The sequence below is a fragment of the Candidatus Pelagibacter sp. PS_41 genome, assembly GCF_059417725.1.
This window is the reverse complement of sequence record NZ_CM182062.1, coordinates 460,660-518,330: the sequence shown is the minus strand read 5'-3', so window position 1 is coordinate 518,330 and position 57,671 is coordinate 460,660. Positions and strand designations below refer to the sequence as shown.

Below are 57,671 nucleotides of genomic sequence, written 5' to 3'. Positions count from 1 at the left end.
CTTAGAGATTTAGGAAACACTGTAATAGTTGTTGAACATGATACTGAAACTATGCAAAATGCAGATCATATAATTGATTTGGGCCCTGAAGCTGGAACTAAGGGTGGAGAAATTATAGCTCAGGGAACTTATAGTGAAATCTTAAAAAACAAAAATAGCATAACTGGACAATACTTATCTCACAAAAAATATATCGAAATACCCAAAACAAGAAGACTTGCTAAAAATGGTAGATTTGTAGAAATTAATGGTGCATCTGGAAACAATTTAAATAATGTAGATCTAAAAATACCAATTGGTAGTTTTACTTGTGTAACAGGAGTTTCTGGAAGTGGTAAGTCTACATTAATACTACAGACCTTGTATCATGCACTTAATTTAACTTTAAATAATAAAGCTCGAAAAGTGCCAAAAGCATTTAAAGGATACAAGGGCGTTGAACTCATTGATAAAATTATAGATATCGACCAGTCTCCTATTGGAAGAACACCTAGATCAAATCCGGCCACTTACACTGGTGCTTTTGGTCCTATAAGAGATTGGTTTACAGCGCTTCCTGAGTCAAAAACTCGTGGTTATAAACCTGGAAGATTTTCATTTAATGTTAAAGGTGGTCGCTGCGAAGCATGCGAGGGTGATGGTGTAATTACTTATGAAATGCATTTCTTGCCTGATGTTTATATACAATGTGATGAATGTAAAGGAACTAGATATAACAGAGAAACCTTAGAGATTAAATTTAAAGGAAAAAGCATTGCAGATGTTTTAGACATGTCTGTAGATGAAGGATGTGAATATTTTGAAAATATTTCAAACATTAAAACTAAATTATTGACATTAAAGAAGGTAGGTCTTGGTTATATAAAAATAGGACAACAAGCTACAACTCTATCTGGTGGTGAGGCTCAACGTATTAAATTAGCCAAAGAACTTTCAAAAAGATCTACAGGAAGAACTATGTACATATTAGACGAGCCTACAACAGGTCTTCATCAACATGATATTAAAAAACTATTAGAAATATTGCACACATTTGTAGCTCTAGGAAATACAGTTGTTGTTATTGAACATAATCTAGATGTAATTAAAACAGCAGACTATATTGTCGATATGGGACCTGAAGGTGGTGTCAAAGGTGGAAATATTATCGCAGAGGGCAAACCTGAGGATATTATCAAAATAAAAGGTAGTTATACTGGTGAATTCTTAAAACCCATGCTCGATGAAAAATTTAAAAAGAGGTTAAAAATTTAAAAATTTAGTGTATAAGTGATTCTAATTATGGGTAATTTACTATCATCACTTTCAAAAACTATTCACGCATCATTAGCTTTAGCTTTAATTTTTTTTCTAGGGTTATTTTATGGTAATGGTGGTTTTGATTTTGATACAATTTTTTGGAGTTGGTTAACAAGATTTATTCATGTAACGGTTGCTATAATGTGGATTGGGCTTCTTTGGTATTTTAACTTTGTACAAATTCCAAATATGCCAAAAATCCCTGACGAACAAAAGCCCGCTATAGGTAAAGTTATTGCTCCAGCCGCATTATTTTATTTTAGATATGCTGCATTACTGACAGTTCTGTCAGGATTAATTTTAGCTTATTTAAATGGTTATTTACACGATGCTATGACATTAGGTGGTGGTGGAAAAAATACAGCTATAGGTATTGGTATGTGGCTTGGTTTATATATGGCATTTAATGTTTGGTTTATAATTTGGCCAAATCAAAAAAGAGCATTAGGCATGGTTGAGTGTGAACCTGATGTTAAAGCAAAATCAGCAAGAACAGCTATGCTGTTTTCAAGAACAAATACACTTCTTTCTCTACCAATGTTACTTTCAATGGTAGCGGCACAAAATTTATATTAATTTTTTTCTGCTTCTTCTTTTATAATAGTTTTTTGTGATACTCTTAATTTAACTAATATTGGATTGGCAATATAGATTGAAGAATAAGTTCCAAAAATAACCCCAAATATCATAGCGAGTGAAAAACCTTTAAGTATCTCTCCACCGAATAAATATATTGAAAGTAAAGCAAGTAATGTGGTTATTGAGGTAATTAGAGTTCTTGATAGAGTTTCATTTATCGACTTATTAGTTAGGTCAAAGATTTTAATATCAGAATATTTTCTGAGATTTTCTCTTACACGATCAAAAATTACAACTGTATCATTCATCGAATAACCAACTATTGTTAAAACTGCGGCTACTATCGATAAATTAATTTCTAAATTTAATAGAGAGAATAAACCAAGCGTTATTAGAACATCATGAAACAAAGCTATAATTGCACCTAAACTAAACTGCCATTCAAATCTTATCCAAATATAAAATAACATTGCTGCTAAGGACAAAAGTATTGCAGTTATACCAGACTTTAAGAGTTCAGAACTTACCTTGGGGCCAACATTTTCAACTCTTCTAAAGGTAAAATTTTCTCCAATTGAATTGGCAAGATCTTCTTTAATTAATTCAATAATATTTGAACTTGTGTCTTTTTTTTCAATTTTAATCAAATAATCATTATCTTGACCAAAATTTTTAATATTAACATCACCTAAATTCATTTTGCTGAATACACCACGAAGAGTTGCTACATTAGTTTGGTTATCTTGAGTTCTTAATTCAATTAATGTGCCCCCTTTAAAGTCAATACCAAAATTTAGACCTTTAAAAGATAAAAGTATTATTGAAATAGCAACTAACAATGTTGAGACTATACTGAATGATTTATAAAATTTATTAAAATTTATCATCTAAATAAGTTTAGGTTTTTCTTTATTTTTGACCACATAAAAACTTGTTAATAATCTTGCAATAAAATAAACCGAAAATAATGTTGTAAATATTCCAACAGCTAATGTTACAGAAAACCCTTTAACTGGTCCTGACCCCATAAGAAATAATATAATTGCTGCAATTAAAGTTGTTACATTAGCATCAATGATTGCTGTTTTGGATTTAACATAACCTGAGTCGAATGCTATAATATTATTTTTTTCTTCTCTTAATTCTTCTTTTATTCTCTCAAAAATTAAAACATTTGCATCAACAGCCATACCAACAGTTAATATTATTCCTGCAATTCCAGGTAACGTTAAGGTTGCTCCAAATAATGTTAGTATACCAATCAAAAAAAATAAATTTACTATCAAAGTGATATTTGCAATCAAACCAAATACTTTATACTTATAAATCATAAAAATTATGACCAAAGCAAATCCAATACATAGTGACATTATACCAGCATTTATCGAATCTTGTCCAAGATCTGGCCCAACTGTACGCTCTTCTATTATGTTAAGTGGGGCTGGTAATGCTCCAGATCTAAGAAGTAAAGCTAGATCAGTTGCTGATTGAAATGTAAAGTTTCCACTGATTTGTCCAGATCCACTTACTATGGCATCTCTTATTACAGGCGCACTAACAATTTTACCATCAAGAACTATAGCTAATTGTTTACCAATGCCTTCTGTAGTAGCTTTACCAAATCTTTTAGCACCTACTCTATCCAGTGTGAAAGACACAACTGTTTCGTTGGTTTGAGTATTCATATTAGGTTGTGCATCAAGTAGGTTTTCACCACTCAAAATTATTCTTTTACTTACCAGGGCTTCGTTTGTTTCATCATCGTACTTAAGAATTTCTGCACCAAAAGTGTCATTGTCATTTTGTGTTATAAAACGAAAACTTAAATTGGCAGTTTTTCCTAATAAAGATTTTATCCTCATAGGATCATCTAAACCTGGTAATTCAACTAAAATTCTATCGTTTCCCCTTTTTAGAATATTTGGTTCATTTGTGCCTACTTCATCAACTCTTCTTCTAACTATTTCTATTGCTTGCTCCTGTGATGATGTTTTAATTTCAACTAACCCATACTTTGAAAGTTTTAGTTGGAATTCACTATTTGAAGATATTAAGTCAAATTGGTGGGATTTGTATTGTGGATAATAAGGATTTATCTCACTATCTTTATCAATAAAAAAAGATTCTGTTTTTTCTTTTAAAGTTGGATCTACATTAAAAATTATAGATTTATTAGATATTCTTAAGTCTATAAATTTAATATTTTCCTTGTTCAGAAAATTTCTAATATCGGTTGCTGTGTTTTGTAATTTTTGAAGTTCTACGGGATCATTATCAATTTCGAGTAAAAGATATGACCCACCCTGCAGATCTAAACCAAGATTTATTTTTTTTGAAAAAAATTTATCTTCAGTATTTGAAAAATTTGATAACGATATAAATAAAAAAAATATAGTTATTATAGATATTATAATAATTCTTAATTTTGAAAAATATAACACTTCAACTTGATATTATTTTTTAACTTCAGGTGTATTTAGCAAACCTTGAATACCTGTAGATTTAATAATCTCAACTTTAACGTTTTCAGAAATTAAAACCTCAACTTTTTCGTTATCAATAACTCTTTCAATGGTTCCAATAATCCCAGCAGAGGTAACAACTTTGTCTCCTCTTGTTAAGTTCTCAACCATGGCTTTATGCTCTTTAACTTTCTTTTGTTGAGGTCTTATTAAAAAAAAGTAAAAAATAACAAAAATTAAAATTAATGGTATAAATTGACCTATTCCTTGATCCATATTTCTCCTAGATTAAAATGAATACTTATAACAAATAAGTGATTAAAACAACTTTAAATCTTATTGATTTTATCAATTTTATTCATGTATGGTTTTAAAGCCTCTGGAATAAGAATTGAACCATCCTCTTGTTGATAATTTTCAAGTATTGCTACTATTGTTCTGCCGACAGCCAAACCACTTCCATTAAGAGTTCCAACAAATACTGTCTCTTTTTTACTATTTTTATATCTAGCTTTCATTCTTCTGGCTTGAAAAGAACCACAAGAGGAACAACTTGAAATTTCTCTATATTTATTTTCAGATGGTAACCAAACTTCAATATCAAAAGTTTTTTCTGCACTAAAACCCATATCACCTGAGCATAATATAATCTTTCTGTAAGGTAGTTTTAACAAGTCTAGAATTTTTGTTGCACAGTTAGTCATTCTATCTAATTCAGCTAAACATTGGTTTGGCTCTACAATACTAACCATTTCAACTTTGTAGAACTGATGTTGCCTAATCATTCCCTTAGTGTCCTTTCCATAGCTGCCAGCTTCTTTTCTAAAGCATGGTGTTGATGCAACCATTCTTATTGGAAGAATTTCTTTATTAATAATCTGATCTTTAACCATATTGGTTAATATCACTTCAGCAGTTGGTATTAAAAACTTTCTATCATTTGAATCATCAAGTTTGAGTTCAAACTGATCATTATCAAATTTTGGTAATTGACCTGTTCCAAACATTGTAGAGTCGGTTGCAATTAATGGAGGTGATATTTCTTTATAACCATTTAAATTAATATGAGTATCAAGCATAAAATTAGAAATCGCTCTTTCTAGTAAAGCAAGTTTATCTTTAACAAAGACAAATCTAGATCCTGTGGTTTTTGTCGCAAGATCAAAATCAAGCATATTTAGATTTTCACCTAGCTCATAATGAGACTTAGGCTTGAAAGTAAAATTTGGTATTTTTCCTGATTTTAAAATTTCAATATTAGAGTTTTCATCTTTACCTATCGGAACATCATTATACGGTAAATTCGGTAATGATGCTAAAATATTGTCTAATTCATTTTTTATTTTACTTTGAGATGATGAAATTTCTTCAATTTTTTTTGAAATTTCTTTTGATTTCTCAAATAAAGATTTATCTTTAGATTTAGATATTTCTTTTTTTTCTTTTTCTAAATTTTCTTTTTCTTGTATAAATTTTCTATTATTTTCATCTAATAATAAAATTTTTTCAAAATCGACATCAATAAATCTTTTTTTAAGACCATCTTTAAATGATGAAATATCACTTCTAATATCTTTAATATTATGCATCTAATTTATTCTTTTTTTCAATAATATTTACTGAAAATATAGATAATTCATATAAAATCAATAAAGGTATGGCTAAACCAATTTGTGTTATTGGGTCTGGTGGTGTCAATAATGCAGCAGCAGCAAAAATTATTACAACAACATACTTTCTTCTTTCTCTTAGAAATTGAGCATCAACAATTCCTACTCTAGCAAGTAAACTTAAGACAACTGGTAACTGAAAACTAATCCCAAATGCAAAAATTAACTTCATTACTAAGGATAAATATTCATTTACTTTAGCCTCTAGCTGAATAGGCAAACCAGTTGCAGCTCCTGAGCTTTCAAATGATAAAAAAAATTTAATTGCAAGAGGCATGATCAGATAATAAACAAGCATTCCTCCTAAAAAAAATAATATAGGTGTTAAAACTAAGTATGGAATTATTGCAATTTTTTCATGTTTATACAATCCAGGAGCGATAAATTTCCAGATTTGCATTAATATATATGGACAGGTTACAAAGAAAGCAGCAAAAAAAGAAACCTTTAAATAAGTTAAAAAAGTTTCTTGTAGTGCGGTAAAAATCAATCTTCTATCTGTACCAGTTTCTTTTACTGCTTTAGCAAAAGGTTCTACCAAAAAACCATATAAACTCTCAGAAAAAAAATAACATCCTATAAAAAATATGAATAAAAAAATAAATGAATGGATTAATCTTTTTCTTAATTCAGCTAAGTGACTTATGAAGCCTCCGTCATTATCAGATTTTGTCATTATCTTTATCTTTATTTTTATTCTCTTCTTTTGATTTTTTTATTTCATTAGATTCAATATCTAAATCTGCAACTTCACTTTGAATATTGTTAATATATCTCTTTGTTGTACCAATCCATGAACCTACTTTTTTTAACATAAATGGAAAATCTTTAGGGCCGATTACAATAATAGCTACTGCTACTATTAATAAAATCTCAAACCAGCCTATAGTGGGCATTTGACTTACTCTTTGTCTTTACTGTCTTGATTATCTTCAGAAATATTTTTGGGCTCTGGTTCATCGGTAATGTCTGAAGCCATTCCTTTTTTAAAACTTTTAATACCCTTGGCTACATCACCCATTAGACTAGAAATCTTACCTCTACCAAATAGTAGGACAACTAAAATTACAACGATTGCTATTTGCCAAATTCCAATGCTCATAGGTTTTTATACATCTTTTAATTAGTATTTTAAAGAAACTTTTTATTTGTCTTCATTGGAATTCAATGTGCTGCTTAACATCTCATCTATATTTTCATAGATATCTTCCTTTTTTTCTTCTTGTTTCTCCTTGTAAAACTTGCCAGTACCAAAAATTGCATTATCAATATTTGAACTATCAATTAAACCAGCAGATCCCAATTCATCAACTGTAGGTAAGTCAGACAATTTTTGAAGACTGAAATGACTTAAAAAGTCATCAGTAGTTGCATATTGAATTGGTTTACCAGGAACATCTTTTCTTCCTTGGGGTTTGACCCAGTTTAACTCCATAAGTATTTCCAATGTATTCGTACCAAATGCTACACCTCTAATTTCCTCAATTTCAGCTCTAGTTACTGGCTGGTGATAAACAATAATTGCCAATGTTTCTATTGCAGCTCTTGAAAGTTTTTTTTCAACTGTTTTTTCCTGTGACATTAAATTTGATAAAGTTTCAGAAGTTCTAAATGACCATTTGTTAGAAATACAAACTAAATTTATGCCTCTTGACGAATAATCCGTTTGAAGTTTTTCTAAAGTTTTTAAAACATTAATTTTTTTTGAAATTTTTGACTCAATTGTTTCAATATCCAAAGGTTCTGCTGCTGCAAAAACTATAGCTTCAACTTCTTTTTCTCCAACATTTATTTTTTTTGGAAATTCAAAAATATTATTTTTCAAATTCTTTTTAACCTTGTTCATTTAATTTCCTTAACATAAATTTCATCAAATAAATTATCTTGTTTGATTGTTAGATTACCTTCTTTAACAAGTTCAAGGGATCCAGCAAAAATTCCTGCTTTTCCAGTACGTTTATATTTAAGACCACTCTTAAACGTACTGGGTATTAAGTCATTTATATTTTTCCAATCTATGAGTTTACCAAAAAATTCTTTAATTCTTTTAATGCCATCTTCTGTGGTGAAAACAGGTAGCTTGGGGATATTCATTCTTTGAAAATCTTTTGTCATAATAATAGATGAATAAGACTTAAGTAATTCGTATAAGTTTAATTTATATTCCGTACTATAAATTGATCTTATATTACCTTTGATTCCTCTAAGTCTAATTTCTCTACCTAATCTTTTTCTTTTTAACATTTGATCAGAAAGTAAACGAATTAATTCCAATTTTTTTAATTGTAATTTTAATTTTTCAGCAACTTCTAAAACTTTAAATTCTTCTTCAGGATTACCAGGTAATAATAATTTAGATTTTAAATATGTAAGCCAAGTTGCCATTAATAAATATTCTGAGGCGACTTCTAAATTCAAATTAGATTGACTTTTTATATAATTATGAAATTGGTCAGCTAATAAAGTTATTGAAATATCTTCGAGATTAACCTTTTGGGCTTTTGCTAAATCTAATAATATATCAAGAGGTCCTTGATAATTATCAAGATCAACATTGAAGTTTTTAGAATCATTAATCGACATTCCAAATATTAGCTTATAATTTTGTAAAATTGTGATGTTTTTTTAATTATAAATTTGTTTAAAAATGGAGAATTAGTAGCCACAGCTTTCATTTCCTTAAGATTTCCATTGCAGTGTAAAACCAAATCACATCCAGCACTGAATGCTTTTATCGTATTATCTTTTATACTAAATTTTAAACTTTTCATCGAAATATCATCTGACAACAAAATATTTTGAAATTTAATTTTTTTACGAATTATATCTATTACTTTTTTTGAATGAGTGGCTGTATAAACTTTATCAATATGAGAATAGACAATATGTGCCGTCATCCCAAAAAGACATTTCTTGTTCTTAAATGGTATAAAGTCCTTTTTTGACAAATATTTAAGATTTTGTTTGATTGTAGGTGTTAATTTATGGCTATCTACTTTTGCTAAACCATGCCCTGGAATATGCTTCATAATGGTTCCTATTTTATTTTTATGAAAATTTTCTATGCAAATATCACCAATTCTTGAAACTACTTTGGGATCATGGGAAAAAGATCTATCACCTATGATGGAGCTTGAACCTTTTAATCTTAAATCAAGAACAGGGACAGTATTGAGATTTACACCTATTAACTTAAGATGATTAGCTGTTTCTGCAATAAATTCACTATATTTAATATTAAAAATTTTTCTTTCTTTAGAATATAAATTTCCAAAAAATTCACTAGTTGATAAATCATTATTTAGAAAATTTGTAAGCCTGTTAACTCTACCTCCTTCTTGATCTAATAAAATAGGGTATTTTGTATCATTGAATATCTTTTTAATGTGATTGGTTAATTTTTTTGTTTGTTTAATTGTCTTAATATTGCGCTTAAAAAGAATTATTCCCCAGGGTTTATATTTTTTTAAAAAGAATATTTCTTTTTTATTCAATATTGTTGATTTAATTCCTATTATAAAACTTCTTCTATTAATCATCACTGTTTATCAATTTCCAAAAACTATGATTTTTTTTTTATTATCTAAATTTTTTTCAACATATTTTACAACATTATCGGTGTCGTTATTTAACAAAATTAGTTTTTCTGAATAAGAAATAATCATTTCATTAATTTCTTGTACTGATCTGTAGGATTTCTTTTTATTATTATCTGAAAAATAATAATCAACAGCCAAAAAAATAGTTAATATTATAAATAATATAAAAAAAAGATATTTTAACTCTTTAAACATTACATTTTTTCAGGAGTGCTAACTCCTACAATAGACATACCACTTTTAATTACATTAGATATTATTTTTAAAAAAACTAATTTATCATTAGGAATTTTTTTATCGTCATTTATGAATCTTTTGCTCTTATCTTCTTTGCCCATATTCCAGTATGAATGAAATTCAGATGAAAGTTCATAAAGGTAAATAGGTATTCTATGAGGCTCAAGCCTTGAACTTGCAGTTTCTATACATTTTGGCCATTCAGCAATTTTTTTTAATATATTCATTTCATCTTTAGAATAATTAAAGTTATATTCTTTCATTTTTAAATCCTTATTAATATCTAATCCCACATGTCTAAAGACAGATGAAATTCTGGCAAAACAGTATTGAACATAATAAAGAGGATTTTCTTTAGATTTTTCTTTGACTTTGCTAAAATCAAAATCAAGCTCAACATCACTACTTCTATTTAACATAATAAATCTTGTAGCATCCTTTCCAACTTCAGAAATTAAGTCTTCAACAGTTATATAGTCTCCTTTTCTTTTAGACATTTTAAAAGGTTTCCCTTCTTTAATAAGTTTTACAAGTTGGCTAACTTTACAAACTAACTTATTCTTAGATCCTGATAACGCTTCAACAACCGAGGTAATTCTTTTAATATAGCCAGCATGATCTGCGCCCAAAATATTAATTAAAATATCATAATTTCTCTCTAATTTGTTATGATGGTAAGCAACATCGCTTGCAAAATATGTCCATGTTTTGTCTGATTTTTGTAAAGCTCTATCTTTATCATCACCAAAATCTGTAGATCTAAATAAAAGCTGCTCTCTTTCTATCCATTCTCTATCATTATCTCCTTTAGGAGCTTTGATTTTTCCCTGATAGATCAAATTTTTTTGTCTAAGATTTTCGATTACTTTTTCAACTTCCTTATTTTGGACAATAGTAGTTTCACTAGTAAATTTATCGTGAATTATTCCAAGATTTGCTAAATTTCCCTTAATCAATTTTAAAGACTCAGAAACAGAAAGAAGTGTTAATTCTTTAGCTATATGCTCAAAATTGTCAAATTTATAATCATTTTTGATCTTTATAATATTGTTAGCTATATCTATTAAATAGTCACCTGGATAAAGATCTGTATTATCTTTTGGAAAGTTTTCATTATAAATTATTTCTCTAATTCGATAATAAACAGACTTAGTAAAATTTATAATTTGATTACCGTAATCATTTACATAATATTCTTTTGAAACATCATGTTTATTAAATATCAATAGATTAGATATAACATCACCTAAAATTGCCCCCCTACAATGACCAACATGCAACGGACCTGTGGGGTTGGCGGATACAAATTCAATCAAATATTTTTTTTTCTTTTCTTTAATATTGGTTCCATAGCTTATGTAATTGTCATTTACATTCTTTATAAAATTATTCCAATATTCTGATTTAAATTTAATGTTGATAAAACCTGGTTTTACTACATTTATTGAGTCAATTAACACATCTTGTTTCTTTATTTCATTAATTAAAAAATTAGCTAAATCCATTGGGGATTTTTTATTAATTTTTGATAAGAACATTGCTACATTTGATGAAATATCACAATCAAAGTTAGCAGGTGGAATATCAACATTAATTCCATTTAAAGATTCTGGCAAAACAATTAATTTATCTTTATTTAGTTTTTTAATTAATATTAATATCTTGTCTAAGTATAAGTCAAAAATGTTCATTAAATAGTTTTATTTAAATTAATTGCATATCTGTCAGTCATACCAGAAATAAAATCAGCTATTGCTCTATTAGAGTCTGCTTTTAATTGTTCCTTCGATATATACTTCGATGGGTTTTTTTTTATCTTAAAAAATAATTTACTGATAATTTTCTTACCTTGGTTATTTTTTAATAATACATTTTTATTATTATACATTTTAGTTCTTAAAAAAAGTCTAATTTCTTTTTCAATTGATAAAAACTTATTTGAAAAGCAAACAATACTATTATCAAAATTATAAACATCTTTTATAGTCTTAATTTTATTAATCTTTAAATTGTACTTTGTATTAGCAATCAAATCTCTAACCATTAAATCAATCGAGTCTCTTATAATTTGATATATCAAAATATCTTTGTTATTTTTTTTAATATTTTTTTTATGTGATTTATAAATATCTCTAAAAAAATTAATTTCAATTAAGTCATTTAAATCAAATAATTTAGCTTTTATCCCATCTTGAATATCATGATTGTTATAAGCAATATCGTCAGAAATTGTTGAAATTTGTGCTTCAAGTGATCCTGAATTCTTATATTTTATTTTTTTATTAAAATTTTTTAATCCAATTAATCTGTTAACAGTAGATAAGTCATTAATAGGACCATTATGCTTTAACAATCCATCTAGTGTTTCTATTGTTAAATTTAGTCCTTTAAATTTTAGATACTTGTGTTCTAAAAACATAACAATTCTTAAAGTTTGAAGGTTATGATCAAATCCTCCATAATTTATCATGCAATCATTAAGAGCATCTTCACCTGCATGACCAAATGGAGTGTGACCCAGATCATGAGCAAGGCTTAAAGTTTCTGAAAGATCATCATTCAAACCTAAATATTTAGCAATAGATCTAGCTATTTGTGCAACTTCTATTGAATGAGTAATTCTAGTTCTGTAATGATCCCCCTCTGTATTAACGAAAACTTGAGTTTTATGTTTTAGTCTTCTAAAGGAAGCACTATGTATAATTCTGTCTCTATCTCTTTGAAAAGACGTTCTATAAACTGAATTGTTTTCTTTATGTAAACGACCTATACTTTTAGAAAGAGCCAAATGAGAGTAATTATTCATGCTTTAAATTCAATAAATTGATATTATAATAGTAATACCAGTGTTGTGTTATGTTTAAAGAAATTAAATTTACAGATAAAGCTATAAAACAGATTAATAATTTGCTCTCCAAAAAATCTCCTGGTTCTTTTTTTAGAATCGCTATTAAAGGTGGTGGATGTTCTGGTTTTCAATATGAATTTACTTTTGATAATGAGATATCTAATGATGATCTAAATTATGAAAAAATTCTAATAGATAAAACTTCAGCTGATTTATTAAAAGGATCTGAAGTAGACTATGTTTCAGAACTAATTGGTGATCAATTTAAAATCTCTAACCCACAAAGCAAATCTTCTTGCGGTTGTGGTGTTTCATTCTCTATATAATGGTTATCACATCTTGGAATGTTAATTCTGTTAGAGCAAGAATTGAAAATATTAAAGAATACCTTCAAAAATTTTCTCCCGATGTTGTTATGATGCAAGAAATTAAAACACAAGATGAGACTTTTCCCTATGATGATTTTTCAACATTAGATTATGAAAGTTATGTATTTGGTCAAAAAAGTTATAATGGTGTTGCTATTATATCTAAGCATAAACTAGAAAATGTTAGAATAGATTTGATTAAAGATAAATTGAAACAATCTAGAATTATTTCAGCAGAATTAAAACATAAGAAAAAAAATATTCAACTGATTAATATTTACACTCCAAACGGTAATCCTGTAGATACTGATAAATATACTTATAAAAAAGAATGGTTAGATACCTTGATTAAACAACTAAAGTCTCTTTCAAAAAAAAATGAAAATATTATTTTAGCAGGTGATTTTAATATTCTTCCTTCAGCAGAAGATGCTTATAATATTAAAGGGTTTGAAGATGACGCTTTATACCGACTTGAGATAAGAAAAAAATTTAGAGAAATAATTAATTTAGGTTTTCATGATGCTTACCGTCATATTCATGGTGGAACAGAAGGATATACTTATTGGGATTATATGAGAGGTGCTTGGCAAAAAAATAATGGTTTAAGAATTGATCACTTCTTAGTATCAAATTCTTTATTAAATATAGTTAAGAATGTTAATATTAACAAAGACCCCAGAGGAAAAGAAAAACCTTCAGATCACACCCCTATTGAAATTGAATTAGCTTAAAGATTTAATTTTAATAACAAGTTCTTCATTAATATTTCTTGGTCCTTTATCTAATCTATTTTTATGCCTTCTTTCACCTGGAAGTCTAACCCCATCCATAGCTGACATTTTACTAAAAAATTTATCAGCATGTTTATCCCAACCTTTACCAGAAATTTTATCTGGTGAGATTGCTATAATAAATTCACCACCACTTGGCGGACCACCATCGTTATTATCTTTAGCAGCAGTTTCAAAACTAAAATTTTCTCCAATTAATGCTCCAGCTAATAACTCAACCATCATTGCTATACTAGACCCTTTATAACCACCAAATGGAAGTATAACTCCACCATCAGCAATTTCTCCAGGATCAGTTGTTTCTTTACCTTCTTTAGTTAAGCCTGTTCCAAGGGGAACTTTGTGTCCTTCTCTTTTTGCAATCTGAACTTCACCCATTGCCATTGAGGCAGTGGCCATATCATAGACAACTGGAGTTTTACCTGGTCTAGGCCAAGCAAAAGAAATTGGGTTTGTACCATATAAGGGTTTCGTAGCACCAGCTGGTGCAACAGCAGGCTTATAAGACGTACAAGCGATACCGACTAGGCCAGCTTCGGCAATAGCTTCAGTTTCAGGCCAAAGGGCTGCCATGTGATGTGAATTTTTTATTGCTAGAACTGCTACGCCATTTTTTTTTGCTAATTCAATAACAGCGGGTAGTCCTAAACTTAGAACCATAGGAGCAACTGCATTATTACCTAATACTTTAATAATACTTGGAGCAACATTTTCTAATTCAGGTCTTGCTTTACCATTAATCTTTTTACTTTTTAAGCCCGCAACATAAGCAGGTAATCTAAACAAACCATGAGACACAGAGCCGTCTCTTTCAGCTCTCATAATAGTGTCAGCTAAAATACTAGCATTCTCTTCATCACAACCATTAGCTAATAATGTTTTTTTTGCTAAATCAAAAATTTCATCTAATGTAAGGGAAACTGTACTCATTCCCCTATTAGATATTTTATTTATGCTTGGTTTTCAAATCTTTTTTTAGATCTTCATGATCACCTACAACAGTGTGATACTGACTTTTTGTTACATATTTTTCTAAAAAAGGTACGGATAAAAGAGGTAAAAAACCTCCAAGCACAATACCAATAGCTGCACTTTTTAAATCAGGATCAAGTAAGGCCGCTATAAAGTCTGCTATAATATGAGCTAAAACAATTCCAATTATTCCAGCAATTGCACCATTAGAAATTAATTTTAAAAAACGGTTTATACTCCAACCTGAATAAAAACCAATTAATGGAATTAAAGTATGTACAAAACCAAATATAAATCCTCTTAATATTTCGTATTCTTCTATAAGTTCTTCTAAAAAATGAAGAAATTCTGGTAATTCGTGTGCGTGTTCCATTAGTTACATCTCCTACATATTGTTGAAACTTCAAGCTGAAAATTACTGAAGTCATAATTTTTAATTGGGTTTTTTTTAAATATTGTTTCAAATAATTCTGATTTAAGTTCTTCTGTGTCTCCACAATCTCTACAAATAGCTATAGATGGATTATGTTTAACATGCTCATGACTGCACAATACATAGGTTTTATTCTGATTGGATTTATGTATCTTGTCTTCTTCAATTAGTTTTTTTAAAGATCTGTAAACAGCCATTGGTTGTATCTTTTTAAATTTTTGAAATTTATCTAGTATTTCATAAGCAGTTAAATGCTTCTTTGATTTCTTAATTATATCAAAAACTATATCATTATTATTCATTATGTGATGTTATAACATAACATTTATTTTGTCAATACACTGCTAATAAAGTTTTTGTTTCCTTTATAATTGTAATAAGATTCTCATAAAACATACATATAAAGGAGGTTATGTTTATTAAAAAATACCTTAAATGGATCAGTACTGCTTTAGTATTAACTGGAATATTATTAACTAATTTAAATATCTATCCTATCAATATTTACTTTCATGGTTTAGGTGTGGTTGGATGGACTGTTGCAGGATTTTTATCAAAAGATAAAGCTATATTAACAAACTTTGGTTTACAGATACCACTATTCTTAATTGGAATTTATAAAATTATATTTTAGTTAACATGGAATAAAATACTTCAATAATCAAAGATAATAATATTAGAAAAACAGATGCACTAGCTAAATCTTTTATTTTTTTAATGTCTTTGTCATTTTTGATAGTTATTTTATTACACAACATTTCAATAGCTGTGTTAACAATTTCTGCTACTAACAATAATAAATATGTTAATAAAATAATTATTTTTAGTAGTGGATCTAATTCTTTAATTAAAACATAGGGAACTATAAAAATACCTAATAAGATTTCTGCTTTAAACGAATGCTCTCTTAAAGCTACCTTTAATCCATTTATTGAATTTATAAAATTATTAAACAGTTTCATTGACACTAATTAACTCTACCATAAATATCTTCATATCTAACTATATCTGTTTCTTTAAGAATTGATCCAATTTGGGCTTCTATAATTTTGACTGGTTTCTTTCCAGGGTTTTGAATTCTATGAATAGCCTGTAATGGAATAAATACATGTTCATTAGGCTTTTTTATAAACTTATCTTTGTTTAAAGTTATTTCTGGATTTCCTTGTGTAACTAACCAATGTTCGGCTCTATGATGATGTTTTTGAAGGCTTAAAATACCTTTAGGTTTAACGAATAATTCTTTAATTAAGAATTCTTTTCCTTCAAACAAATTGGTATACCTACCCCAGGGTCGGTAATAAATATTTTTTTTCTTAGCATATTTATTTTTGTTTTTGTCATACATTTTTAAAATCTCTTTCCAACTTCCAAGATCAGACCAAGGTATATCTAATTTAATACCATTAATTTTTTTTGTTTTTTCTAAGATTGCATAATCAAAAGATTTAGCAGTTGCTTTAATAAATGACGCTTTATTTAAATAATAAGTATTATTTTTAAGTTTTGCTTTTTTAATAGAGTTAACACAATTTTTATAAATAATTGGCTGGTGTTTTTTAAAGTTATTTATTATAGAGTCTTTTCTAAGGAAAAACATTCCTGAATTCCAATAACCTTTTTGTTTTATAACCTGCCTAGCTTTAGCTTCTTTTGGTTTTTCAATAAATTTAATTACTTTATTAACATTTCCTTTGATTTTTTTAGTTACAAAATATCCATATTCACTTGATGGAGATGTTGGTTTTATTCCAAATATAAAAATATTTTGATCAGTTAAATTTGATTTATTTTTGTTAATTGCTTTATTAAAAATACTCATCTTTTCAATCAAATGATCAGCTGTAAAAAACATTAACGGTTGATCATCAGGAATATCTTTAATTAGAGCTGTGCTTAAAATAGCTGGAGCTGTATTTCTTTTTGCTGGTTCTAATACAATTTTAAATTTCTTAATCTTATTTTTTTTAAGATGTTGTTTAACTTGTTTTAAATATTTTTTATTAGTACTTATAATTGGTGAGTCATAAATGGACGCTTTAGTTCTTTCTAAAGTTTTGCCTAATAAAGTCCAATTACCAAAATCAATGAATTGTTTTGCTTGATGATTTTTTGAATTAGGCCAAAGTCGAGTTCCAGCACCACCACATAAAATGACTGGACGAATTTTCATTAAATTTCTGAATAATCCTTAACTTCTTTTTTCTTACCAGGATGAGTTGGAGCACCTAAATAAGCTGGTCCTACTGTTTGCGCATATTTCCACAGTGTGCCAGAACCAAAATCTGATTTTCTTGGTTTCCATTTTCTTTTTCTTGAAGCTAATTCTTTTTTAGATAGTCTGACATTAATTGACCCTTTTTTAGCATCAATATCAATTATGTCTCCATTACGTAGCAGCGCTAAAGGGCCTCCTAGAGCCGCCTCAGGGCCTACATGACCGACACAAAACCCTCTCGTAGCTCCTGAGAACCTTCCGTCAGTTATAAGGGCAACTTTCTCACCCATGCCTTGACCGTAAATTGCACCAGTAGTTGATAGCATCTCTCTCATACCTGGGCCTCCAACAGGACCTTCATAACGAATAATGATAACATCCCCTTCTTTATACTTTCTGTTTTGAACAGCTGACATTGCATCTTCTTCATTATCAAAACATCTAGCTTTACCAGTAAATTGTAATTTTTTAAGTCCTGCGATTTTAACAATACCACCATCTGGTGCTAAATTTCCTTTTAAACCAACTACACCACCATCTGGAGATAATGGATTGTCATATTTTCTTAGAACTTTTTGCTTAGGGTTAAATTTAATATTTTTTAAATTTTCCTTCATAGTTTTTCCAGTAACCGTCAAACAATCACCATGAATAAAACCTCCATCATACAGTGTCTTTAACAACATAGGGACACCACCTGCTAACCACATATCTTTTGCAACATATTTTCCTCCTGGTTTTAAATCAGCAAGGTAAGGAGTTTTTTTAAAAATTTTAGCAACATCCATTAAATCAAATTTAATTCCAGCTTCATTAGCAATTGCTGGTAAATGTAACGCAGCATTAGTAGATCCACCAGTTGCAGCGACTATGGTTGCGGCATTTTCTAAAGCTTTTTTTGTTACAATATCTCTAGGTTTAATTTTTTTCTTTAAAAGACTCATAACCGTTTTACCACTAGCTTTTGCATATTTATCTCTTTCCTCGTATGGAGCAGGAGTTCCTGCAGAATATGGTAAAGCAAGTCCTATAGCTTCAGATACACATGCCATAGTATTTGCAGTAAATTGCCCTCCACATGCTCCAGCACTTGGACATGCAACTAATTCTAATTTTCTAAGTTCTGCTGATGACATTTGACCAGATGAATGTTTTCCAACAGCCTCAAATACATCAACAACTGTTACATCTTTTCCTTTATATCTTCCTGGAAGAATTGAGCCTCCATATATAAACACACTTGGTACATTTAATCTAACCATTGACATCATCAATGCTGGTAAAGATTTATCACATCCAGCAATACCAACTAACGCATCATAACAATGGCCTCTTACAGTAAGTTCAGCAGAATCTGCTATTACCTCTCTTGAAATTAAAGAAGATTTCATTCCTTCATGACCCATTGCAATTCCATCAGTAACAGTAATTGTACAAAATTCTCTAGGTGTACCACCATTAGCTCTAACACCTTTTTTAACAGATTGAGCTTGTCTCATTAGAGCAATATTACAAGGCGCTGCTTCATTCCATGTAGAGACAACTCCTACAAATGGTTTTGCTACATCTTTTTCAGTTTCACCCATTGCATAATAAAATGATCTATGAGGAGCTCTATCTGCACCTAAAGATGTATGTCTACTTGGGAGTTTTTTTTTGTTAAATTTTGCCATTATATACCCTTAATTGTTACTGATATTTTATCAATATCATTCTTTAAATTATTATAATTAGTTTTTTCCTGTTCAACAATCTCTTTTGGCGCTCTATCTACAAAACTTTTATTTTCCAATCTTTGAGATATCTTGTTCATTTCGTCTTGAATTCTATTTTGTTTGCTAGTTAAATTTTCTTTTATAAGTTTTAAATCAACATCTTTATCAAAATAAATTTTAAATAAATTTCCTGAAACAACCATGGTTGCTGCTGGTTTATCCAAATCATCACTAAGAATATTATTTATTCTTCCTAATTTTTTAAGGATAATTTCATTATTATTAATAAAATCTTTTTGAGCGTCATTAATATTATTTATGGACATATCTATGAATGAACCAGGGCTTAAATTTAACTCATTTTTAAACGATCTAATTTCAGATATAATGCTTATGATATTCTCAACTTGTTCAGTACTATTGTCTTTATTAATCTTTCCAGTTGGCCAATTAGCATGCATTAAAAAATTTTTACTAGAATTATCAAACTTATTTTTAAGCCAAATTTCTTCAGTAACAAAAGGAACAAAGGGATGTAATAAAATCAAAATTTGCTTGAATAGATAGCTAGAAACTTTTTTAACTTCAGATTTTGCCTCTTCATTATTCGAAAACAGTATTGTCTTTGATAATTCTAAATACCAGTCACAATAAGAGTGCCAAGCAAATTGATAAACATTTTTTGCTGCCTCATCAAATCTGTAGTCTTTTAAATTTTTCTCAATTTTTGACTTTGCTTCAAGTAGTTCTGCATAAATCCATTTATTAATATTAACTGATAAATTTGGAATTTTATCGATATTGGTAAAATCACATTTATTTGTTATTAAAAAATTATTAGCATTCCAAAGTTTATTAAGGAAATTTCTATATCCTTTAACCCTATCTTCAGAAAGCTTTACATCTGTGCCTGGAGATGCCATTGAAAGTAGAGTAAATCTTAATGCATCAGCACTATATTTTTCAATTAAATCTAAAGGATCAATTACATTTCCTTTTGATTTTGACATTTTTTGTCCCTTCTCATCTCTTACTAATGCATGAACATAAATATCTTTAAAAGGTTCTTTATTTAAAAATTCTGTGCCAAACATAATCATTCTTGCAACCCAAAAAAAGATAATATCAAAACCTGTAACTAGAACAGATGTTGGGTAAAATTTTTCAACATAATTTTTATCCTCAGGCCAGCCTAAAGTTGCAAATGGCCAAAGACCAGATGAAAACCAAGTATCCAAAACATCTGCATCTCTTTTTAACTCAACATCTTTACCATAATGTTTTTTAGCTAAATTTTTTGCTTCTTCTTCATTGTAAGCTACAAAGATTTTTTTATCTGGACTGTACCAAGCTGGTATTTGGTGACCCCACCAAAGTTGTCTTGAGATACACCATGGCTCAATATTGTTCATCCATTGAAAATAAGTCTTTGACCAATTTTCAGGAAAGAAATTTGTCTTTTTTGAGCTAACAACTTCTTTAGCTTTAACAGATAATTTTTCTGCATCTACAAACCATTGTTCGGTTAAAAATGGTTCGATTATTGAATTTGATCTATCTCCATATGGAACTTTATTCTTAATATTTTCTTCTTTTACAAAAAATTCTTTTTCTTTAAGTTCTTTTAAAATTCTCTTTCTTGCCTCAAATCTATCTAATCCAATATATTCTTTAGGAGCATTTTCATTGATTTTACCAGCTTCTGTAAAAATATTAATAATCTTAAGATTATTTCTTTGTCCAACATCATAGTCATTAAAATCATGTGCTGGAGTTATCTTTAATGCTCCTGTTCCCTGTTCAGGATCCGCATAATCATCTTCTATAATCTTAATCTTTCTGCCAACAATTGGTATCGTTACTACTTTGCCAATAAAATCTTTAAATCTTTCATCTTTTGGATTTACAGCAATCGCAGTATCTCCCAACATTGTCTCGGGTCTAGTAGTTGCTATTGTTATAAACTCATCACTTCCGTCTATTGGGTATCTAATGTAATAAATTTTAGAATTTACCTCTCTTTGATCAACTTCAAGATCAGAAATTGCTGTTTTTAAAACAGTGTCCCAGTTCACAAGTTTCTTATCTTTATAAATTAAATCTTTATTATAAAGATCCACAAAAACCTTGATTACCGATTTAGATAAATTTTCATCCATTGTGAAAGCATTACGAGACCAATCACAAGAACATCCAAGTTTTTTTAATTGATTAATGATAATATCACCGTATTGCTCTTTCCATTCCCAAACTTTTTCAATAAATTTTTCTCTACCAATTTCATTTTTATCAATCTTTTCAGCTGTTAGTTTTCTCTCGACTAAAGCTTGAGTGGCTATACCAGCATGATCTGTTCCTGGCTGCCATAAAGTTTCATAGTTATTCATACGGTGATATCTAACTAAAAGATCTTGAATAGAATTATTCAAAGCATGACCCATGTGAAGGCTGCCAGTAACATTGGGTGGAGGTATAACAATGGAGAATTGTTTTTTATGTTTTACTGGTTTAAATAAATTATTTTTTTCCCAATAAGAATAAATTTTGTCTTCAACGTCAGTATGTATGTATTTATCGTTACTCATAGATGATTATAAGTTTATAATTTAATAATATGAATTAACAATAATCATTTTTGAAGGCTTATTTGGTAGACTAATTTTATATATTTAATATATAAAAGGATCTGTTTTGCTTAAAATATAGATACGATGGCAACGTGGCGGAATGGTTACGCAGAGGATTGCAAATCCTTGTATCCCAGTTCGATTCTGGGCGTTGCCTCCAAAAAAAATCTTGTTTTACTTTGAAAAAAAAGTAAGTTGAGTTTTTAATATTCCTCGGTAGCTCAGTTGGTAGAGCAGTTGACTGTTAATCAATTGGTCGCAGGTTCGAGTCCTGCCCGAGGAGCCAATTCAAAAAAAATTTGTTTATTGATCTGTTTTGGGGTCTTATATTATTTATTTATCCAACTTTAGAAATACTTGTACTAGAGGCCTGTAAAGTTTTACTAAACTTCAATTTTTGATCATTATTCAATTCTGAATAAAGCTTAACTAAAAAATTATAGTTTATTTTCAAGTGGCTTTCATTAGACTTTTCAAGACTGCCCAAATATTCTGAAAAGTCTTCAAAAAAATAATTAACTGGAACTTTTAGATAATTTGCTAATTGAAGTAACCTTATAGAGCTAACTCCATTAGTTCCTTTTTCATATTTTTGAATTTGTTGAAATGTAACATTGATTGCTTTTGCTACCTTAGTTTGAGTTAGACCTAAAGCTAATCTTCTAAGCTTTAGTTTATTACCTAAATGTTTGTTAAAATTATCTTCCATTAAGACCCCTCTTAAAAATTTATTTTATAAATTTGTATTGAACAGATTTTTACTAAATAGCGCAATAAAAAAATTTATTATTTTATATAAATTTAAGTAGTATATGGAATTAGTGTCAAGAATATAAAAAATAGATTTATCAAAATTCTTGTTGATAAATCGACAAAAATTGAGCTATAAAATTTGACTTAAAAATAATTTTGTTCGTTCGCTTTTTGGATTTGCAAAAAAATCTTTAGTGGATGCTTTTTCTACAATCATTCCCTCATCCATAAAAATCATTTGGTCAGCAACTTCTTTGGCAAAACCCATTTCATGCGTAACAACTATCATTGTCATACCTTGTTTAGCTAAATTAACCATTACATCTAATACTTCTTTAATCATTTCAGGATCTAAAGCTGAAGTTGGTTCGTCAAACAGCATAATTTTAGGCTCCATACAAAGCGCTCTAGCAATTGCTACTCTTTGTTGTTGACCACCAGAAAGTTGTCCTGGAAATTTTTGAGCTTGATCTAAAATTTGAACTCTTTCTAAGTGCTTTAATGCCAACTCCTCTGCTTCTTTTTTGGGCATTTTTTTCACCCAAATGGGAGCAAGTGTACAATTATCTAAAATTGATAAATGAGGAAAAAGATTAAATTGCTGGAATACCATTCCAACTTCAGCTCTTACCTGTTCAATATTCTTAGTGTCTTCAGAAATTTCAGTTCCATCTACTATAATTGATCCTTTTTGATGCTCTTCTAATCTATTAATACATCTGATTAATGTAGATTTTCCAGAGCCAGATGGACCACAAACAACAATTTTTTGTTTTGGTTTTACTTCAAGATTTATATCTTTTAACACTTGAAAATCACCAAACCATTTATTTACATTATGAATTTGGATAATTGAATCTGACATACTCTATCTATCTGTTTTATATTTTAATTCTAATTTTTGACTATATTTACTCATACTATAACAAATAATCCAGAATATTATTCCAGCAAATACATATCCTTCCATTGAAAATCCTAGCCATTTTGGATTTGTTTTGGCTAAATTCAACATACCAACTACCTCTAAAAGACCTACTACAAAAATTAGTGGTGTATCTTTTACAAGTGCTAAGAATGTATTGGCTATTCCTGGAATTACTAATTTTAAAGCTTGTGGAAGAATAACAAAGATATGAAGTTTCCAATAACCCATACCAAGTGATTTAGCAGCATCATACTGGCCTCTTGGAAGGGCCTGTAATCCACCTCTGATAACTTCAGCTGTATAAGCTGCTTCAAATAAAGTAATGGCTACAACTACTCTAATAAGTTTATCCACATATGTTCCATCAGGTAAAAACATTGGAAACATTACTGCTGACATAAATAAAACTGTTATTAAAGGTACGCCCCTCCAAAATTCAATGAATGAAAGAGATGAATATTTAACAATGGGTAAATCAGATCTCCTACCTAGAGCCAACATCATCCCTATTGGGAAGCAAAAAATTAAAGAGAAGAAAGAAACAATAAAGGTTAAAGATAAACCACCCCACGCACCTGTTTCAACCCACTCAAGTCCAAAAGAACCTCCTGAAATCAAATAATAGATTAAGATAAAGGAAATAATTGGTAATATAAGGGTGTAATAAAGAGAAAGATAATTTCTAAATTTAGCAGGTACAAAAAATCCAGCTGCCATAAAGGCTAATACAGCAACAAATGTTACATTAATTCTCCATTGTTCAGCATTAGGATACATTCCATACATAAATCTATTAAACCAAACTTTAATATAAACCCAGCAAGCGCCACCGTCGGTACACGCTTCTTTAGTATCACCAGAAATATTAGCATCAAAAATGAACCAATTTAATAATGGAGGAAGTGAAAATATAATAAGAAAAATAATACACAAACTTAAAGCAGCATTGAAATTACTTGGGTTAATATTCTTATTAAGGTTATCTAAAACTTTAATACCTGAAAATTCAATTCTAATAAAATGAAGACCAATGACCCCAAAGATTAAAGGGGTAAAAAAATTAATAAACCTAGGTAAAAAAGAGGTAATATTTGTACCTAAAAAATTATTTAAACAAAAATCAAAAATACCTAAGAAAAAAAATAAAGCTCCAATAATTAGAGAGGTATTTCTACTTAATTGGATTTTAGATTTTGGTAAATCAAAATTTTTTGAATTCATTATTTTTCCTTTATCGCTATTCTTTGGTTGTACCAATTCATTAATAATGAAATTGCTATACTAATAGTTAAATATGTGGCCATTGTAATACCAACAATTTCAATTGCTTTTCCTGTTTGCATCATCGCAGTACCCGCAAAAACCAAAACTAGATCTGGATATGCAATTGCAGCAGCTAAAGAAGAATTTTTAGTTAAATTTAAGTATTGATTAGTAGTTGGAGGTATAATTATTCTTAATGCTTGAGGCATAATTACTAATTTCAAAACTTGACTTGGTGTTAAGCCAATTGATGCAGCAGCTTCTTTTTGACCTTTACCAATACCTTGAATACCTGCTCTAACATTTTCCGCTATAAATGTTGCTGTATAGAGTGTTAAAGCTAAAGTTAATGCAATTAGCTCCGGTGGTATACCCATACCCCCATCAAATGTGTAAGAAGATTGAGACATTTTTCTTAGCTCTGGAAAGCTGAAAGATAAATCAACACCACCAACTAAAAATGTTAAAAGCGGCAGTCCTATAAAAATAAGTAATGAAATTATTAAAACTGGTAACTGCTTACCTTCTTGTTCTTGTTTCTTTTTTGCAAATTTTACAAAAAAGAATACTAAAAAAAGCGCAACAACTAATGTTGTTAAAAAAACATCAAAATTTGTCCAAATTGGTGCTGGTGTATATAAACCTTTGATGGTCATGAAAGATGACCCTAATATCATTGTTGCATCTTGAGGCATTGGCAGTGCTCTCAGAGCGGCAAAATACCAAAAGAAAATCTGTAATAATAATGGAACATTTCTAAAAAATTCTATGTAAAAAGAAGAGGTTTTTCTAATCAAATAATTTGGTGACAATCTAGCAACCCCAACAATTATACCTAGTATTGTCGCAAGAATAATTCCAATAAAGGCAACTAATAAAGTATTAAGCAAACCAACAAGATATGCTCTGGCATAAGAGTGTGATCCGTCATAATCAATTAAAGAAAACTGTATATCAAATGAAGCCTCTTGAGTTAAAAAACCAAAACCAAATTCAATACCTCTTGTGCCCATATTCTCTTGAGCATTCATGGTAAAGAAACCAAATACTAAAACTATAAATAATAACGTTAATAGTTGAGGTAAGAATTTTTTTAATTTCATTTGAAGGGTATTATAAAAAAAGGGCTAGATAAATCTAGCCCTTTATGTGTTTTATTAGATATTAATTATCTTGCTGGTGGTACGTATAATATTCCACCTTTAGTCCATAATTGGTTTGGACCTCTATCAGGTAAAATACCAGTATCAGCGATATTTCTCTTGTAGCTTTCACCGTAATTACCAACTTGTTTGATAATTCTTAAGCTCCAATCGTTATCTAAACCAAATGCTGCACCCATTTCACCTTCAGAACCAACAAGTCTTTTGATTTGTGGGTTATCAGAAGTTTTCATCATGTCAGCGTTTGAAGATGTAATACCGTATTCTTCAGCTTCGATCATTACGTTTAGAGACCATCTTACGATGTCTTCCCAAACTGCATCACCTTGACGTACAACAGGTCCTAGAGGCTCTTTAGAAATAGTCTCTGGTAACACGATGTGATCATCAGGGTTAGTCATTTTTGTTCTTTGTGCTGCTAAACCAGACTTGTCAGTTGTGTAAGTATCACATCTTCCTGAGTCATAAGCTGCAACAACTTCATCAGCTTTTTCGAAAGCTACTGGCTCATATGAAATTCCTTTTGAATTAAAGAAGTCTCTCATATTAAGTTCAGTTGTAGTTCCGATGTTAGTACATGCTGAAATTCCATTTTTGAATTGGCTCGTAGAAGTAATTCCTGAGTCTTTTCTTACCATGAAACCTTGGCCATCGTAGAAGTTTACTCCAACGAATGTTAGACCAATGTCAGCATCTCTAGAAAGTGTCCAAGTTGTGTTTCTTGATAAGATATCAATCTCACCAGAAGTTAGAGCTGTAAATCTTTCTTTAGCACTTAGTGGAGTGAACTTAACTTTGTTCGCATCACCTAATACTGCAGCAGCAACTGCTCTACATACATCAACGTCAACACCAGTCCAATTTCCAGCTGCATCAGCATTTGAAAATCCTGGTAGACCTTGAGATACACCACATCTTACAAAACCTTTTTTCTGAGTGTTTTTAAGAGTTTTTGATTTCTTAGCTGCCATTGTTTCAGTTGAAAAAGCAACTAGAACAGCAAATACGGCAACCAAAGAAGTTAATTGTTTTACATATTTAAACATTATTATTCCTCTGTTTTATTTATTTGTTAACAAATAATTCAATAAAATTGAATTGATGCAATTAACCATTTGGTGCAATAAATAACAACCCCTATATCTGGTATTATCAAAAATAAATGCTCAACTAATTGTGGAAAAAAGTAGCTTATGGTGCGCCCTGCACGACTCGAACGTGCGACCCTCGGTTTAGAAAACCGATGCTCTATCCAGCTGAGCTAAGGGCGCAAAAATACTCTAATAAACATACTTATAATACGAATTTAATTTTTAAAAAGGAATTTTTTACAAATTATCAATAAAGTTAATAACTCTAATCTACCAATTACCATGAAAAATATTAGATAATATTTGGTTAAAAAATGAAGATCATAAAAGCTGAAATCAGCTAAACCATACATCGAAGAGTTAACAGTATTCATTAATGTTAATATTGATAACTTAAAAGAATTTTCAAATTCAATATTGCTTGCAGTTAATAAAAAAGTCAAAAATAATAAAGACAAAATAAAGATTATAATTGACAAAAAGTATTTATAAATTTCATCTAGTTGAAAAAACTCTTTAGAAAATAAATGCTTATTTATATAAATATTTTTTGGTCTACTGTAGGAAAGAATTTCGTTGATAGAATATTTAAATAATGAATAAATTTTCAAAAATCTAATTCCTGAACTTGTTGAAAAAAAAGAACCCCCAATAATAACTAAAATTAAAAATAAAAATGATAAGTTTGATGAATTATTATCAAAAGAAAGACCTATATTTGAAACGCTACTGGTTAAAGAAAGAAATAATTCAATAAAATTATTTTCAAAATTTAAAAAAACAAAAAATATTGTTGTTAATATTCCAAAATAAAAAAATAAATGAATATCTTCATTAAAAAAGTTCATATTATGATTTTTTGTAAAAGTTAGATTATAGATTAAAAAGATGCTAAAAAATGATGTTAGCATTAAAATTGATGTTATAATTATTTGAAAATCATTAAGTAAGATACTTGATAGATAATTGTTAGGTAGAAAACCACCAGATGAAATAATTGTCATTGCTAAGTTTAATGAATTAAATAATCTGACTCCAGATAAATTAAGAATAACAAAAATCATCAAAGTGATTAGTGAATATAATAGAAAAATTTTTAAAGATTGTTTTAATATTTCTGCTTTATTAAATGATAGAAAATTAGTTAATGTCTTTTTAAAACTATGATCAAAAATATCTATTAAAAGTATAATAGAAAATAAGAAGTACAAACCTCCTACCCATTGTGAAGAAGATCGCCATAAAATTAGCCCTTGGTCAATATGTTTAATATTATCAAAAATTGTAAAACCAGTAGAAGTAAAACCAGAAATTGACTCAAAATAAGAATCAATGAATGTTAAGTTATAATTGCTAAAATAAAATGGAATAGAAATAATTAATGGTAATAAAAAATATCCAAAGATTATTGTTATTATTTTAGAGTAAATTGTTATTTTATTTTCATTATTTTTATCAATTAAAGAAAAAATTATTGTCAAGAAACCTGATATTATAAAAGTATAAACATAGGTGTTTAAATTAAGATAAAGATTCAAATAATAAGAATAAATTATATTAAAAAAAGAAAGGAATGCTATTAGTCCACAAAAGACACTCAAATAAATGAGTTTAATATAATTCATTTGGTTAAATAGAGCTTATACGAAACATGTTTTCAACAACATGTAAAAAATCTTTTTTTGCTAGTAATACAATTATATCTTCTTTTTTGAAAATAAAATTAGATCTTGGAATAATTACTTCTTTTTCTCTTAAGACTGCTCCAATTCTTATTTCATCAGGCAAATTAGCGTTTTTTAATTCTTTATTAACTAACTCTGAGCTTTCAATAATTTCAGCCTCTATAACTTCATATTCACCATTTAAGATACTGTAGGCATTTTCAACCGTTCCTTTATGAACATGTTTTAATATGCTTGAAACTGTATTCATTCGTGGATCTATAAAATCATCTATTTTTAAAGAAGATTGTAATAAAGCATAATTAGGTTTGTTAATTAATGCCATTGTTCTTTTTTCATTAATATCACTTTTATCATTAGTAAATTTTTCAACTAATACACTAACCATTAAATTATCTTCATCATCATTTGTAAGAGCCAAAACGGTCTGCACCTCTTCTAAATTAGCCTCCATTAGAACTTCTTCATCTAAAGCATCACCATTTATGACAATTGTATTATTGAGTTCACTTGCAATAAATTCTGCTCTTTCTTTATTTTTCTCAATAATTTTTACTCTTGCTGAATCAAAGCTTTCCTCAAGGTTTTTGGCAAGATTAAATCCAATATTTCCACCTCCAATGATTAATATTTTATTTGATATTTTTTCATTATGACCAAACGCTATAAGTGTTTCTTTCATTTGAGATGCGTTTATTACCACGTAAGCTTTATCACCTTTGATTATTTTATCTGTTTTCTTAAGAATAATAAATTTATCATCTCTAACAACCCCCATAATATTAGCATCTAGTTTTGGAAATTTTTTTGTAAGATCGTTAAGTTTGATATTAATAATTGGGCATTTATCGTTAATCAAAATTTCTAGTAACCTAATTTTATTATCTGCAAAAGGCACATTGTCCAATGCTCCCGGAGCCTCAAGTTTTCTTTGTATAGATTTTGCAATTTCAATTTCTGGTGAAATGATAACATCGATTGGTAAATTTTCTTTATTATAAACTCTGGTAAATTTTGGATTTAAGTAATCTTGAGATCTAATTCTTGCAATTTTTTTTTGTACATTAAAAATAGAAAAAGCAATCTGACATATCAACATGTTTATTTCATCATTACGCGTTACAGCTATGATCATGTCAGCTTCTGATGCATTCGCTTTTTCTAAAATCAATGGGTATGTTCCTTTTCCAACTATAGATTTTACATCTAACAAATCATCAATTTTTTGGATATCTTCACTAGACTGATCTATGATCGTTATTGAGTGACCTTGCTCACTTAAAATTTTTGCTATGGTAAAGCCTACTCTACCAGCTCCACAAATTATAATATTCATTTAGTTTAATTCCTTGATCCCCAAGCCTTTAAGTTTTCTATGCAGAGCAGATCTTTCCATTCCAATAAAATCAGCAGTTTTTGATATATTGCCATTAAATTTTTTTAATTGTGTAGTTAAATACTCTTTTTCAAAATTTTCTCTAGCTTCTTTTAATGGTATAGATAAAGAGTTTTCTGATGGTACATTCTTAATATCAGGCGTTTTTAAGGATTCTTTTATGATATTTGAAATTTTTTCAGTACTATCTGGTGAAAGTATTGCTATTCTCTCTATTAAATTTCTTAATTCTCTAACATTCCCTGGCCAATCATAATTAAGTAAATAATTATTATCCGTATCAATACTTAGTTTTTTTAAATTATAATTTGTTGAGATTTTTTCAGAAAAATATTCAACCAACAAAGGTATGTCGGAAACTCTATCTTTTAAAGAATCAATATTAATTTCAAATACATTTAGACGATGATATAAATCTTCTCTAAAATTACCGTTTTGTATTTCTTGTTTTATATCTTTGCTAGATGAACATATAATTCTCACATCAACATTAATATCATGATTGCCATTAATTCTCTTAAATTTTTGATCTATTAAAACTCTTAAAATTTTAGATTGAGTATCAAGTGGGATTTCAGAAATTTCATCTATTAAAAGTATACCCTTTGATGATTTCTCTAAAGCACCATAAGTTATAGAGCCATTATCTTTTTCTTCACCAAATAATTCTAATTCATATTTTTTAATATCAAGTAATGCTCCATTCAGAATAACAAAAGGACCCTTCTGTCTTTTGGACTCTTTATGTATTTTTCTCGCAATCAATTCTTTACCAGAGCCTGTAGGTCCATTAATGAAAATTCTACTTTCAGAAACTGATATTTTATTTATTTGATCTTTAATTTTTTTAATATTGTCACTAACACCAATTAATTCATAGGAATAAAAAAGTTTACTTTCAAATTCTTTATTTTTATTTCTAAGATTTAAGTTTTCAACAGCCCTATTAATAAAATTTAATAATCTCTCTTGATTAAAAGGTTTTTCAATAAATTCGAAAGCACCAGCTTTTAAAGCTTTGATCGCCATTTCAACATTTGCATGCCCTGTAATTATTATAACTGGAATATTTTTATCTTTAGTTTTAATATGTGATAAAAGTTCTAAACCATCATTGTCACCCTTGTCTAACTTAACATCTATAATTGCAACATCTGGGAGTTTTTTATCAATCTCATTTAATGCTTGATTATAGTTTGCAGCCAATCTAGTTTTATAACCAGCTTCTAGAATTAGATCGTTAATAATGTTTCTAATATCCGCATTATCATCAATAATTAATATTTCAGTACTCATTATTTTTTAAATATAATTTCAATTTTGGCACCATTTTCAAGTGATATAAAATTTATTTTACCATTATGATCATTTATTATTTTATTAACAATAGACAAACCTAAGCCAGTACCTTTTTTTTTCGTTGTAAAGTAAGGATTTAAAATATCATTTAAATTGTCAGCAAATATTCCAAACCCTAATCCATTATCAATAATACTAAAATTAATTTTTTCTTCATTATCATTTAAATAAATGTCAATTTTTCCAATCAAATCAATATTATTAATCTTTTTTTCCTGTATGCTTTCTATGGAATTTTTAATCAAATTGAAGAATACTCTACTTAGTTGTTCATTATCAGAATTTAACAATATGTCAGCTTTGCTTGCCTTAAAATCTATAATAATTTTGTCATCCAATTCATTTATTAATTTAATATTATCTTTTATTAAAGAAACTAGGTTGTTATCTTTAAGAATTGGTTTTGGCATTCTTGCAAAATCTGAAAATTCATTAACTAAATTTTCTATTTGATTAATTTGTTTTCCAATAATCAATAAACTTTTAGAAAAGTCTTCTTTTTCATGATCAGCTACTTTTTCTGAATATTTACTTTTTAATCTATCAATCGTTAATTGAATAGGTGTAAGAGGGTTTTTAATTTCATGAGCCAATTTTCTAGCTAAGTTTTCCCAAGCTTCATGTCTTTCTTTAATTATAAGTTTTTCTTGTTGTGATTTTAGTTGATCTATCATTAAATTAAAATTTTGATTTAATAATTCCATATCTTTATCAGTTTTAATTTCTGGTACTTTAATATCAAGATTGCCTTCTCCGATATTAGAAGATGCTATAATCAAATTATTAATAGATCTAAAGAATCTTGATGAAAATCTTATAGCAATTGATATTGATAAGAATAATAATAATGAGACTATAACAAGATAAATAAATACAAATGATACCTTAATTCCAGTTTGTTTGTTTAAAACTGTGTAGTAAAAATTAAGTGCTTCTTGCGACTCAAGTAAATATTGTGAAATTTTTTTATCTAAATATTTAATTATATACAAATACTTTCCGTCAAAATTTTCAAGTTTTATGATTGATGCTGTTTGATTTTTAAAAGCATTAATAATCTTAAGTGGTCTTTTATCATTTCGAACCATATCTAATGCATCACTTAAAGGTGGTGTATACAAAGTCATATCTTCTAAAGTTGATAGATATAAGTTTCCATTACCATCAATGATATGAACCTCATCCATACCTCTAATTAATTTTTGAGTATTTAGAAAACTTTTAAATTGATTAATGTTTGTGTTTAAAAAATTAATACTTTTGTTTAAATCAAATGCAATTAAAATTATCTCTGATTGAGTTTTAGTTCTAACTTCTTCAGTATAACTTTTTGCGATTTCATAAGAGTTATTAACTGCTGTTGTAATTTTTTTATCCAAATATTTATCAAGAGCAAAAGAAAGTAGAAATAATGAAAATAAAGAAATTAAAATTGAAGGAATTAAAGTAAATAATGCAAAAAATGTTATATATTTTCTATTGGCTTTAGAACCACTTACATCAACATCTATCTTTAAAGAATTTCTTACTTCTGAAAATATCATAAAGAACAGAAGTATTAATAATGCAATATTTCCAATTAATAATAGCTGGAGATTATCATCAGATAATTTTAAAAAACTTTTATCAATAAACGTTAAAAAGGTTACAAAACCTACAAATAAAGTGATTAAAAATATCACAATGATAAATATATTTTTTTTTATAAAATCAATCATTGTGGACAAAATAATGTGTTATATATTTTTATCATGAATAGTTGCTTTATAATACTTGCTGGAGGCGAAAGTAAAAGATTTAATTCAAATATTCCAAAACCATATGTAGATTATAAAGGTAAGCCTTTATTATTACATTCAATTGATAAAGCTAAGGTATTTAATAAGTTTAATAAAATTATTCTTGTAATTAATAAAAAACATAAAAATTATATCAAAAAACTTAATATCAAAAATATCAAAATTATTAATGGCGGTAAAACTAGAGCAGAGTCTGCTTATATGGCCCTAAAAAGTATTAAAAAAAATAATTTTAAACACGTAATAATTCATGATGCTGCAAGACCAAATTTTTCTCTAAAACTTTTAAAGAAACTAATGGATGGATTAAAAAAAAATGACTGCGTAATTCCTGCTATTCAAACATCAGATTCGATTAAGGAAAAAACTTTAAATATTGTTAAAAACTTAAAAAGAGAGGATGTTTATTTAATACAAACCCCTCAAGCATTTAACTATAAAAAACTTTTTGCACTTCAAAATAATAAAAGTGAAGATGTTACTGATGATGCCAACTTATTTGTAAGAGCTGGTAAAAAAATAAAGATTATTAAAGGCGAGCTTACCAATAATAAAATTACAATAAACAAAGATATTAAATTAAACAATTTAGTAAAATTTGGACTTGGTTTTGATGTTCATAGATTGGTTCCTAAAAAAAAACTTTATTTAGGTGGAATTAAAATACCCTCATCTGTTGGTACATTAGGTCATTCAGATGGAGATCCTGTGTTACATGCAATAACTGATGCAATTCTTGGAGCTTGTTCTATGGGTGATATCGGTGAAAAATTTTCAGATAAGAATAAGAAATTTAAAAATATTAGATCGACAATTCTATTAAGTGAAATAATTAAGCAAACTGTAAAAAAAGGCTACTTAATCAATAATCTTGATATAAATATAATTACTCAAAAACCTAAAATTCAAAAATATAAAAAACAAATACTAAACTGTATTGCAAAAATTTGTAATATCTCCCCAAGTCAAATTAATATAAAAGGCAAAACAACTGAAAAGTTAGGTGTAATTGGTAAAGAAAAAGCTATAGCTTGTGAAGTAATAGCTTCAGTTATTAAAAATGATTAAAACTTTTAACTCATTATTTGTTACTATGTTTGGTCTTGGCAAAATTAGATATATGCCTGGAACATTTGGGTCACTGGCGACTGTAATTATTCTTTATTATCTATTCCACACTCTAAATATTTCACCAAATATAATTTTATATGGTTTGATAATAATATTTATTTACTCATTTTATGCTGTTTCAAATCATATAGAAAATAGTGAAAATAAGGATCCAGGTGAAATTATTATAGATGAATTTTTAGGTCAATCGATACCCATATATCTTTATGAGATATCTCATGGAACAACAAAAGATGATGGTGAAGCTATCGTTTATTATGCTCTATTTTTTATTCTTTTTAGATATTTTGATATCATAAAACCATTTCCTGTAAACTTTTTTGATAAAAACTTTAAAAATAGTTTTGGTGTAATAATGGATGATATTTGTGCTGGATTTTATGTTGTGTTAACACTTGTGTGTTTCATGATTATTAAAAGTTATGTTTTGTAATGAAAAATTTAGTAAAAATATTAACTAAAAAAAAATTAAAGATTGCTTTTGCTGAGTCTTGTACGGGTGGTATGCTTGCATCAGAAATAACATCCGTAAGTGGAGCCTCAAAAGTATTTGGTATAGGTCTTGTCACTTATTCAAATCAAGCAAAAATAACTGTTTTAAAAGTAAATAAAAGCATTATTCAAAAATATGGAGCTGTTAGCCCTCAATGTTGTAAGGCTATGGTTAAAAATTTATCAAAAATTTCTAAAGCACAAATTAATGTTTCAATTACAGGAGTTGCAGGTCCAAATGGTGGAACTAAGAAAAAACCTGTTGGACTAGTTTATATTGGAATAAAAAAAAATAATAAAATATTTATTACTAAAAATGTATTTAAAGAAAAAAGTAGAAAAGCTATCCAAAAATCTACAATTAAGGAAACTTTTAAAATTATAAAATCACTAATTTAGAGATTTTCTGCCTTTTTTTGAAATGCATCAGCTATTTTGTTTAAGCCAAATTGGAAAGATTTTTCCATAATTAAATTTAAAAACTTATTTTTTATTTCAAAATCAACATCAAATTGAACTTCAGTGTAGTTTTCTTTTTGTATAAATTTCCAGTTATTTTCAAGATGATTTAAAGGACCACCAATATTAGTTACATGTATTGAGTCATTTTTTTTATCATAACGAACATCACTTTTATAAGTATCTACAAAAGGTTTTTTACCAATAGTAAGATCTGCAATAATTAACATCTCGTCTTGTTTATCTTCTTTTTCATAGACTTTTGAGTCCAAACAAAAAGGTATAAATTCTGGATATTTTTCGATGTCTAAAACAAAATCAATTAATTTTTGTTTTTCACGAGCTATCTGCCTAGTTACTGAGGCTTTGGGCATTAATGTTTATTTAATCTATTTTGTTGAAGTTTAGCAAAGTCTTCATCAGCATGATAAGAAGATCTTGTTAGTGGTGAAGAAGAGACTAATAAAAAACCTTTAGATTTTGCGATATTTTCTAAATCCTTAAATTCATCTGGATGATAATATCTCTCAAGCGGATGGTGTTTTACTGAGGGTTGTAAATATTGCCCAATTGTTAAAAAGTCTACATCAGCAGACCTTAGGTCATCCATTACCTGAATTAATTCATCTTTACTCTCTCCTAAACCAACCATTAGACCTGATTTAGTAAAAATTTTTTTATTAATTTTCTTTACATTCTTTAAAAGTTCCAATGAACCAAAATATCTCGCACCTGGTCTAACTTTTAAATAAAGTCTTGGAACTGTTTCAATGTTATGATTAAAAACATCTAAGTCTGCTTCTAAAATTTTTTTATAAGAATCCCCTTTTCTTAAAAAATCTGGGGTTAAAACTTCGATTGAAGTATTTGGATTTTTTTTTCTTGTAGCTGTAATTACATCAAAAAAATGATTGGAACCTCCATCATCTAAATCGTCTCTATCAACAGAAGTTATTACAACATGCTTAAGATTAAGTTTGTGAACTGCATTTGAAATTTTGTAAGCCTCAAATGGATCTAAGTTTTCAGGCTTTCCTGTTTTAACATCACAGAAAGCACATGCTCTAGTGCAAGTATCGCCCATAATCATAAATGTAGCATGTCGCTTACTCCAACATTCAGTAATATTTGGACAATTAGCTTCCTGACAAACTGTTACTAAATTATTTTGATTAACAATAGTCTTAGTTAAGAAGAATTCTTTGCTGTTAGTTAATTTAGACCTTATCCAATCAGGTTTTTTTTTAATTGGATTTACTGGTTTGTTAACTTTTTCTGGGTGTCTTGGTTTAATTGTCATTCTTTTTAATTATATAGAGGGTCTCACCTTCTTTTCCAAATAAAAACTTTTCACGTAATAGTGTTTCAACGTAATCTAAATCAAGATTTTCACTTAATAAAGAATTCTTGAACTCTAAATCTTTAATTTTATTTCTTAAATCTGCTTCTTCTTTTGTTAAATTCAATAAAATTTCTTTTTTTTTAAAGTATGAAAAAAGACCTCTTTCCCCATCGAGTAAATTAAAAAAGAAATAGAGTATTAAAAAAGTAGAGATTAATAAAAAATAATTTTTCTTAATTTTACTCAACATTAATGAATCTTATTCATTTTTACTTTTTTACCAAGCTGTTCTTCTATACGTAATAGTTGATTATATTTTGCAACTCTTTCAGATCTTGTAAGAGAACCAGTTTTAATTTGATTGGAATTAGTTCCAACAGCAAGGTCGGCAATAAAAGTATCTTCACTATCTCCAGATCGATGAGATATAATTGTTTTGTAGCCAATGATTTGAGCAAATTTTATAACCTCAAGTGTTTCAGAAACAGTGCCAATTTGGTTTAACTTAATAAGAATTGAATTTGATGAATTATTAAGAAAACCTTTTTTAAGTCTCTCTAAATTTGTAACATAAAGATCATCACCTACAATTTGAACATTCTTTGTAGATTTCATTAAATTACTCCATGAAGTCCAATCATTTTCAGCAAAAGGGTCTTCAATTGATTTTATCTTATATTTATTTATAATTTTTAGATATTTGTTAATTGTCTGATCTACTGAAATAAATTTTTTTGAATGAATTGAATATTTTTTACTTTTAAATAGCTCATTAGCCGCAACATCTAAACAAATTGAAACATCTTTACCATTTTTAAAGCCTGCAGCTTTTATTGCTGATACAATTAAGTCTAAAGCTTTTTCATTGCTATCAATCATGGGTGCAAAACCACCTTCATCGCCAACAGATGTTGACAGCTTCTTTTTTTTAATAAGTTTTCTTAAACTGCTTATTACTAAAAAACAAATTCTCATTGCTTCAGAAAAATTTTTGGCTTTATCTGGTCTGATCATAAATTCTTGGATTCTCAAACCATTATTTGCATGAGCCCCACCATTAATAATATTCATTAGTGGATAAGGTAAACTAAAATTATTCTTAACTAAAAAAGTTTTAAATAATGGTGTTTTTTTAATTTTTGCTGATAGTTTTTTTGCAGCCATTGATACAGCAAGTATAGCGTTAGCTCCTAAATTTGTTTTTTGTCTTGTGCCATCAAGATTAATTAATATTGTGTCTATACGAATTTGATCATGAATATTAATACCTTTTAGCTTTTTAGAAATTTTAGTATTAATTACATCAATTGCATTAAAAACACTTTTACCAAGATATCTTTTGTTATTTTTGTCTCTTTTTTCAAATGCCTCATATGTTCCTGTAGAGGCACCTGAAGGACAAATAGCTGATGCACTTTGATTCTTAGAATAAACTTCAGCTTCAATAGTAGGATTACCACGACTGTCAAATACTTGACGAGCTCTAATCTTAAAAATCTTACTCATCTATTTTTTTATTAAATTATCGATTTCAAATAGTTGGGATAATAGATTTTCTAATTTATCTAAAGGTACCATATTTGGTCCATCAGACGGTGCGTTGTCTGGATCTTGGTGAGTTTCAATAAATACTCCAGCGACACCTACTGCAACTGCAGCCCTTGCAAGATATTCAACAAATTCTCTTTGACCACCACTAGTTTCTCCTAACCCTCCAGGTTGTTGTACTGAATGTGTAGCATCAAAAATAACTGGATAACCATTTTTTGCCATTATTGGTAAAGATCTCATATCAGAAACAAGTGTGTTGTATCCAAAACTCGCACCTCTTTCAGTTACCAGGATATTTTCATTCCCAGAGTCTGATATTTTTTTGGTTACATTAACCATGTCCCAAGGTGCAAGAAATTGACCTTTTTTAACATTTATAATCTTTCCAGTTTTTGCTGCGGCAACCAACAAATCTGTCTGTCTGCATAAAAAAGCTGGAATTTGCAATATATCTGCATGGCTTGCAACAACTGAACATTGTTCAATATTATGGATGTCAGTTAAAATTGGTACATCTAACTCTTTTTTAATTTTGTCAAAAATTGGTAAAGATTGTTCAAGACCTGCCCCTCTCTTTCCTTTTAGACTTGTTCTGTTTGCTTTATCAAAAGAGGTTTTATAAATAAAACCCATCTTAAATTTAGAGGTAATCTCTTTAATCTTTCCAGCCATATCCATGGCATGTTGCTCTGTCTCAAGTTGGCAAGGTCCAGCTATAATACAAATCTTATTATTATTAGCAATTTCAATATTTCCACAATTAACTTTTATATTTTTCATTTATATTTTTTTGCAGCTCTAATAAAAGAAGAGAATAAAGGATGAGGATCTAAAGGTCTAGATTTAAATTCAGGATGAAACTGAACTCCTATAAACCAAGGGTGATTTTTGAGTTCGATAATCTCTGGAAGCTTTTTATCTGGGGATAAACCTGAAAATATTAACCCTTTCTTCTCAAATTTTTCTTTATATGAAATATCCACTTCGTATCTATGTCTATGTCTTTCTTTAATTAATCTAGATTTATAAATATCTCTAATTTTAGATTTCTCTTTTAAAATTGCATCGTAAGAACCAAGCCTCATAGTTCCACCAAGATCTTTATCTGTGCCTTTAACTTTTCCTCCACTTTTTTCCCACTCATGCATTAAGCCAATTAAGTGAACTCCTTTTTTATCAAATTCAGAAGAGGTTGCTTTTTTAATCTTTAATTGATTCCTTGCAAACTCTATAATTGCCATTTGCATACCATAACAAATTCCAAGAAAAGGAATTTTATTTATCCTTGCATATTTAATGGCCTCAATTTTTCCCTCTGTTCCTCTTTTACCAAAACCTCCTGGAATTAAAATTCCCGAAACATTTTTTAGTTTCTCTTTAATTTGTGAAACTTTTAGTTGTTCAGAATCAATTCTTACTAAATTAACTTTAAGATTATTAGTAATGCCTCCATGAGTAAGTGCTTCATCTAAAGATTTATAAGCATCTTTTAATTCAACGTATTTTCCAATAATTGCAATATCAACTTGTCTCTTTGTGTTTAGGGTAACTTTAGTTATTTTTTTCCATGGTACTAAATTATTAGATCTTTTAGATTTTAGTTTAAAATGATTTAAAACCTGAACATCTAATTTTTCTTTTGCAAAACTAATTGGTGCTTCGTAAATTGTTTTTACATCAACGGTTTCAATTACATTTCTAATATCAACATTACAGAACAAGGATATTTTTTTTCTGTGCTCTAAAGGGATAGGTCTTTCTGATCTACAAATTATTATATCAGGTTGAATACCAATACTTCTTAATTCTTTTACAGAGTGTTGAGTTGGTTTTGTTTTAATTTCGTCTGATGCTTTTAAATAAGGCACTAGAGTTAAATGAATAAATAATGAATTTTTCTTACCAACATCGTTAGAAAATTGTCTTATAGCTTCTACAAATGGAAGGCTTTCAATATCACCTACAATGCCTCCTATTTCACAAATTACAAAATCTTCTTTGGTAGTGTCATATTTAATAAACTCTTTAATTCTATCAGTGATGTGGGGAATAACCTGAACAGTTTTTCCAAGATACTGTCCTTTTCTTTCCTTTTTAAGAACATCACTATAAATTTTTCCAGTTGTAATATTGTCTGTTTTCTTTGCAGTTACTCCAGAAAATCTCTCATAATGACCTAAATCTAAATCAGTTTCAGCACCATCATCTGTTACAAACACTTCCCCATGTTGAAACGGACTCATTGTTCCTGGATCTACATTTAAATATGGGTCTAATTTTCTTAAACGAACTTTGTAACCTCTAGATTGTAATAAATAAGCGAGAGATGCAGAAGAGAGACCTTTACCAAGAGAGGAAACCACGCCGCCAGTGACAAATATAAATCGCGCCATGGAATTATCTTATAGCGATTATTTTATTAATTGAAAAGACTTAATTGTTATTTTCTGGAATCGACGGTGTATCATCGGATTTTTCCTCAATTACATCTAGTACAGAAGATGTTGGGGTTAGCTCACCCCGAGATATAATAGTAAGTAAGAGGCTACAAACTATAAAAAGAGTCGCAACAATTGCTGTTGCTTTGCTCATGAAATTACCTGCAGATCTTGAAAGCATAAAATTATCTTGAGACATTCCAATACCTAAAGCTCCACCCTCTGATTTTTGAGTAAGTATTAAAAGAACCAGAATAAAAGCTAGTATAAGATTTACTACTAGAAGAATATTTTCCATTGCGTTTAACTATACGTTTTTTTAACTATATCAATAAATTTTTTAGCACTTTGTGATGCTCCACCAACTAAAAAACCATCAAGATTATTAACTTTTTTAAGATTAATAATATTCTTAGGATTTACAGAGCCACCATATAAAACTCTTAGAGGCTTATCTCTAAATTTATTCTTAATAAACTTAATTGTATCAAAAAGATCCTTGTGAGTTGGAATAACTCCACTTCCTATAGACCAAACAGGTTCATAGGCAATAAATATGTTTGCTTTGTTTTTAATATTTTTTAATCCAAAATGAATTTGTTTAGATAAAGTTGATTTTGTTTTTTTTTGTTTTTTTTCTTTTAAGGTTTCACCAATACAAAAAATGACTTTTAATTTTGATTTAAGAGCACTTTTAATTTTAAGATTGATAACTTTATCAGTCTCACCCTCAGCTCTATTTTCGGAATGACCAATGATTACAAATTGTGCACCAATATTTTTTAACATATGTGAATTGATAGAGCCTGTATAAGGTCCATAATCATCACCTTCATGACAATTTTGACCACCAATACCTATTTGACAATTTTTGAATTTTTTTGAAAATGCATCAATCAAAGTAAAGGGAGGACAATAGATCAATCTACCTTTCTTGATATCTTTTGATTTTGAAAATTTAATAACTTTATTCAATGAATTTAGTGAAGATAGGCTTCCATACATTTTCCAGTTAGCTACAAAATACATATATTTATTTGTCATTATGAAAGAATTAATCTATAGATTTATTTTAGTTCAATAAATATATAAAGCAATGATTAGTACTTTTAAAAATCTTACAAAGAAAAAAATTGCTGGATTAGCATTAATAATTGTCATTATTATTGCATTTGGTTTTGGAGGATTTGGTGGTGGGTTTAACACCAGCAATCAAAATAATATAGCTAAGATTAATAGTACTAAAATTTCAACTCAAAACTATGTTGATTATTTAAATCAATCTGGATTAAGCAATCAAGTAATAAAAAACAATATTGATAATGGTATTATTGAAGAACTTTTGTCAGCATTGGTCTCAACTACATTATTGGATCTAGAAATAAATGATTTGGGTCTTTCTGTCTCTAAAGAGATCATTGCACAAAAAATTATGTCTAACAAAAATTTTATGGATGATAAAGGTAATTTTCAAAGAACCTTATATGAAAAATTTTTACTAACAAACAATTCATCTGCACCAGCCTTCGAAATCAATTTAAAAAATAATGAATTACAAAAACAACTGTTTACTTACATCGGTGGAGGCACCAAGACTCCTGATTTTTTAATAGATACATTTTATAAAGAACAAAATAGTAAATTAGAAATTGATTATCTTGATTTAAATTTATTTTATAAAAAAAAAGATGAATTTACTGAAATTGATATAAATAATTTTATTACTGAAAATTCAGATAAGCTTGTGCAAGACTACATTAATTTTGAGTATGTGAATCTAAATCCTAATAATATGACAGGATTAAGTGAATTCAATCAAGCTTTTTTTGATAAAATTGATGCAATTGAAAATCAAGTTTCAAAAAATATTAATTTTTCACAAATTATAAAAGAGCTAAATTTGAAAGCTAATAACGTGGTTAACTATATTAATTTAGATAACAAAGAGGATATAAAAAATTTAATTTATAATTCAAGAAAAAACAAAATAGATATTATTGAATATAATGGTAATTATACATTATATAACATATCTCAATTAAATTCAAAATTACCAGACATCAAAGATGAAAAATTTAGAAAACAAATAACAAACCTTTTATTTGAAAAAGAAAAGTTTGCATTCAATAAAGATATTTTAGATAAGATTAATAAAAAAGAATTTGATCAAAATTCCTTTTCAAAATTAGGCTCTGATAAGATTAAAAGAATTAAATTAAATTCAATAAAAGATGATAAAAAATTTGAAATAAATTCAATTAAAGTTTTATATTCTTTACCATTAAAAACTTTTACTTTAGTGGCAGATAGTAAAAACAATGTATATTTAGCTCAAACATTAGCTTTTGACATAAACAATGTTGATTACAAATCAAAAGAATTTACTGATGCATCCATTAAAGGAAGTGCTCAAAATAAAAATAGTATCTTAAAATCATATGATTTCTTTTTGAATACTAAATATGATGTTGTTGTAAATGACTCAGCCGTTGATCGAGTTAAAAATTATTTTAAATAATGCTCAATAAAAGCTTTTCTGAATTTAAGCGCCAACACCAAAAAAAAACAAATCAAGTACTTTTTGTCTCTAGAAAGATAAAAGATAATACAGAAATTTTAAATTTAATCGAAAATTTTCTTGTTGAAAAAAATAGCTTTATTTTTGAGTCGGTTGAAAAAGGAAAAATAAAAGGAAGATATACAATATTTGGAAAAAATCCTGATAAAATTTGGGAATTTAATAATGATAAATCTTACCTAATTGAAAATAAATCTAAAAAAAGAATTAAAGGTTCACCTGATAAAATTATAGAAAGAATAATTGAAAGTTTTAATTTTAAAACACCTGCTAGTCTTCCTCCTATTTGTTCTTTAATTTCCGGTTACTTTTCTTATGACTCAATTAGATATATAGAAAAAATACCTAACAAATGTAAAGATGATTTAAAATTACCAGATGTTAGATTGTTAAGACCTCAAACTGTAATTATTCATGACAATCTAAAAAAAAAGATTTTCTACATAGTGAATGTTTTTAAAGATAAAAAAATATCAAACTATAGAAAAGTATATTTAAGAATTAAAGAAGATATTGAAAGATTATTAATAGAGTCTTCTTTTAAAAAGACTTCACCACTAACAACATCATTTTCTAATTTTAAAGTTAAATCTAATACTTCAAAAAATAAGTTTCTAGCCATGATTACAAAAGCTAAGAGGTATATTAAGCTTGGAGATATATTTCAGGTTGTCTTAAGTCAAAGATTTGAGGCAAAACTATCTAAAAGTCCATTAGATATTTATAAAAAATTAAGAAATACAAACCCTTCTCCATTTATGTATTTTTTTAATTTTACTGATTTTCAAATAATTGGTGCGAGTCCTGAAATCTTGGTTAGACTTAGAGATAATAAGATAACAGTAAGACCAATAGCTGGCACTAGACCAAGAGGCAAAGATGTAAAAGAAGACAACTTTTTAGCCAAAGATTTATTAAATGATAAAAAAGAACTTTCAGAACATCTAATGTTATTAGACCTTGGTAGAAATGATGCGGGTAAAGTCTCAAAAATTAATTCAATTAAAGTTACAGAAAGTTTTATAATTGAAAAATATTCCCACGTTATGCATATAGTTTCAAATGTGATTGGAATATATAATAAAAAATTCACTAAATTTAAAACCTTACTCGCCGGTTTTCCTGCTGGAACTGTTTCTGGCGCACCTAAAATAAGAGCAATGGAGATTATTGATGAATTGGAAACATCAAAAAGAAAAGTTTATGCTGGAGGCATCGGCTACTTTTCTTCGAATGGGGAATTTGACACCTGCATTGCTCTACGAACAGCTATAGCAAAGAAAGATAAATTTTATGTACAAGCTGGTGCAGGTATAGTTGCTGATAGTAATCCAATAAAAGAATATGAAGAAACTATAAACAAAGCGAAAGCATTACTAAACGCATTAAAATAATGAAACTTTTACTAATAGATAACTATGATAGCTTTACATTTAATCTCTACCATTATCTTTCATCATTAAAGGTAAATGTTGATGTTGTTAGAAATGATAAAATTAATGTTAAAGAAATTATCAAAAAAAAATATGATAGGATTGTAATTTCCCCTGGACCAGGTAACCCAAATCAATCTGGTAATTGTATTAACATTGTTAAATCACTTTATAAGCAAGTGCCAATTTTGGGTGTATGTTTAGGGCATCAAATAATTGGCCAAGTTTTTGGTTCAAAAATAATTCAAGCAAAAAAAGTTATGCATGGCAAAACTAGCAGAATAAAGTCCAAAAAAATTGGAATTTTAAAAAATCTACCCTTAAATTTTGAGGCCACTAGATATCATAGTTTAATTATTGATAAGAAAACTTTATCTAATCAGCTTAAAATCACCGCTGAAACTAATGATGGCGTTATAATGGGTATTATGCATAAAGAATACAACATTCATGGTGTTCAATTTCATCCGGAAAGTATTAAAACTAAATTAGGAATGAAAATATTAAAAAACTTTATTAATTATTAATCTATGAAAGAAATTCTAGAAAAATTAAGAAAAAAGCAAGATTTAACTTTTGCAGAAAGTAAATCTGCCTTTGAATTATTAATGACTGGAAAAGCTAATGAAGAGGAGATTTATAACTTTTTAACCCTGCTCTCTGAAAAAGGTGAAGTTTCAGATGAAATAGCAGGAGGTGTTTATGTCCTTAGAGAAAAATCAAAAAGAGTAAACGTTGCCGATTGTGTTGATACCTGTGGAACTGGTGGAGATGGCATGAATACTTTAAATATTTCAACTGCTTCTGCTTTATTATTGGCCAGTATGGGTACAAAAGTAGCTAAACACGGTAATAAAGCCGTATCATCAAAATGTGGTTCTGGGGATGTTTTAGAAGCTCTTAAAATTAAAATAGATCTTGAGCCAAACGATATAGAAAAAGAAATCAATAATAATAACTTTGGTTTTATGTTTGCTCCCAATTATCACAGCGCAATGAGATTTGTTGGTCCTGTTAGAAAGAAAATTGGCAAAAGAACTATTTTTAATATGATCGGTCCATTAAGCAACCCAGCTTTAGTTGATAGACAAGTTGTCGGTGTTTTTGATAAAAAATTACTAAAGATATTTGCAGAAGGACTTCGAAATTTGAATATTAAATTTGCATGGATTGTAAACAGTGAAGATGGTTTGGATGAGATATCCCCTTATGCAAATACAAATGTAATTCAATTAAAAGATGGTGAGATATCTGAAATTACAATTGATCCAAAATCTCTTAATGTTAATGCAGATAAATTCGATAATTTAATTGGTGATGATGCTAATTTTAATGCTAATAAAATGATTGAAATATTAAAAGGTAAAGATAATGATTTTTCAAAAGCTGTTTGTTTGAATGCAGCTGCTGGATTAATAGTTAGTGAAAAGTTTACAAACTTTTTAGATGCTTATAATTTTTCAAGAGAATTTATTTTATCTGGCAAACCCTACTCTCATTTAGAAAAAATTCAAAATGTCTGAAAATATATTAAATAACATAATTACAAAAAAAATAGAAAGAATAGATTTATTAAAAAAATCAACTAGCTTAGATTCTTTAAATGAAATTATAGATAAAAATAGCTCTTATATTAATTTTAAAGAAAAAATTAAAAATAATATAATACAAGACAAAATTTCAATAATAGGTGAAATTAAGAAAGCTAGTCCATCAGCAGGTGTAATTATAAATGATTACAATCCAGTTGAAATTGCAAAAATTTATAATGAAAATAAAGTAACTTGCTTATCAGTTCTTACAGAAGAAGATTTTTTTTTAGGAAATTTAATTCATATTAGTAAAATTAAACAACAATTTAATTTACCAATTTTATGTAAAGATTTTTTTATTGATAAATTTCAAATACCATTGGCTAAAAGTTATGGAGCTGATGCAATTTTAATTATTCTTGCAGGTGTATCAGATGATTTGGCTCATGAATTATATGAAGAAGCATTAAGATACAATATGTCAGTTATTGTTGAAGTGCACACTGTAGAAGAAGCAGAAAAATCTTTGAATTTTAAAGATGCTTTAATTGGAATTAATAATAGAAACTTAAAAACACTAATGACTGATATTAATACAACCTACGATATTCATAATGTACTTGCTAAACACCAAGGACCTTTAATTTCTGAAAGTGGAATTAAAACAAAAGATGAACTTTTAGATTTGAAAAATAAAACCTCTATTAAAACTTTTTTAATAGGAGAATCACTTTTAAAAAATTTATCAGAAAATTCTATATTTTCAGTTTTAAAGTCAAATTAACCCCTATTTTACTTACTAATTTAGCTATTGTTAATTAATAAGAACTTTTATAGAACATTATTTGTACGATATTTGTTCTTATGCTTACAAAAAAACAAAAAAACTTGCTTTTATTTATCAACAAAAAGTTGAGAGCTTCAGGCGTTTCACCTTCATACGAGGAGATGAAAGATTCTTTAAATTTAAAATCAAAGTCAGGAATTCATAGATTAATAAGCGCTTTAGAAGAGAGAGGGTTTATTAAAAGATTAGCCCACAAAGCAAGAGCTCTAGAAGTTATAAAACTACCTGAGACAGCTTCGGCAAATGATATTTACAATAGCTTTTCACCTAGTGTTATTAAGGGTGGATTGGACAGCGATACAACTAATGCAGATGAAATTGAAATTCCTGTTCTAGGTAAGATTGCTGCTGGAACTCCAGTAGAAGCAATTCAAAATGAGGTTGCTAGAATACCACTTCCAAGTAATCTAGAAAAGAATGGCCAATATTTTGGGCTTAAAGTTCAAGGAGATTCTATGATTGAAGCAGGTATCAATGAAGGAGACACAGTAATTATTAAAAGAACTGATACAGCTGATAATGGAAAAATTGTTGTAGCTTTAATAGATGAGCATGAAGCAATGCTTAAAAGAATTAGAAGAAAAGGCAAAACTGTAGCACTTGAAAGCGCAAATAGAAATTATGAAACCAAAATATTTGGCCCAGATAGAGTAAAAGTTCAGGGTGTTTTAGTATCTTTATATAGAAACTTCTAATAAAATAGTTTAAAAATTCCTAATGTCAAATGTAGCAACAAGATTTGCTCCCTCACCTACTGGAGCTCTTCATATTGGTGGAGTAAGAACAGCTTTATTTAATTGGTTATTTTCTAAAAACAAAAAAGGAAAATTTCATCTTAGAATTGAAGATACTGATAAAGAAAGATCTAAAGATGAGCATAAAGTTCAAATTATCAAATCTTTAAAATGGATCGGTATAGAGCATGATGGTGAAGAATATATACAATCAACTAAAATTGATGATCATATAAAAGTTGCTAATGAGCTGCTTAAAAGTGGCAATGCATATAAATGCTTCTGTTCAAGTGAAGAGATTGAAGAACAAAAAAAAAGAGCCAGACAAAAAAAGCTTCCTTATATCTATAATAGAAAATGTAGAGATCTACCAGAAAAAGATTCTCCTAAAGATATTAAACCTGTAATTAGATTTAAAAGTAAAATTGAAGGATCTACTGTACTAAAAGATTTAGTTCAAGGTGATGTAGAAATTGATAATAATACAATTGAAGATTTTATAATTTTAAGGAATGATGGAACGCCAACATATAATTTATCTGCGACAGTTGATGATCATCAAATGAATATGACCCATATCATTAGAGGGGATGATCATAAGATTAATACATTCAAACAAATGCAAATTTACTTAGCAATGAAATGGGAAATTCCTCAATTTGCACATATACCTCTTATTCATACAATAGAAGGTAAAAAATTATCAAAAAGAGATAATGCATCAACTTTAGATGACTATTCAAAAATAGGAATAATGCCCGATGCATTAAGGAATTATTTACTGAGATTGGGTTGGTCTTTTGAGGATAAAGAAATATTTACTCTGGATGAAAGTATTAAGTACTTTAACTTAGAAGGTATAGGAAAATCACCATCTAAACTAGATATGAGTAGAATTTTATCAATGAACGAGCATTATATTAAAAATATTGATGAAAATGATTTATTTAATCAACTCACAGAATACTGCAAATTATATAAGGGTGAAATTAAGTCAGATAAAAAAGATAAAATCAAAAAATCTCTAACTTTCTTAAAAAATAAAGCAAAAACATTAGAAGATATATTTAATAATGGTCAATATATTATTGTAGATGAAGTAAATTTTAATCAGGATGATATTAAAATCATTGATGATAAAGCAAAAAAAATCATTTCTGCTTTTAGCACTCAATTTGCTACCATTGATAGACTTAGCAAAGAAACTTTAGAGCCAATAGTAAATGAAATAATTAAATCAAATAATACAAATTTTAAAGGAGTTGGTCAGCCATTAAGAATAGCTTTAACAGGTTCAAAATTTGGGCCTGGCATATATGATATAATTATTTCACTTGGAAAAGAGGAAGTCATAAAAAGATTAACTAATAAGAAACTTGGTTAATACGGATGAAACTTCATCAGAAGATGAGGTTTTTGATCTAATTTTAGTTAAAGTTTTATCACACTCATTGATTTGTTTTTTCATTAATTCTGGATTTTTTAAAAAATAAACAACAGAGTTATAAATCTCTTTAGCATTACATTCTTTTTGTATTAATTCAGGAATTATCTCTTTGTTGTTAATAATATTGATGATGTTAGCAAATTTTGTTTTCACCAACATTTTAACAATTAAAAAATTCAAAAAATTCATTTTATAAACAATTATAGAAGGAACTCTTGCATTACAAATTTCAAGAGAAACAGTTCCAGATTTAGAAACTGCAAAAATAGATTTATTTAAAATTTGTTTTTTAATATTTTCGTCAGAAATAACTTCAACATTTTTTAAATTTATATTATGAATTTTTTCACTAATTAAATTTTTATTATCTTCGGTGGTATGAAAAATAAAAGTAAAATTATTAAATTTTTTATTCATCATATTAATAAAATCTATCAAAATAGGCAAAAGTAAATTTACTTCAGATGATCTACTTCCAGAAAAAAGAGAAATAATTTTTTTATCATTGGATATAATGTTAGTTAGATCTATTTTGTTTTTTGACTCTTCTTCTAGCAACGGATGACCGACAAAAGTATTTGGAATATTTTCTTTATCAAAGTATTTTTTTTCAAAATCAAATAATAATAAAATATGATCTAAAAATTTTTTAAATTTTTTTACTCTGCCCTCTCGCCATACCCATACTTGTGGTGCTACATAATGAATAGTTTTTATTTCATTATTTAATTTTTTAACTTTTTCAGCAACTCTTAATGTAAAATCCGGACTATCTACACTAAACAAAATATCTGGCTTAAATTTTATTATTTCTTCTACAGTTTTATTTATTATATTCTTTATTTTAAAAATATTTAATAAAACACTTGTAAAGCCGATGTGGGTAATTTCCTTTAGGTTAAAAATAGATTTTATTCCTAGCGAATTTAAATGTGTTCCACCGACACAAGCATATTGAATATTAGGATTATTTTTTTGGAGTTTAGATATAACTTTAGAAGCGAGTTTATCTCCAGAAGGTTCACCAGTTAATATAAAGATTTTTTTCATTCTACCGAGATAAACATCTTATTTCTATTTGCAAATTTTATGCATTTGATTTTATCTAGAAAAACATGTTGTTTGCTTTTTATAACAATACCCTTTAATCCAGCAGTCTTACTTTGTTTGATAGTTTTTAATCCAATCGTTGGTAGATCTACTCTCAAGTCCTGTTTTTTTTTGGGAAACTTAACTAAAACTCCGTGATTTTTAAATTTTTTGCTTTTGCTTTTTTCAAGCATTTTTTTAGTCCCACCTTTTCCTTCTATAGAAATTACTCTTTTGTTTCTAACTACAACAGCTTGACTAAAATTATATTGTCTTAAATTATTTAATGTTTGAATTGCTTTTTTAATATCTAATTTATCTTGTTTGTTTGGTTTTATCTTTGAATAATTACCTTTCGTTAAGGATAGTTCGGGATTAAATTTAAGTGAATTTTCAGTTTTTATCTTGTTTTGAGCCAATATCTTAATAATTTCTTTAAGGATCGCTGCATCTCCAAGCTTTGCAGCTTTGATTATTCTAGGGATATAATAAATTCCTTTTAAATCTAATTTTAATTTAGAAAAGTTTGGTTTATTTACTTTTCCAGCAAATAAGACTTTTTTACAGTTTTTTTCCCGAAGAATATTAATAATTTTACCGAATTGACCCATGGATACAGCAAAAGATTTTTTATCTTTTTTAAATTTCTTTGATTTTGATAAATCAATTATCAAATATTTTATTTTATTTTTTTTAATTGTTTTTAGAATTTCCTTTGGAAAATCAGTATCACCAAAAATTAATCCTATCATCTTATGAAAATGGTGTGCAAATAGATCTTTTTTTATCTTTTGTTATAAATTTAATTACATCTTTGACTAACGGATTTTCTTGAAAAGAGCCATTCAATTTACTTATATTTTCATTGATATTTTTTGTAGCAAAAATTTCTTTATAAGCATCACTTAAGCCTAAGATATCCTTATTTTCATACTTAGCTCTTCTCAACCCTATTAAGTTCAATCCTTGCAACGAATTTCTATTTCCAGTAGACAATCCATAAGGTATTACGTCATGTAATACACCAGTCATTCCACCAATCATTGCCATTTTTCCAATTCTCGTGAATTGTTGAACAGCAGAATTGCCACCAATAACAACATTGTCCTCAATAATTGCATGACCACCTAAAGGTACATTGTTTGCAATTATTACATTATTACCAACATGACAGTCATGAGCGATATGTGATGAAATCATAAATAAACAATTATTTCCAATAACTGTTTTGCCCCCACCACTAACTGTACCAGGGTTTATTGTTACATACTCTCTAATTTTGTTATTGTCACCAATTATTAAATTAGTAGGTTCACCATTGTATTTCAAGTCCTGTGGATCATTAATTGAAACAAAAGGGTATATTTTATTTCCTTTACCAATTTTTACATTTCCAGAAATATTTACATGTGATTGAATAACAGTGCTTTCACCAATCTCAACATTAGGGCCGATTACACAATAAGGACCCACTCGAACGTTTTTATCTAATTTTGCTTTTGAGTCTACGATTGCAGTTTTATCTATCATTTATTTTCCTTAATAAATTTTTTTAAATCTTTAGCTGGATAGCCCATAACTTTAGTATTATCAGCAATATTTTTAATAACTCCTGAGCCGCCACCTATTTGAACATTGTTTCCAACTTTAAGATGTCCAGATATTCCTGCTTGTCCACCAATCATCACATTATTTCCAATTATAGAACTACCAGCAAAACCAACCTGTCCTGCAATAATACAATTTTCTCCAATTTTATTATTGTGAGCTATATGAACTTGGTTATCTATAAAAGTATTTTTTCCAATTACTGTATTTGATAAAGAGCCCCTATCAATTGTTGAGCCACAACCAATTTCACAATTATCTTCAATTATAACGATGCCAATATGGGGATAACGGATATTTCCATCATTGTTAGGAAAAAATCCAAAACCTTTCTTTCCTATTACGCAACCATCTAAAATTGAAACATTATTTTTTATTAGAGTATTTCTAATTATTACATTAGATCCTATTGAGCAATTATCTCCAATTACAACATTACTTTCAATTATTGAATTGTGTCCTATTGAACAATTTTTTCCAATTTTTACATTTTTACCTATCAATACATTGGTGCCATGTCTAAATTTTTTATAAAAAGATGTCTTTTCAATATTCGATGTTAATGGATCAAAGTCATCTGTAATGGCATCTGGATAGAAAAGTTTAGTAATCATTGCCGTAGAAATCAAAACATTTTCAACAACAATAGGTTTACAATTATTTGGTAAGATATTTGTTAATTGTTTAGTAGTTACACAATAAGCTGCTTTAGTAATAGAAGCTGTACTTTCATATTTTTTGGAATGAAAAAAAGTAATATCATTATTTGTTGCTGTAACAAGATCTTTAATATCGATAATTTTAGATCCTGTATAATTATTCTTATTACCTGTATTAGAAGAGTATAATATATCTTCAATTTTAAATGGACCTTGGTTTTTAAAAAAAGGATTAATCATTGTAAAAAGTTTTTAACAAAATTATTGAAATTTACTTATCAAGAATTATTACTGATTATTTTCTATCTACAATTGTTGCTGACCATAAAGCATCAGCCATTTTTTTTCCTTCTACAAAAGCTTCGCCTTTATATTTCCAAACTCTACCATGCGATCTTATTGCTTCAATATTCAGTTCTAGTTTGCAATCAGGTATAACTGGGTTTCTAAATCTTGCTTTTTCAATACCCATAAGAAAAACAAGCTTATTTTCGTAAGTCTCTTTGTCTATGCCATGAGCGGTTAGAGCTGCTGCAGCCTGACCAAAAGCTTCGACAATCAAAACACCAGGCATAACTGGATTTCCAGGAAAGTGTCCTTGGACAAAAAAACTATCTTTTCTAACATTTACGATTGCAGTAGCTGAAAACAATTTTTTGATATTAGTTAACTCATCAATTAAAAGCATTGGTTCTCTATGAGGTAGTAAATCAATGATTTCTTTTTTTGAAAGATTAAATTCAGTCATTAGTTTAATTTAATATTTTTAACACTTTTATTAACTATAGTTAAAATTGAATCTGTAATATCTAAATCTTCTCTACCAATTATTATATGACTTTTCTGTAAAATTATATGTATAGAATTTTTTGAAGCATATTCAGAAAAAATAGGAGTTAAGTTCTCTAATAACTTTTTTATTGCCATATTTTTTTTAAGCATTAAGTCATTTTTGCTATCATTTACATCTTTATTGAATTTATTTGCATTTATTCTTAACGCGTTAATTTTTTTTTCAAATTCTTCCTTGGAAATAATATTTTTTTGTTGAGATATCTTTTTTTCTTCAGTCTTTAATTTTTCTTCAATTTTTTTAAATTTAGAAATATTCTTGTCATTAATTACATCTACTTGTTTCTTAATATTTTTACCAACATTAGACTCATTTAAGATTTTATCAGTATCAACATAAACAATTTTTATTTCATTTGAATTAATTGGATTAAATGCAAATAACAACAAGAATGATAATGAAATAAAAAATTTCATAATCAAAATGATGTTCCTATATTAAATTGAAATGACTCAGTTATATCAGTACTTGCTTTTGAAATATTTTGGATGAATGCAAAATTCATAGGACCAATAGGTGTAAACCAGTTTACAGTAAAACCAGTAGATGATCTTATAGTGTTGGATTCATCAACAGCATCGGAATAATCTACACCCCAGACATTGCCGGCGTCTATAAAATATTTCATATCAATGTTTTCAAAACTTTCAAGTAGCATTGGTAATGTAGTACTTAAATTAATAGCTGCTGCATAATTTCCACCTACATAATCGTTACCATCTTGAGGGCCAATTTTTCCAGTTTCGAAACCTCTCATTCTGCTACTGGACAAACCTAGTCTATTAGATACTCTCACGTTTTCATCGGTAAGAGAATTAATTGCTTTGCCATAAAAATTTATGTCAACAACCATACTGTTTTCAAGTTCATGCCATTTTTTAAACTCGTAACTATTACTTAGAGCAAAATCATCTGATATTAATGGTACTGATTGATTAAAAATACTTCTAATGCCATCAGTAGTTCTAAATTTCTGATTACGCAAATCGTAATCTAAAGTATATGAAAATTTATTTTCAAAATAAGAGCCCTCTTGTTTCTTAAGAGAAGCACTAGCAGATGAATTTGTACTTATTTTTTCAAAATAAGTAGAAACACCAGGACTAAAAAAAAGATTTTCATTTTTTTCAAAACTTGTGCCTAATGAAAAACCAGTTTTTGAGCTCTCATAACCACTATCCTTCAATTTATCTATAGTAACTCTCTCAATATTTGTAATTAATGACCTACCGCTATAATTAAAATTGGGATTATTCACAGAAAAATTACCTCTGATCGTATCTTCACTTACTCTTAAACTAGTTGATAATTTAACACCTTTTCCTAAAAAATTATTTTCTGAGACTGAAAAACCAACAGTTCCACCATCTGACCCAACACCTGCACCTAAGCTAATTTCACCAGTAGGCTTTTCAACTACTTCTATGTTAATAATCTTTGAGGATGGACTCGATCCCTCAATAGTTTCAGAATTAACTGTTTTAAAAATATTTAAAGCTTTTATATTATTTAAACCTTTTGCATGCAGAAGCTCATTAAAAGGATCACCTTCATCAACTTCCAAATTGGATCTTATAACACTCTCTTCTGTAATATTATTTCCAAAAATGTTAACACGTTCTACATAGAGTTTTTCAGATTCAGTTACATTAAAATTTATGTTTATTTTGTTATTATCCAATTTATCCTCTAAGATAGTTGCATTAATAAAATCATATTCTCTCGAAAGAGAAATTTTATCTATTTCTTTAACAATTTTAGAGATTTTACTAAAAGAATATAGAGTTCCCTCAAGTTCATTAAGTAATTTCTGAACTTCATTGAAATTTGATAAATTATAATCGATAGGTATTTCTAGTTTAGTCTTATTAACGGTATATAAATTTCCGGCGTTTATATTAAACACTAATTTAAAACTATTATCATCTAAAATTGTTGCAGTAGAAGTATTAACTTTTACATCATAATAACCATTATCTAAATAAAACTTTTTTAATAACCTCTCATCTAATAATAATTTTTGTTCATTTAAATATTTATTTCTTGAAATAAATTTCCAAAATTTATTTTCTTCACTTGTAATTATATTTTTTAAAGTTTTGGTTTTAAAAATTTTATCACCAGTAAATTCAATATTTGAAATTTTTGACTTGTCTCCTATATCAATATTAAAAACAATATTTACAGTATTATTATTGTTTTCTATTATATTGCTATCAATATTTGATAAATAGTATCCCTCTGATGTTAATGATCTTTTTATGTTACCTAAATCTTTTGAAATATCAGATTCATTAAATGGGGCTTTCTCTTTAATGATTAAACTTTCTAGTATCGTATTTTTTATTGTTGTTGACTTAATTCCTTCAATTATAATAGTTTGAACAAGTTTATTTTCAATCAAATCAATTATTAAAACCTGATTATCAATTTTTAATGAAATGTTTTTAAAAAATTTAGTTTCGTAGAGATTTTTTAAAATTTGATTTAAATCATCTTCAGAATAATCTTTACCTATCTCAATTTTTCCATAAGTCTTAATAGTACCTAAAGAAATCCTTTCATTATTATTTACTATTATATTGTTTATAACGTCTGCTTTTAATTGATTAAAAAAGTTAAAAAAAACTAATACAGATATAAAAATAATAATTTTCATGCTCAACTTTATACACATAATGATTTAGTTTTTAAAGCAACATATTTGCTTAGTTTAATTATTTGCATTACATTTCTTGGCTTAGAAGACTTAAGTTTGGTAAATTCTTTTAATTTCAAAATTCTATATAAGTTTTTATAGATATCCTGATAGGCAATTTTTTTTTTATAAAAAGGTCAACAAGGGTATCATTGGCTGTAACAAGAACAGTTTCAAATAAACTGATATTGTCTGGGATCATTTTAATAAACTTAACCATTGGAAATTTTGATAAATTAACATTTGATAAATCTAGATTATTAATAGTTTTAAAATCAATTTTATTTGTCTTTATTTTTCTATTTAAATTATCAATAAATAAAGAATTAAAAATTGGTATCTTCATATTTGTATCATGTATTAATAATTTTGAAGTACCATCATGAAATTTTACAATTGAATGTAAGTAAGATTTTGGATGAATTAAAATTTTAAATTTAGACAATGGCAATTGAAAAATTCTTTGAGCTTCGATTATTTCAAAAACTTTATTCATTAAAGTAGCAGAATCAATTGATATCTTTTTACCCATGCTCCAGTTAGGATGTTTAATTGCTTTTTCAACAGAAACATTTTTTAGTTGAGAATTATGTAATTTTAAGAATGGACCTCCAGAAGCTGTAATATAAATGATATCGAGTTCATTTTTTTTTTATCATTAATTAGTGATTGAATAGAAAAATGTTCTGAGTCTACAGGGATAAATCTCACTTTATATTTTAAGATTTCTTTTTGAATTAAGTTCCATCCACATATAATTGACTCTTTATTAGCAATTGCAATATTCTTTGTAACTTTAATAATTTCGATAATTGATTCTAAACCAGACAACCCAGAGATAGCACACATCGAGTAGTCAACCTTATATTTATTAATTTTTAAAAAATCTTTGATTGAATTAAAAATTTTAATATTTCTATTTATATTAAATTTTTTTGCTTTTTTAAAATTTTCTTTATCGAAAATTACAACATTATTACAATCAATTTTTTTAGCTTGAGAAAGTAGTTTCTTATAATTTTTATAAGCAGTAAGTAAAACAACTTTAAAATTTTTTTTATTCTTAAAAATTATATTAGTTGTAATAGTTCCAATTGAGCCAGTAGCTCCTAGAATTATAATTTTTTTTTTCATGATAAAAACATTAATTTGCTTAATAAAAAACCAAAAGTCACAGCAAAAATAATACCATCAATTCTATCTAAAAAGCCTCCATGACCTGGTAGAATATCACTAGTATCTTTTACATTAGCTTTTCTTTTTAAAAATGAAATAGACAAATCGCCAATTTGAGAAATGAGAGAGATAAAAATGATGAAAAATGAAATTCCAATAAAATGATAATTTTCAAAATTTTGATAAAAAGGAATTATTAATAACATGGAAAAAATAAAAGATCCTATACAGCCAGAAACTGTTTTTTTGGGGCTAATCTTTGTAAGTTTTTTCCCCTTAAAAAATTTACCAAATAACATTCCACCAATATCTGAGGCTATTGCCACAAAGAAAGAAAGGATTATAA

Annotated in this window: 62 protein-coding genes and 3 tRNA genes (2 of these 65 only partly in view); 17 read left to right on the top strand and 48 right to left on the bottom strand. The window is 27.8% G+C overall.

What is annotated here, in order from left to right:
* Positions 1 to 1,254 carry the final stretch of an excinuclease ABC subunit UvrA gene (gene uvrA / locus AC5SL8_RS02795; RefSeq protein ID WP_494580686.1) on the top strand. Its footprint begins 1,626 nt before the window's first position, so only the last 1,254 of its 2,880 coding nucleotides appear in the window; its start codon lies beyond the left edge, outside the window; the stop codon is at positions 1,252 to 1,254.
* A gap of 27 nt (positions 1,255 to 1,281) precedes the next feature.
* Positions 1,282 to 1,875 carry a urate hydroxylase PuuD gene (locus AC5SL8_RS02790; protein WP_494580684.1) on the top strand — a complete coding sequence of 198 codons (594 nt, stop codon included), beginning with the start codon at positions 1,282 to 1,284 and terminating at the stop codon, positions 1,873 to 1,875.
* Here the strand turns inward: AC5SL8_RS02790 and secF are convergent.
* From secF to AC5SL8_RS02725, 13 genes are read right to left on the bottom strand one after another with little or no spacing between them, the layout of a single operon-like run.
* Positions 1,872 to 2,765, bottom strand: a complete 894-nt coding sequence (gene secF / locus AC5SL8_RS02785) for a protein translocase subunit SecF (RefSeq protein ID WP_494580682.1) — start codon at positions 2,763 to 2,765, stop codon at positions 1,872 to 1,874. The genes AC5SL8_RS02790 and secF overlap by 4 nt on opposite strands.
* Entirely contained in the window at positions 2,766 to 4,319 is a 1,554-nt protein-coding gene (gene secD / locus AC5SL8_RS02780) for a protein translocase subunit SecD (RefSeq protein WP_494580680.1), read from the bottom strand.
* 12 nt (positions 4,320 to 4,331) lie between these two features.
* Positions 4,332 to 4,616, bottom strand: coding sequence for a preprotein translocase subunit YajC (gene yajC, locus AC5SL8_RS02775; RefSeq protein WP_494573721.1), 285 nt, complete (start codon positions 4,614 to 4,616; stop codon positions 4,332 to 4,334).
* 53 nt (positions 4,617 to 4,669) lie between these two features.
* Positions 4,670 to 5,929 (bottom strand): serine--tRNA ligase, encoded by a 1,260-nt coding sequence (serS, locus tag AC5SL8_RS02770; RefSeq protein WP_494580678.1) that lies wholly within the window; start codon positions 5,927 to 5,929, stop codon positions 4,670 to 4,672.
* Complete coding sequence (gene tatC / locus AC5SL8_RS02765; protein WP_494580676.1) at positions 5,922 to 6,686, bottom strand: twin-arginine translocase subunit TatC; 765 nt, start codon at positions 6,684 to 6,686, stop codon at positions 5,922 to 5,924. Before tatC ends, serS begins: the two co-directional genes overlap by 8 nt.
* Complete coding sequence (gene tatB / locus AC5SL8_RS02760) at positions 6,673 to 6,906, bottom strand: Sec-independent protein translocase protein TatB (protein ID WP_494580674.1); 234 nt, start codon at positions 6,904 to 6,906, stop codon at positions 6,673 to 6,675. The genes tatC and tatB overlap by 14 nt, the downstream gene beginning before the upstream one ends.
* Positions 6,907 to 6,911: 5 nt before the next feature.
* Positions 6,912 to 7,112 (bottom strand): twin-arginine translocase TatA/TatE family subunit, encoded by a 201-nt coding sequence (gene tatA, locus AC5SL8_RS02755; RefSeq protein WP_494573725.1) that lies wholly within the window; start codon positions 7,110 to 7,112, stop codon positions 6,912 to 6,914.
* 42 nt (positions 7,113 to 7,154) lie between these two features.
* On the bottom strand, positions 7,155 to 7,856 hold the full coding sequence (gene scpB, locus AC5SL8_RS02750) for an SMC-Scp complex subunit ScpB (RefSeq protein ID WP_494573726.1): 702 nt from the start codon (positions 7,854 to 7,856) through the stop codon (positions 7,155 to 7,157).
* Complete coding sequence (locus AC5SL8_RS02745) at positions 7,853 to 8,593, bottom strand: segregation and condensation protein A (protein ID WP_494573727.1); 741 nt, start codon at positions 8,591 to 8,593, stop codon at positions 7,853 to 7,855. Before AC5SL8_RS02745 ends, scpB begins: the two co-directional genes overlap by 4 nt.
* An 8-nt stretch (positions 8,594 to 8,601) precedes the next feature.
* Positions 8,602 to 9,549, bottom strand: a complete 948-nt coding sequence (locus AC5SL8_RS02740; RefSeq protein ID WP_494580672.1) for a glycoside hydrolase family 3 N-terminal domain-containing protein — start codon at positions 9,547 to 9,549, stop codon at positions 8,602 to 8,604.
* 9 nt (positions 9,550 to 9,558) lie between these two features.
* Complete coding sequence (locus tag AC5SL8_RS02735; RefSeq protein ID WP_494580670.1) at positions 9,559 to 9,804, bottom strand: hypothetical protein; 246 nt, start codon at positions 9,802 to 9,804, stop codon at positions 9,559 to 9,561.
* Positions 9,804 to 11,537 (bottom strand): arginine--tRNA ligase, encoded by a 1,734-nt coding sequence (argS, locus tag AC5SL8_RS02730; RefSeq protein WP_494580668.1) that lies wholly within the window; start codon positions 11,535 to 11,537, stop codon positions 9,804 to 9,806. The genes AC5SL8_RS02735 and argS overlap by 1 nt, the downstream gene beginning before the upstream one ends.
* Positions 11,537 to 12,652, bottom strand: coding sequence for a deoxyguanosinetriphosphate triphosphohydrolase (locus AC5SL8_RS02725; protein ID WP_494580666.1), 1,116 nt, complete (start codon positions 12,650 to 12,652; stop codon positions 11,537 to 11,539). The genes argS and AC5SL8_RS02725 overlap by 1 nt, the downstream gene beginning before the upstream one ends.
* 50 nt (positions 12,653 to 12,702) lie before the next feature.
* Here AC5SL8_RS02725 and AC5SL8_RS02720 point away from each other — a divergent pair, with 50 nt between their 5' ends.
* Together AC5SL8_RS02720 and xth are read left to right on the top strand one after the other, a co-directional pair.
* Positions 12,703 to 13,020, top strand: coding sequence for a HesB/IscA family protein (locus AC5SL8_RS02720; RefSeq protein ID WP_494573732.1), 318 nt, complete (start codon positions 12,703 to 12,705; stop codon positions 13,018 to 13,020).
* The gene (gene xth, locus AC5SL8_RS02715) at positions 13,020 to 13,796 is read left to right on the top strand and encodes an exodeoxyribonuclease III (protein WP_494580664.1); all 777 of its coding nucleotides are present in this window, start codon (positions 13,020 to 13,022) and stop codon (positions 13,794 to 13,796) included. The genes AC5SL8_RS02720 and xth overlap by 1 nt, the downstream gene beginning before the upstream one ends.
* Here the strand turns inward: xth and AC5SL8_RS02710 are convergent.
* The 3 genes from AC5SL8_RS02710 to AC5SL8_RS02700 are packed head-to-tail and all read right to left on the bottom strand — an operon-like array spanning position 13,788 to position 15,563.
* On the bottom strand, positions 13,788 to 14,786 hold the full coding sequence (locus tag AC5SL8_RS02710) for an Ldh family oxidoreductase (protein ID WP_494580662.1): 999 nt from the start codon (positions 14,784 to 14,786) through the stop codon (positions 13,788 to 13,790). The two genes, xth and AC5SL8_RS02710, sit on opposite strands and share 9 nt — an antisense overlap.
* Positions 14,787 to 14,802: 16 nt before the next feature.
* The gene (locus tag AC5SL8_RS02705) at positions 14,803 to 15,201 is read right to left on the bottom strand and encodes a hypothetical protein (protein WP_494573735.1); all 399 of its coding nucleotides are present in this window, start codon (positions 15,199 to 15,201) and stop codon (positions 14,803 to 14,805) included.
* Entirely contained in the window at positions 15,201 to 15,563 is a 363-nt protein-coding gene (locus AC5SL8_RS02700; RefSeq protein WP_494573736.1) for a Fur family transcriptional regulator, read from the bottom strand. The genes AC5SL8_RS02705 and AC5SL8_RS02700 overlap by 1 nt, the downstream gene beginning before the upstream one ends.
* Before the next feature lie 110 nt (positions 15,564 to 15,673).
* Here AC5SL8_RS02700 and AC5SL8_RS02695 point away from each other — a divergent pair, with 110 nt between their 5' ends.
* Positions 15,674 to 15,895, top strand: coding sequence for a DUF6552 family protein (locus AC5SL8_RS02695; RefSeq protein WP_494580660.1), 222 nt, complete (start codon positions 15,674 to 15,676; stop codon positions 15,893 to 15,895).
* Here the strand turns inward: AC5SL8_RS02695 and AC5SL8_RS02690 are convergent.
* Genes AC5SL8_RS02690 through AC5SL8_RS02675 form a run of 4 tightly spaced genes read right to left on the bottom strand, consistent with a single transcriptional unit; the run spans position 15,885 to position 21,779 of the window.
* On the bottom strand, positions 15,885 to 16,223 hold the full coding sequence (locus AC5SL8_RS02690) for a diacylglycerol kinase (protein WP_494580658.1): 339 nt from the start codon (positions 16,221 to 16,223) through the stop codon (positions 15,885 to 15,887). The genes AC5SL8_RS02695 and AC5SL8_RS02690 overlap by 11 nt on opposite strands.
* 5 nt (positions 16,224 to 16,228) lie before the next feature.
* Positions 16,229 to 17,434, bottom strand: coding sequence for a sugar phosphate nucleotidyltransferase (locus AC5SL8_RS02685; protein ID WP_494580656.1), 1,206 nt, complete (start codon positions 17,432 to 17,434; stop codon positions 16,229 to 16,231).
* The gene (gene ilvD, locus AC5SL8_RS02680; RefSeq protein WP_494580654.1) at positions 17,434 to 19,152 is read right to left on the bottom strand and encodes a dihydroxy-acid dehydratase; all 1,719 of its coding nucleotides are present in this window, start codon (positions 19,150 to 19,152) and stop codon (positions 17,434 to 17,436) included. Before ilvD ends, AC5SL8_RS02685 begins: the two co-directional genes overlap by 1 nt.
* Positions 19,152 to 21,779, bottom strand: a complete 2,628-nt coding sequence (locus AC5SL8_RS02675) for a valine--tRNA ligase (RefSeq protein WP_494580652.1) — start codon at positions 21,777 to 21,779, stop codon at positions 19,152 to 19,154. The genes ilvD and AC5SL8_RS02675 overlap by 1 nt, the downstream gene beginning before the upstream one ends.
* Positions 21,780 to 21,907: 128 nt before the next feature.
* Here AC5SL8_RS02675 and AC5SL8_RS02670 point away from each other — a divergent pair.
* Positions 21,908 to 21,981 (top strand) — tRNA-Cys (locus AC5SL8_RS02670).
* A 50-nt stretch (positions 21,982 to 22,031) separates the two neighbouring features.
* Positions 22,032 to 22,107, top strand: a tRNA-Asn gene (locus AC5SL8_RS02665).
* Between the two features lie 51 nt (positions 22,108 to 22,158).
* On the opposite strand, the gene AC5SL8_RS02660 is transcribed toward AC5SL8_RS02665, so the two are convergent.
* The 10 genes from AC5SL8_RS02660 to AC5SL8_RS02615 form a co-directional block, all read right to left on the bottom strand.
* Complete coding sequence (locus AC5SL8_RS02660; RefSeq protein ID WP_494580650.1) at positions 22,159 to 22,530, bottom strand: helix-turn-helix domain-containing protein; 372 nt, start codon at positions 22,528 to 22,530, stop codon at positions 22,159 to 22,161.
* Between the two features lie 174 nt (positions 22,531 to 22,704).
* The gene (locus AC5SL8_RS02655) at positions 22,705 to 23,439 is read right to left on the bottom strand and encodes an amino acid ABC transporter ATP-binding protein (protein WP_494580648.1); all 735 of its coding nucleotides are present in this window, start codon (positions 23,437 to 23,439) and stop codon (positions 22,705 to 22,707) included.
* Between the two features lie 3 nt (positions 23,440 to 23,442).
* Entirely contained in the window at positions 23,443 to 24,723 is a 1,281-nt protein-coding gene (locus tag AC5SL8_RS02650) for an amino acid ABC transporter permease (RefSeq protein ID WP_494580646.1), read from the bottom strand.
* Positions 24,723 to 25,868, bottom strand: coding sequence for an amino acid ABC transporter permease (locus AC5SL8_RS02645; protein ID WP_494580644.1), 1,146 nt, complete (start codon positions 25,866 to 25,868; stop codon positions 24,723 to 24,725). The genes AC5SL8_RS02650 and AC5SL8_RS02645 overlap by 1 nt, the downstream gene beginning before the upstream one ends.
* A gap of 65 nt (positions 25,869 to 25,933) precedes the next feature.
* Positions 25,934 to 26,974 (bottom strand): amino acid ABC transporter substrate-binding protein, encoded by a 1,041-nt coding sequence (locus tag AC5SL8_RS02640; RefSeq protein WP_494573745.1) that lies wholly within the window; start codon positions 26,972 to 26,974, stop codon positions 25,934 to 25,936.
* A 148-nt stretch (positions 26,975 to 27,122) separates the two neighbouring features.
* Positions 27,123 to 27,199: transfer RNA gene (locus tag AC5SL8_RS02635), tRNA-Arg, on the bottom strand.
* A gap of 35 nt (positions 27,200 to 27,234) precedes the next feature.
* On the bottom strand, positions 27,235 to 28,500 hold the full coding sequence (locus AC5SL8_RS02630) for a TrkH family potassium uptake protein (RefSeq protein ID WP_494580642.1): 1,266 nt from the start codon (positions 28,498 to 28,500) through the stop codon (positions 27,235 to 27,237).
* Positions 28,501 to 28,648: 148 nt separating this feature from the next.
* Positions 28,649 to 30,040: a Trk system potassium transporter TrkA gene (gene trkA / locus AC5SL8_RS02625; RefSeq protein ID WP_494580640.1), complete on the bottom strand. Its 1,392-nt coding sequence runs from the start codon at positions 30,038 to 30,040 to the stop codon at positions 28,649 to 28,651.
* Positions 30,041 to 31,396 carry a sigma-54-dependent transcriptional regulator gene (locus AC5SL8_RS02620; RefSeq protein WP_494580638.1) on the bottom strand — a complete coding sequence of 452 codons (1,356 nt, stop codon included), beginning with the start codon at positions 31,394 to 31,396 and terminating at the stop codon, positions 30,041 to 30,043. It lies immediately after the preceding gene.
* Positions 31,396 to 33,177, bottom strand: coding sequence for a sensor histidine kinase (locus tag AC5SL8_RS02615; protein ID WP_494580636.1), 1,782 nt, complete (start codon positions 33,175 to 33,177; stop codon positions 31,396 to 31,398). Before AC5SL8_RS02615 ends, AC5SL8_RS02620 begins: the two co-directional genes overlap by 1 nt.
* A gap of 33 nt (positions 33,178 to 33,210) precedes the next feature.
* Here AC5SL8_RS02615 and ispD point away from each other — a divergent pair, with 33 nt between their 5' ends.
* The 3 genes from ispD to AC5SL8_RS02600 are packed head-to-tail and all read left to right on the top strand — an operon-like array spanning position 33,211 to position 35,280.
* The gene (ispD, locus tag AC5SL8_RS02610; RefSeq protein ID WP_494580634.1) at positions 33,211 to 34,326 is read left to right on the top strand and encodes a 2-C-methyl-D-erythritol 4-phosphate cytidylyltransferase; all 1,116 of its coding nucleotides are present in this window, start codon (positions 33,211 to 33,213) and stop codon (positions 34,324 to 34,326) included.
* Entirely contained in the window at positions 34,319 to 34,822 is a 504-nt protein-coding gene (locus tag AC5SL8_RS02605) for a phosphatidylglycerophosphatase A family protein (protein ID WP_494580632.1), read from the top strand. The genes ispD and AC5SL8_RS02605 overlap by 8 nt, the downstream gene beginning before the upstream one ends.
* A complete protein-coding gene (locus tag AC5SL8_RS02600) occupies positions 34,822 to 35,280 on the top strand; it encodes a CinA family protein (RefSeq protein ID WP_494580630.1) in 459 nt (152 codons plus the stop codon). The genes AC5SL8_RS02605 and AC5SL8_RS02600 overlap by 1 nt, the downstream gene beginning before the upstream one ends.
* Here the strand turns inward: AC5SL8_RS02600 and AC5SL8_RS02595 are convergent.
* The 8 genes from AC5SL8_RS02595 to AC5SL8_RS02560 are packed head-to-tail and all read right to left on the bottom strand — an operon-like array spanning position 35,277 to position 41,715.
* On the bottom strand, positions 35,277 to 35,714 hold the full coding sequence (locus tag AC5SL8_RS02595) for a type II toxin-antitoxin system RatA family toxin (RefSeq protein WP_494580628.1): 438 nt from the start codon (positions 35,712 to 35,714) through the stop codon (positions 35,277 to 35,279). The genes AC5SL8_RS02600 and AC5SL8_RS02595 overlap by 4 nt on opposite strands.
* Positions 35,714 to 36,640 carry a lipoyl synthase gene (gene lipA, locus AC5SL8_RS02590; RefSeq protein WP_494580626.1) on the bottom strand — a complete coding sequence of 309 codons (927 nt, stop codon included), beginning with the start codon at positions 36,638 to 36,640 and terminating at the stop codon, positions 35,714 to 35,716. Before lipA ends, AC5SL8_RS02595 begins: the two co-directional genes overlap by 1 nt.
* Positions 36,630 to 36,932: an FtsB family cell division protein gene (locus AC5SL8_RS02585; RefSeq protein WP_271516680.1), complete on the bottom strand. Its 303-nt coding sequence runs from the start codon at positions 36,930 to 36,932 to the stop codon at positions 36,630 to 36,632. The genes lipA and AC5SL8_RS02585 overlap by 11 nt, the downstream gene beginning before the upstream one ends.
* The gene (eno, locus tag AC5SL8_RS02580) at positions 36,932 to 38,188 is read right to left on the bottom strand and encodes a phosphopyruvate hydratase (protein WP_494580624.1); all 1,257 of its coding nucleotides are present in this window, start codon (positions 38,186 to 38,188) and stop codon (positions 36,932 to 36,934) included. Before eno ends, AC5SL8_RS02585 begins: the two co-directional genes overlap by 1 nt.
* Positions 38,189 to 39,013 carry a 3-deoxy-8-phosphooctulonate synthase gene (gene kdsA / locus AC5SL8_RS02575; RefSeq protein WP_271516684.1) on the bottom strand — a complete coding sequence of 275 codons (825 nt, stop codon included), beginning with the start codon at positions 39,011 to 39,013 and terminating at the stop codon, positions 38,189 to 38,191. It lies immediately after the preceding gene.
* Positions 39,010 to 40,626, bottom strand: coding sequence for a CTP synthase (pyrG, locus tag AC5SL8_RS02570; RefSeq protein WP_494580622.1), 1,617 nt, complete (start codon positions 40,624 to 40,626; stop codon positions 39,010 to 39,012). The genes kdsA and pyrG overlap by 4 nt, the downstream gene beginning before the upstream one ends.
* A gap of 40 nt (positions 40,627 to 40,666) precedes the next feature.
* Positions 40,667 to 40,969 (bottom strand): preprotein translocase subunit SecG, encoded by a 303-nt coding sequence (gene secG, locus AC5SL8_RS02565; RefSeq protein WP_494580620.1) that lies wholly within the window; start codon positions 40,967 to 40,969, stop codon positions 40,667 to 40,669.
* A gap of 5 nt (positions 40,970 to 40,974) precedes the next feature.
* Positions 40,975 to 41,715 (bottom strand): triose-phosphate isomerase, encoded by a 741-nt coding sequence (locus tag AC5SL8_RS02560; protein ID WP_494580618.1) that lies wholly within the window; start codon positions 41,713 to 41,715, stop codon positions 40,975 to 40,977.
* A gap of 52 nt (positions 41,716 to 41,767) precedes the next feature.
* Here AC5SL8_RS02560 and AC5SL8_RS02555 point away from each other — a divergent pair, with 52 nt between their 5' ends.
* The 7 genes from AC5SL8_RS02555 to gltX all read left to right on the top strand — a co-directional run bounded on the left by AC5SL8_RS02555 (position 41,768) and on the right by gltX (position 49,179).
* Positions 41,768 to 43,189: a SurA N-terminal domain-containing protein gene (locus AC5SL8_RS02555; RefSeq protein WP_494580616.1), complete on the top strand. Its 1,422-nt coding sequence runs from the start codon at positions 41,768 to 41,770 to the stop codon at positions 43,187 to 43,189.
* Complete coding sequence (trpE, locus tag AC5SL8_RS02550) at positions 43,189 to 44,643, top strand: anthranilate synthase component I (RefSeq protein ID WP_494580614.1); 1,455 nt, start codon at positions 43,189 to 43,191, stop codon at positions 44,641 to 44,643. Before AC5SL8_RS02555 ends, trpE begins: the two co-directional genes overlap by 1 nt.
* Positions 44,643 to 45,209 carry an anthranilate synthase component II gene (locus tag AC5SL8_RS02545; RefSeq protein WP_494580612.1) on the top strand — a complete coding sequence of 189 codons (567 nt, stop codon included), beginning with the start codon at positions 44,643 to 44,645 and terminating at the stop codon, positions 45,207 to 45,209. The genes trpE and AC5SL8_RS02545 overlap by 1 nt, the downstream gene beginning before the upstream one ends.
* A gap of 3 nt (positions 45,210 to 45,212) precedes the next feature.
* Positions 45,213 to 46,205, top strand: coding sequence for an anthranilate phosphoribosyltransferase (gene trpD, locus AC5SL8_RS02540; protein WP_494580610.1), 993 nt, complete (start codon positions 45,213 to 45,215; stop codon positions 46,203 to 46,205).
* Complete coding sequence (locus tag AC5SL8_RS02535) at positions 46,198 to 46,998, top strand: indole-3-glycerol phosphate synthase TrpC (protein WP_494580608.1); 801 nt, start codon at positions 46,198 to 46,200, stop codon at positions 46,996 to 46,998. The genes trpD and AC5SL8_RS02535 overlap by 8 nt, the downstream gene beginning before the upstream one ends.
* An 80-nt stretch (positions 46,999 to 47,078) precedes the next feature.
* Positions 47,079 to 47,756, top strand: a complete 678-nt coding sequence (lexA, locus tag AC5SL8_RS02530) for a transcriptional repressor LexA (protein ID WP_494580606.1) — start codon at positions 47,079 to 47,081, stop codon at positions 47,754 to 47,756.
* A 22-nt stretch (positions 47,757 to 47,778) separates the two neighbouring features.
* Positions 47,779 to 49,179, top strand: a complete 1,401-nt coding sequence (gene gltX, locus AC5SL8_RS02525) for a glutamate--tRNA ligase (protein ID WP_494580604.1) — start codon at positions 47,779 to 47,781, stop codon at positions 49,177 to 49,179.
* On the opposite strand, the gene lpxB is transcribed toward gltX, so the two are convergent.
* The 10 genes from lpxB to AC5SL8_RS02475 all read right to left on the bottom strand — a co-directional run.
* Positions 49,156 to 50,292, bottom strand: coding sequence for a lipid-A-disaccharide synthase (lpxB, locus tag AC5SL8_RS02520; protein ID WP_494580602.1), 1,137 nt, complete (start codon positions 50,290 to 50,292; stop codon positions 49,156 to 49,158). The two genes, gltX and lpxB, sit on opposite strands and share 24 nt — an antisense overlap.
* Entirely contained in the window at positions 50,289 to 51,083 is a 795-nt protein-coding gene (locus tag AC5SL8_RS02515; RefSeq protein ID WP_494580600.1) for an LpxI family protein, read from the bottom strand. Before AC5SL8_RS02515 ends, lpxB begins: the two co-directional genes overlap by 4 nt.
* 1 nt (position 51,084) lies before the next feature.
* Positions 51,085 to 51,861, bottom strand: coding sequence for an acyl-ACP--UDP-N-acetylglucosamine O-acyltransferase (lpxA, locus tag AC5SL8_RS02510; RefSeq protein ID WP_494580598.1), 777 nt, complete (start codon positions 51,859 to 51,861; stop codon positions 51,085 to 51,087).
* The gene (gene lpxD / locus AC5SL8_RS02505) at positions 51,858 to 52,838 is read right to left on the bottom strand and encodes a UDP-3-O-(3-hydroxymyristoyl)glucosamine N-acyltransferase (RefSeq protein WP_494580596.1); all 981 of its coding nucleotides are present in this window, start codon (positions 52,836 to 52,838) and stop codon (positions 51,858 to 51,860) included. The genes lpxA and lpxD overlap by 4 nt, the downstream gene beginning before the upstream one ends.
* A 55-nt stretch (positions 52,839 to 52,893) precedes the next feature.
* Positions 52,894 to 53,346 (bottom strand): 3-hydroxyacyl-ACP dehydratase FabZ, encoded by a 453-nt coding sequence (fabZ, locus tag AC5SL8_RS02500; protein WP_494580594.1) that lies wholly within the window; start codon positions 53,344 to 53,346, stop codon positions 52,894 to 52,896.
* Positions 53,346 to 53,867, bottom strand: coding sequence for an OmpH/Skp family outer membrane protein (locus AC5SL8_RS02495; protein WP_494580592.1), 522 nt, complete (start codon positions 53,865 to 53,867; stop codon positions 53,346 to 53,348). Before AC5SL8_RS02495 ends, fabZ begins: the two co-directional genes overlap by 1 nt.
* A gap of 2 nt (positions 53,868 to 53,869) precedes the next feature.
* Positions 53,870 to 56,110: an outer membrane protein assembly factor BamA gene (gene bamA, locus AC5SL8_RS02490; protein ID WP_494580590.1), complete on the bottom strand. Its 2,241-nt coding sequence runs from the start codon at positions 56,108 to 56,110 to the stop codon at positions 53,870 to 53,872.
* 115 nt (positions 56,111 to 56,225) lie between these two features.
* Positions 56,226 to 56,774 (bottom strand): hypothetical protein, encoded by a 549-nt coding sequence (locus AC5SL8_RS02485; RefSeq protein ID WP_494580795.1) that lies wholly within the window; start codon positions 56,772 to 56,774, stop codon positions 56,226 to 56,228.
* A complete protein-coding gene (locus tag AC5SL8_RS02480) occupies positions 56,747 to 57,283 on the bottom strand; it encodes a hypothetical protein (RefSeq protein ID WP_494580588.1) in 537 nt (178 codons plus the stop codon). The genes AC5SL8_RS02485 and AC5SL8_RS02480 overlap by 28 nt, the downstream gene beginning before the upstream one ends.
* Positions 57,280 to 57,671, bottom strand: partial view of a phosphatidate cytidylyltransferase gene (locus tag AC5SL8_RS02475; RefSeq protein ID WP_494580586.1) — the 3' portion only. It continues 277 nt past the right edge of the window; the window shows 392 of its 669 coding nt (coding positions 278–669); its start codon lies off the right edge, out of view — the gene reads right to left on this strand; it ends in the stop codon at positions 57,280 to 57,282. Before AC5SL8_RS02475 ends, AC5SL8_RS02480 begins: the two co-directional genes overlap by 4 nt.

Coding starts and splice junctions, on each gene's coding strand:
- AC5SL8_RS02790 (WP_494580684.1), top strand. CDS start 1,282: ATGGGTAATTTACTATCATCACTTTCAAAAACTATTCACGCATCATTA.
- secF (WP_494580682.1), bottom strand. CDS start 2,765: ATGATAAATTTTAATAAATTTTATAAATCATTCAGTATAGTCTCAACA.
- yajC (WP_494573721.1), bottom strand. CDS start 4,616: ATGGATCAAGGAATAGGTCAATTTATACCATTAATTTTAATTTTTGTT.
- serS (WP_494580678.1), bottom strand. CDS start 5,929: ATGCATAATATTAAAGATATTAGAAGTGATATTTCATCATTTAAAGAT.
- tatC (WP_494580676.1), bottom strand. CDS start 6,686: ATGACAAAATCTGATAATGACGGAGGCTTCATAAGTCACTTAGCTGAA.
- tatB (WP_494580674.1), bottom strand. CDS start 6,906: ATGCCCACTATAGGCTGGTTTGAGATTTTATTAATAGTAGCAGTAGCT.
- tatA (WP_494573725.1), bottom strand. CDS start 7,112: ATGAGCATTGGAATTTGGCAAATAGCAATCGTTGTAATTTTAGTTGTC.
- scpB (WP_494573726.1), bottom strand. CDS start 7,856: ATGAACAAGGTTAAAAAGAATTTGAAAAATAATATTTTTGAATTTCCA.
- AC5SL8_RS02745 (WP_494573727.1), bottom strand. CDS start 8,593: ATGTCGATTAATGATTCTAAAAACTTCAATGTTGATCTTGATAATTAT.
- AC5SL8_RS02740 (WP_494580672.1), bottom strand. CDS start 9,549: ATGATTAATAGAAGAAGTTTTATAATAGGAATTAAATCAACAATATTG.
- AC5SL8_RS02735 (WP_494580670.1), bottom strand. CDS start 9,804: ATGTTTAAAGAGTTAAAATATCTTTTTTTTATATTATTTATAATATTA.
- argS (WP_494580668.1), bottom strand. CDS start 11,537: ATGAACATTTTTGACTTATACTTAGACAAGATATTAATATTAATTAAA.
- AC5SL8_RS02725 (WP_494580666.1), bottom strand. CDS start 12,652: ATGAATAATTACTCTCATTTGGCTCTTTCTAAAAGTATAGGTCGTTTA.
- AC5SL8_RS02720 (WP_494573732.1), top strand. CDS start 12,703: ATGTTTAAAGAAATTAAATTTACAGATAAAGCTATAAAACAGATTAAT.
- xth (WP_494580664.1), top strand. CDS start 13,020: ATGGTTATCACATCTTGGAATGTTAATTCTGTTAGAGCAAGAATTGAA.
- AC5SL8_RS02710 (WP_494580662.1), bottom strand. CDS start 14,786: ATGAGTACAGTTTCCCTTACATTAGATGAAATTTTTGATTTAGCAAAA.
- AC5SL8_RS02705 (WP_494573735.1), bottom strand. CDS start 15,201: ATGGAACACGCACACGAATTACCAGAATTTCTTCATTTTTTAGAAGAA.
- AC5SL8_RS02700 (WP_494573736.1), bottom strand. CDS start 15,563: ATGAATAATAATGATATAGTTTTTGATATAATTAAGAAATCAAAGAAG.
- AC5SL8_RS02695 (WP_494580660.1), top strand. CDS start 15,674: ATGTTTATTAAAAAATACCTTAAATGGATCAGTACTGCTTTAGTATTA.
- AC5SL8_RS02690 (WP_494580658.1), bottom strand. CDS start 16,223: ATGAAACTGTTTAATAATTTTATAAATTCAATAAATGGATTAAAGGTA.
- AC5SL8_RS02685 (WP_494580656.1), bottom strand. CDS start 17,434: ATGAAAATTCGTCCAGTCATTTTATGTGGTGGTGCTGGAACTCGACTT.
- ilvD (WP_494580654.1), bottom strand. CDS start 19,152: ATGGCAAAATTTAACAAAAAAAAACTCCCAAGTAGACATACATCTTTA.
- AC5SL8_RS02675 (WP_494580652.1), bottom strand. CDS start 21,779: ATGAGTAACGATAAATACATACATACTGACGTTGAAGACAAAATTTAT.
- AC5SL8_RS02660 (WP_494580650.1), bottom strand. CDS start 22,530: ATGGAAGATAATTTTAACAAACATTTAGGTAATAAACTAAAGCTTAGA.
- AC5SL8_RS02655 (WP_494580648.1), bottom strand. CDS start 23,439: ATGTCAGATTCAATTATCCAAATTCATAATGTAAATAAATGGTTTGGT.
- AC5SL8_RS02650 (WP_494580646.1), bottom strand. CDS start 24,723: ATGAATTCAAAAAATTTTGATTTACCAAAATCTAAAATCCAATTAAGT.
- AC5SL8_RS02645 (WP_494580644.1), bottom strand. CDS start 25,868: ATGAAATTAAAAAAATTCTTACCTCAACTATTAACGTTATTATTTATA.
- AC5SL8_RS02640 (WP_494573745.1), bottom strand. CDS start 26,974: ATGTTTAAATATGTAAAACAATTAACTTCTTTGGTTGCCGTATTTGCT.
- trkA (WP_494580640.1), bottom strand. CDS start 30,040: ATGAATATTATAATTTGTGGAGCTGGTAGAGTAGGCTTTACCATAGCA.
- AC5SL8_RS02620 (WP_494580638.1), bottom strand. CDS start 31,396: ATGAGTACTGAAATATTAATTATTGATGATAATGCGGATATTAGAAAC.
- AC5SL8_RS02615 (WP_494580636.1), bottom strand. CDS start 33,177: ATGATTGATTTTATAAAAAAAAATATATTTATCATTGTGATATTTTTA.
- ispD (WP_494580634.1), top strand. CDS start 33,211: ATGAATAGTTGCTTTATAATACTTGCTGGAGGCGAAAGTAAAAGATTT.
- AC5SL8_RS02605 (WP_494580632.1), top strand. CDS start 34,319: ATGATTAAAACTTTTAACTCATTATTTGTTACTATGTTTGGTCTTGGC.
- AC5SL8_RS02600 (WP_494580630.1), top strand. CDS start 34,822: ATGAAAAATTTAGTAAAAATATTAACTAAAAAAAAATTAAAGATTGCT.
- AC5SL8_RS02595 (WP_494580628.1), bottom strand. CDS start 35,714: ATGCCCAAAGCCTCAGTAACTAGGCAGATAGCTCGTGAAAAACAAAAA.
- lipA (WP_494580626.1), bottom strand. CDS start 36,640: ATGACAATTAAACCAAGACACCCAGAAAAAGTTAACAAACCAGTAAAT.
- AC5SL8_RS02585 (WP_271516680.1), bottom strand. CDS start 36,932: ATGTTGAGTAAAATTAAGAAAAATTATTTTTTATTAATCTCTACTTTT.
- eno (WP_494580624.1), bottom strand. CDS start 38,188: ATGAGTAAGATTTTTAAGATTAGAGCTCGTCAAGTATTTGACAGTCGT.
- kdsA (WP_271516684.1), bottom strand. CDS start 39,013: ATGAAAAATATAAAAGTTAATTGTGGAAATATTGAAATTGCTAATAAT.
- pyrG (WP_494580622.1), bottom strand. CDS start 40,626: ATGGCGCGATTTATATTTGTCACTGGCGGCGTGGTTTCCTCTCTTGGT.
- secG (WP_494580620.1), bottom strand. CDS start 40,969: ATGGAAAATATTCTTCTAGTAGTAAATCTTATACTAGCTTTTATTCTG.
- AC5SL8_RS02560 (WP_494580618.1), bottom strand. CDS start 41,715: ATGACAAATAAATATATGTATTTTGTAGCTAACTGGAAAATGTATGGA.
- AC5SL8_RS02555 (WP_494580616.1), top strand. CDS start 41,768: ATGATTAGTACTTTTAAAAATCTTACAAAGAAAAAAATTGCTGGATTA.
- trpE (WP_494580614.1), top strand. CDS start 43,189: ATGCTCAATAAAAGCTTTTCTGAATTTAAGCGCCAACACCAAAAAAAA.
- AC5SL8_RS02545 (WP_494580612.1), top strand. CDS start 44,643: ATGAAACTTTTACTAATAGATAACTATGATAGCTTTACATTTAATCTC.
- trpD (WP_494580610.1), top strand. CDS start 45,213: ATGAAAGAAATTCTAGAAAAATTAAGAAAAAAGCAAGATTTAACTTTT.
- AC5SL8_RS02535 (WP_494580608.1), top strand. CDS start 46,198: ATGTCTGAAAATATATTAAATAACATAATTACAAAAAAAATAGAAAGA.
- lexA (WP_494580606.1), top strand. CDS start 47,079: ATGCTTACAAAAAAACAAAAAAACTTGCTTTTATTTATCAACAAAAAG.
- gltX (WP_494580604.1), top strand. CDS start 47,779: ATGTCAAATGTAGCAACAAGATTTGCTCCCTCACCTACTGGAGCTCTT.
- lpxB (WP_494580602.1), bottom strand. CDS start 50,292: ATGAAAAAAATCTTTATATTAACTGGTGAACCTTCTGGAGATAAACTC.
- AC5SL8_RS02515 (WP_494580600.1), bottom strand. CDS start 51,083: ATGATAGGATTAATTTTTGGTGATACTGATTTTCCAAAGGAAATTCTA.
- lpxA (WP_494580598.1), bottom strand. CDS start 51,861: ATGATAGATAAAACTGCAATCGTAGACTCAAAAGCAAAATTAGATAAA.
- lpxD (WP_494580596.1), bottom strand. CDS start 52,838: ATGATTAATCCTTTTTTTAAAAACCAAGGTCCATTTAAAATTGAAGAT.
- fabZ (WP_494580594.1), bottom strand. CDS start 53,346: ATGACTGAATTTAATCTTTCAAAAAAAGAAATCATTGATTTACTACCT.
- AC5SL8_RS02495 (WP_494580592.1), bottom strand. CDS start 53,867: ATGAAATTTTTTATTTCATTATCATTCTTGTTGTTATTTGCATTTAAT.
- bamA (WP_494580590.1), bottom strand. CDS start 56,110: ATGAAAATTATTATTTTTATATCTGTATTAGTTTTTTTTAACTTTTTT.
- AC5SL8_RS02480 (WP_494580588.1), bottom strand. CDS start 57,283: ATGAAAAAAAAAATTATAATTCTAGGAGCTACTGGCTCAATTGGAACT.